Annotated in this window: 51 protein-coding genes and 4 pseudogenes (2 of these 55 running past the window's edge); 25 read left to right on the top strand and 30 right to left on the bottom strand. The window is 72.2% G+C overall.

The features are described 5' to 3' along the window. Both ABZV31_RS19675 and ABZV31_RS19670 read right to left on the bottom strand, forming a co-directional pair. Positions 1–787: the 5' portion of a carbohydrate ABC transporter permease gene (locus ABZV31_RS19675; protein ID WP_355895275.1), read on the bottom strand. The gene continues 137 nt to the left of window position 1, outside the view; 787 of the gene's 924 nt are visible here — the first part of the coding sequence; its start codon is at positions 785–787; the stop codon falls past the left edge of the window. An 18-nt stretch (positions 788–805) separates the two neighbouring features. Continuing rightward, positions 806–1,771 carry a sugar ABC transporter permease gene (locus ABZV31_RS19670; RefSeq protein WP_355895273.1) on the bottom strand — a complete coding sequence of 322 codons (966 nt, stop codon included), beginning with the start codon at positions 1,769–1,771 and terminating at the stop codon, positions 806–808. A 166-nt stretch (positions 1,772–1,937) separates the two neighbouring features. Here ABZV31_RS19670 and ABZV31_RS19665 point away from each other — a divergent pair, with 166 nt between their 5' ends. After that, the gene (locus tag ABZV31_RS19665; RefSeq protein ID WP_355895271.1) at positions 1,938–3,098 is read left to right on the top strand and encodes an ROK family transcriptional regulator; all 1,161 of its coding nucleotides are present in this window, start codon (positions 1,938–1,940) and stop codon (positions 3,096–3,098) included. 99 nt (positions 3,099–3,197) lie between these two features. Continuing rightward, positions 3,198–3,383 carry a hypothetical protein gene (locus ABZV31_RS19660; RefSeq protein ID WP_355895268.1) on the top strand — a complete coding sequence of 62 codons (186 nt, stop codon included), beginning with the start codon at positions 3,198–3,200 and terminating at the stop codon, positions 3,381–3,383. 235 nt (positions 3,384–3,618) lie between these two features. Here ABZV31_RS19660 and ABZV31_RS19655 read toward each other — a convergent pair whose 3' ends face one another. Continuing rightward, entirely contained in the window at positions 3,619–4,998 is a 1,380-nt protein-coding gene (locus ABZV31_RS19655; protein ID WP_355895266.1) for a S1 family peptidase, read from the bottom strand. A gap of 142 nt (positions 4,999–5,140) precedes the next feature. After that, positions 5,141–6,151: a DUF3800 domain-containing protein gene (locus tag ABZV31_RS19650; RefSeq protein WP_355895423.1), complete on the bottom strand. Its 1,011-nt coding sequence runs from the start codon at positions 6,149–6,151 to the stop codon at positions 5,141–5,143. Positions 6,152–6,209: 58 nt separating this feature from the next. Between ABZV31_RS19650 and ABZV31_RS19645 the strand changes: the two genes are divergently transcribed. The 3 genes from ABZV31_RS19645 to ABZV31_RS19635 are packed head-to-tail and all read left to right on the top strand — an operon-like array spanning position 6,210 to position 8,603. Further along, a complete protein-coding gene (locus ABZV31_RS19645) occupies positions 6,210–7,394 on the top strand; it encodes an aminotransferase class I/II-fold pyridoxal phosphate-dependent enzyme (protein WP_355895264.1) in 1,185 nt (394 codons plus the stop codon). A gap of 53 nt (positions 7,395–7,447) precedes the next feature. Next, positions 7,448–8,206, top strand: coding sequence for a type 1 glutamine amidotransferase domain-containing protein (locus ABZV31_RS19640; RefSeq protein ID WP_355895262.1), 759 nt, complete (start codon positions 7,448–7,450; stop codon positions 8,204–8,206). A 10-nt stretch (positions 8,207–8,216) separates the two neighbouring features. Then, complete coding sequence (locus ABZV31_RS19635) at positions 8,217–8,603, top strand: PPOX class F420-dependent oxidoreductase (protein ID WP_355895259.1); 387 nt, start codon at positions 8,217–8,219, stop codon at positions 8,601–8,603. Positions 8,604–8,691: 88 nt separating this feature from the next. On the opposite strand, the gene ABZV31_RS19630 is transcribed toward ABZV31_RS19635, so the two are convergent. After that, on the bottom strand, positions 8,692–11,472 hold the full coding sequence (locus tag ABZV31_RS19630) for a hypothetical protein (protein ID WP_355895257.1): 2,781 nt from the start codon (positions 11,470–11,472) through the stop codon (positions 8,692–8,694). Positions 11,473–11,961: 489 nt separating this feature from the next. Here ABZV31_RS19630 and ABZV31_RS19625 point away from each other — a divergent pair, with 489 nt between their 5' ends. Beyond that, the gene (locus ABZV31_RS19625; protein WP_355895254.1) at positions 11,962–13,218 is read left to right on the top strand and encodes a glycosyltransferase 87 family protein; all 1,257 of its coding nucleotides are present in this window, start codon (positions 11,962–11,964) and stop codon (positions 13,216–13,218) included. Positions 13,219–13,249: 31 nt separating this feature from the next. On the opposite strand, the gene ABZV31_RS19620 is transcribed toward ABZV31_RS19625, so the two are convergent. After that, positions 13,250–13,663: a zinc ribbon domain-containing protein gene (locus ABZV31_RS19620; RefSeq protein ID WP_355895420.1), complete on the bottom strand. Its 414-nt coding sequence runs from the start codon at positions 13,661–13,663 to the stop codon at positions 13,250–13,252. A gap of 157 nt (positions 13,664–13,820) precedes the next feature. Continuing rightward, positions 13,821–14,558 (bottom strand): TetR family transcriptional regulator, encoded by a 738-nt coding sequence (locus ABZV31_RS19615; protein ID WP_355895252.1) that lies wholly within the window; start codon positions 14,556–14,558, stop codon positions 13,821–13,823. Between the two features lie 140 nt (positions 14,559–14,698). Between ABZV31_RS19615 and ABZV31_RS19610 the strand changes: the two genes are divergently transcribed. From ABZV31_RS19610 to ABZV31_RS19600, 3 genes are all read left to right on the top strand, one after another. Beyond that, positions 14,699–15,532 (top strand): hypothetical protein, encoded by an 834-nt coding sequence (locus tag ABZV31_RS19610; protein ID WP_355895250.1) that lies wholly within the window; start codon positions 14,699–14,701, stop codon positions 15,530–15,532. Positions 15,533–15,615: 83 nt separating this feature from the next. Next, positions 15,616–16,317, top strand: coding sequence for a peptidoglycan-binding domain-containing protein (locus tag ABZV31_RS19605; RefSeq protein WP_355895247.1), 702 nt, complete (start codon positions 15,616–15,618; stop codon positions 16,315–16,317). A gap of 69 nt (positions 16,318–16,386) precedes the next feature. After that, complete coding sequence (locus ABZV31_RS19600; protein ID WP_355895244.1) at positions 16,387–16,878, top strand: flavin reductase family protein; 492 nt, start codon at positions 16,387–16,389, stop codon at positions 16,876–16,878. 262 nt (positions 16,879–17,140) lie between these two features. Here the strand turns inward: ABZV31_RS19600 and ABZV31_RS19595 are convergent, their stop codons facing one another. The 4 genes from ABZV31_RS19595 to ABZV31_RS19580 form a co-directional block, all read right to left on the bottom strand. Then, positions 17,141–19,498: a SpoIIE family protein phosphatase gene (locus ABZV31_RS19595; protein ID WP_355895417.1), complete on the bottom strand. Its 2,358-nt coding sequence runs from the start codon at positions 19,496–19,498 to the stop codon at positions 17,141–17,143. A gap of 183 nt (positions 19,499–19,681) precedes the next feature. Continuing rightward, positions 19,682–20,248, bottom strand: a complete 567-nt coding sequence (locus ABZV31_RS19590) for an antibiotic biosynthesis monooxygenase (protein WP_355895241.1) — start codon at positions 20,246–20,248, stop codon at positions 19,682–19,684. A gap of 185 nt (positions 20,249–20,433) precedes the next feature. After that, complete coding sequence (locus tag ABZV31_RS19585; protein ID WP_355895239.1) at positions 20,434–20,814, bottom strand: hypothetical protein; 381 nt, start codon at positions 20,812–20,814, stop codon at positions 20,434–20,436. A 467-nt stretch (positions 20,815–21,281) separates the two neighbouring features. Further along, complete coding sequence (locus tag ABZV31_RS19580) at positions 21,282–22,205, bottom strand: MurR/RpiR family transcriptional regulator (RefSeq protein WP_355895236.1); 924 nt, start codon at positions 22,203–22,205, stop codon at positions 21,282–21,284. A gap of 359 nt (positions 22,206–22,564) precedes the next feature. Between ABZV31_RS19580 and ABZV31_RS19575 the strand changes: the two genes are divergently transcribed. Together ABZV31_RS19575 and ABZV31_RS19570 are read left to right on the top strand one after the other, a co-directional pair. Further along, positions 22,565–22,708, top strand: a complete 144-nt coding sequence (locus tag ABZV31_RS19575) for a hypothetical protein (RefSeq protein ID WP_355895233.1) — start codon at positions 22,565–22,567, stop codon at positions 22,706–22,708. 75 nt (positions 22,709–22,783) lie between these two features. After that, positions 22,784–23,182 (top strand): DUF3662 domain-containing protein, encoded by a 399-nt coding sequence (locus ABZV31_RS19570; RefSeq protein WP_355895231.1) that lies wholly within the window; start codon positions 22,784–22,786, stop codon positions 23,180–23,182. A gap of 13 nt (positions 23,183–23,195) precedes the next feature. Here the strand turns inward: ABZV31_RS19570 and ABZV31_RS19565 are convergent, their stop codons facing one another. From ABZV31_RS19565 to ABZV31_RS19555, 3 genes are all read right to left on the bottom strand, one after another. Next, positions 23,196–24,917 carry a phospholipid carrier-dependent glycosyltransferase gene (locus tag ABZV31_RS19565; protein ID WP_355895228.1) on the bottom strand — a complete coding sequence of 574 codons (1,722 nt, stop codon included), beginning with the start codon at positions 24,915–24,917 and terminating at the stop codon, positions 23,196–23,198. Between the two features lie 92 nt (positions 24,918–25,009). Next, on the bottom strand, positions 25,010–25,252 hold the full coding sequence (locus tag ABZV31_RS19560) for a hypothetical protein (RefSeq protein WP_355895226.1): 243 nt from the start codon (positions 25,250–25,252) through the stop codon (positions 25,010–25,012). 50 nt (positions 25,253–25,302) lie between these two features. Next, positions 25,303–26,004, bottom strand: coding sequence for a nucleoside/nucleotide kinase family protein (locus ABZV31_RS19555; RefSeq protein WP_355895224.1), 702 nt, complete (start codon positions 26,002–26,004; stop codon positions 25,303–25,305). Positions 26,005–26,176: 172 nt separating this feature from the next. Between ABZV31_RS19555 and ABZV31_RS19550 the strand changes: the two are divergent. The 3 genes and pseudogenes from ABZV31_RS19550 to ABZV31_RS19540 form a co-directional block, all read left to right on the top strand. Then, positions 26,177–26,335 (top strand): annotated as a pseudogene (locus tag ABZV31_RS19550) (DUF4440 domain-containing protein); the annotation flags it as partial. Positions 26,336–26,461: 126 nt separating this feature from the next. Next, a complete protein-coding gene (locus tag ABZV31_RS19545; RefSeq protein ID WP_355895222.1) occupies positions 26,462–27,202 on the top strand; it encodes a beta-phosphoglucomutase family hydrolase in 741 nt (246 codons plus the stop codon). Beyond that, on the top strand, positions 27,199–29,544 hold the full coding sequence (locus ABZV31_RS19540; protein WP_355895219.1) for a glycoside hydrolase family 65 protein: 2,346 nt from the start codon (positions 27,199–27,201) through the stop codon (positions 29,542–29,544). The genes ABZV31_RS19545 and ABZV31_RS19540 overlap by 4 nt, the downstream gene beginning before the upstream one ends. Positions 29,545–29,634: 90 nt before the next feature. Here ABZV31_RS19540 and ABZV31_RS19535 read toward each other — a convergent pair whose 3' ends face one another. Together ABZV31_RS19535 and ABZV31_RS19530 are read right to left on the bottom strand one after the other, a co-directional pair. Then, positions 29,635–30,528: a M48 family metalloprotease gene (locus tag ABZV31_RS19535; RefSeq protein WP_355895216.1), complete on the bottom strand. Its 894-nt coding sequence runs from the start codon at positions 30,526–30,528 to the stop codon at positions 29,635–29,637. Further along, positions 30,525–30,908: a BlaI/MecI/CopY family transcriptional regulator gene (locus tag ABZV31_RS19530; RefSeq protein ID WP_355895213.1), complete on the bottom strand. Its 384-nt coding sequence runs from the start codon at positions 30,906–30,908 to the stop codon at positions 30,525–30,527. Before ABZV31_RS19530 ends, ABZV31_RS19535 begins: the two co-directional genes overlap by 4 nt. Positions 30,909–31,087: 179 nt before the next feature. Between ABZV31_RS19530 and ABZV31_RS19525 the strand changes: the two genes are divergently transcribed. From ABZV31_RS19525 to prcB, 3 genes are all read left to right on the top strand, one after another. Further along, the gene (locus ABZV31_RS19525; RefSeq protein ID WP_355895210.1) at positions 31,088–32,584 is read left to right on the top strand and encodes a hypothetical protein; all 1,497 of its coding nucleotides are present in this window, start codon (positions 31,088–31,090) and stop codon (positions 32,582–32,584) included. After that, entirely contained in the window at positions 32,581–33,528 is a 948-nt protein-coding gene (locus ABZV31_RS19520) for a lysylphosphatidylglycerol synthase domain-containing protein (protein ID WP_355895207.1), read from the top strand. The genes ABZV31_RS19525 and ABZV31_RS19520 overlap by 4 nt, the downstream gene beginning before the upstream one ends. Positions 33,529–33,618: 90 nt before the next feature. Continuing rightward, positions 33,619–34,473 (top strand): proteasome subunit beta, encoded by an 855-nt coding sequence (gene prcB / locus ABZV31_RS19515; RefSeq protein WP_355895204.1) that lies wholly within the window; start codon positions 33,619–33,621, stop codon positions 34,471–34,473. Between the two features lie 340 nt (positions 34,474–34,813). Here the strand turns inward: prcB and ABZV31_RS19510 are convergent, their stop codons facing one another. Genes ABZV31_RS19510 through ABZV31_RS19500 form a run of 3 tightly spaced genes read right to left on the bottom strand, consistent with a single transcriptional unit; the run spans position 34,814 to position 36,806 of the window. Then, on the bottom strand, positions 34,814–35,542 hold the full coding sequence (locus ABZV31_RS19510) for a phosphatase PAP2 family protein (protein WP_355895202.1): 729 nt from the start codon (positions 35,540–35,542) through the stop codon (positions 34,814–34,816). Then, on the bottom strand, positions 35,539–36,141 hold the full coding sequence (locus ABZV31_RS19505) for a phosphatase PAP2 family protein (RefSeq protein ID WP_355895200.1): 603 nt from the start codon (positions 36,139–36,141) through the stop codon (positions 35,539–35,541). The genes ABZV31_RS19510 and ABZV31_RS19505 overlap by 4 nt, the downstream gene beginning before the upstream one ends. Then, complete coding sequence (locus ABZV31_RS19500) at positions 36,138–36,806, bottom strand: DedA family protein (protein ID WP_355895197.1); 669 nt, start codon at positions 36,804–36,806, stop codon at positions 36,138–36,140. The genes ABZV31_RS19505 and ABZV31_RS19500 overlap by 4 nt, the downstream gene beginning before the upstream one ends. Positions 36,807–37,140: 334 nt before the next feature. Here ABZV31_RS19500 and efeU point away from each other — a divergent pair, with 334 nt between their 5' ends. Next, a complete protein-coding gene (gene efeU / locus ABZV31_RS19495) occupies positions 37,141–39,270 on the top strand; it encodes an iron uptake transporter permease EfeU (protein WP_355895195.1) in 2,130 nt (709 codons plus the stop codon). Between the two features lie 47 nt (positions 39,271–39,317). Continuing rightward, positions 39,318–40,598, top strand: coding sequence for an iron uptake transporter deferrochelatase/peroxidase subunit (gene efeB, locus ABZV31_RS19490; protein WP_355895193.1), 1,281 nt, complete (start codon positions 39,318–39,320; stop codon positions 40,596–40,598). Between the two features lie 312 nt (positions 40,599–40,910). On the opposite strand, the gene ABZV31_RS19485 is transcribed toward efeB, so the two are convergent. The 3 genes from ABZV31_RS19485 to ABZV31_RS19475 all read right to left on the bottom strand — a co-directional run bounded on the left by ABZV31_RS19485 (position 40,911) and on the right by ABZV31_RS19475 (position 44,069). Then, entirely contained in the window at positions 40,911–41,237 is a 327-nt protein-coding gene (locus tag ABZV31_RS19485) for a hypothetical protein (RefSeq protein WP_355895191.1), read from the bottom strand. A 388-nt stretch (positions 41,238–41,625) separates the two neighbouring features. Further along, positions 41,626–42,585 (bottom strand): hypothetical protein, encoded by a 960-nt coding sequence (locus tag ABZV31_RS19480; protein WP_355895188.1) that lies wholly within the window; start codon positions 42,583–42,585, stop codon positions 41,626–41,628. An 11-nt stretch (positions 42,586–42,596) separates the two neighbouring features. Continuing rightward, positions 42,597–44,069, bottom strand: a complete 1,473-nt coding sequence (locus tag ABZV31_RS19475) for an APC family permease (RefSeq protein ID WP_355895187.1) — start codon at positions 44,067–44,069, stop codon at positions 42,597–42,599. Between the two features lie 257 nt (positions 44,070–44,326). Between ABZV31_RS19475 and ABZV31_RS19470 the strand changes: the two are divergent. Beyond that, a pseudogene (locus ABZV31_RS19470) lies at positions 44,327–44,542 on the top strand (hypothetical protein); the annotation flags it as partial. A gap of 264 nt (positions 44,543–44,806) precedes the next feature. Next, positions 44,807–45,028 (top strand): hypothetical protein, encoded by a 222-nt coding sequence (locus ABZV31_RS19465; protein ID WP_355895185.1) that lies wholly within the window; start codon positions 44,807–44,809, stop codon positions 45,026–45,028. Between the two features lie 415 nt (positions 45,029–45,443). On the opposite strand, the pseudogene ABZV31_RS19460 reads toward ABZV31_RS19465, so the two are convergent. Then, a pseudogene (locus ABZV31_RS19460) lies at positions 45,444–45,566 on the bottom strand (FAD-dependent oxidoreductase); the annotation flags it as partial. A 94-nt stretch (positions 45,567–45,660) separates the two neighbouring features. Further along, positions 45,661–45,867: a hypothetical protein gene (locus ABZV31_RS19455; protein WP_355895183.1), complete on the bottom strand. Its 207-nt coding sequence runs from the start codon at positions 45,865–45,867 to the stop codon at positions 45,661–45,663. 248 nt (positions 45,868–46,115) lie between these two features. Here ABZV31_RS19455 and ABZV31_RS19450 point away from each other — a divergent pair, with 248 nt between their 5' ends. Both ABZV31_RS19450 and ABZV31_RS19445 read left to right on the top strand, forming a co-directional pair. After that, on the top strand, positions 46,116–47,951 hold the full coding sequence (locus ABZV31_RS19450; RefSeq protein WP_355895181.1) for a glycoside hydrolase family 15 protein: 1,836 nt from the start codon (positions 46,116–46,118) through the stop codon (positions 47,949–47,951). A gap of 125 nt (positions 47,952–48,076) precedes the next feature. Then, positions 48,077–48,313 (top strand): hypothetical protein, encoded by a 237-nt coding sequence (locus tag ABZV31_RS19445; RefSeq protein WP_355895179.1) that lies wholly within the window; start codon positions 48,077–48,079, stop codon positions 48,311–48,313. Positions 48,314–48,410: 97 nt separating this feature from the next. Here ABZV31_RS19445 and ABZV31_RS19440 read toward each other — a convergent pair whose 3' ends face one another. The 5 genes from ABZV31_RS19440 to ABZV31_RS19420 form a co-directional block, all read right to left on the bottom strand. Beyond that, positions 48,411–49,253 (bottom strand): chitosanase, encoded by an 843-nt coding sequence (locus ABZV31_RS19440; protein ID WP_355895177.1) that lies wholly within the window; start codon positions 49,251–49,253, stop codon positions 48,411–48,413. Positions 49,254–49,381: 128 nt separating this feature from the next. Then, positions 49,382–52,144, bottom strand: coding sequence for a SpoIIE family protein phosphatase (locus ABZV31_RS19435; RefSeq protein ID WP_355895175.1), 2,763 nt, complete (start codon positions 52,142–52,144; stop codon positions 49,382–49,384). Positions 52,145–52,442: 298 nt separating this feature from the next. After that, positions 52,443–53,135, bottom strand: a complete 693-nt coding sequence (locus ABZV31_RS19430; RefSeq protein ID WP_355895172.1) for a GAF and ANTAR domain-containing protein — start codon at positions 53,133–53,135, stop codon at positions 52,443–52,445. Positions 53,136–53,336: 201 nt separating this feature from the next. Beyond that, positions 53,337–53,810 (bottom strand): hypothetical protein, encoded by a 474-nt coding sequence (locus tag ABZV31_RS19425; RefSeq protein ID WP_355895170.1) that lies wholly within the window; start codon positions 53,808–53,810, stop codon positions 53,337–53,339. Between the two features lie 470 nt (positions 53,811–54,280). After that, on the bottom strand, positions 54,281–54,505 hold the full coding sequence (locus ABZV31_RS19420; RefSeq protein ID WP_355895169.1) for a hypothetical protein: 225 nt from the start codon (positions 54,503–54,505) through the stop codon (positions 54,281–54,283). A gap of 40 nt (positions 54,506–54,545) precedes the next feature. Between ABZV31_RS19420 and ABZV31_RS19415 the strand changes: the two are divergent. Further along, positions 54,546–54,919: pseudogene (locus tag ABZV31_RS19415) on the top strand (alkaline phosphatase family protein); the annotation flags it as partial. 48 nt (positions 54,920–54,967) lie between these two features. Next, positions 54,968–55,429, top strand: coding sequence for an SRPBCC family protein (locus ABZV31_RS19410; RefSeq protein ID WP_355895166.1), 462 nt, complete (start codon positions 54,968–54,970; stop codon positions 55,427–55,429). A 31-nt stretch (positions 55,430–55,460) separates the two neighbouring features. Here the strand turns inward: ABZV31_RS19410 and ABZV31_RS19405 are convergent, their stop codons facing one another. Next, positions 55,461–55,697, bottom strand: partial view of a fructosamine kinase family protein gene (locus tag ABZV31_RS19405; protein ID WP_355895164.1) — the end only. Its footprint extends 642 nt past the window's final position; only the last 237 of its 879 coding nucleotides appear in the window; its start codon lies beyond the right edge, outside the window — the gene reads right to left on this strand; the stop codon is at positions 55,461–55,463.

Genomic DNA, 55,697 nt, shown 5'->3' with positions numbered 1-55,697 from the left:
CCCGGAAGACGGCCAGCGCGACGGTGAGCACGCGCGAGCTGTCGCTGTAGGACACCATCAGCGGCCAGAAGTAGTCGTTCCAGGACGTGATGTACGTCAGCACGGCCAGCGTGAGGATCGGGGTGGACGCCATCGGCAGCAGCACCCGGAAGAAGACCCGCACCTTCCCGGCGCCGTCGAGCAGGGCGGCCTCCTCGACCTCCCGGGGCACGTTCATGAAGAACTGGCGCAGGAAGAACACCGCGAACGGCGTCATGAACATCGTCGGCAGCGCGATGCCCAAGAGCGTGTCGACCAGGCCGAGTTGCTTGATGAGCACGAAGTTCGGCAGCAGCGTGAAGATGGCCGGCACCATCAGGCCCGCGAGGAACAGCCCGAAGACCTTGTCGCGGCCGCGCCAGCGCAGCCGCGCGAAGGCGTACGCGGCCATAGCGGAAAAGAAGATCTGGCAGACGGTGATCAGCGTCGAGACGATCACCGAGTTGAGCAGATAGCGCCAGAACTTCAGTCCGCCGCCCGCACCGCCCTGGGCGATCGCCTCCTTGGCGGACTCGAGCCCCAGGGCCCGCGCGAAGCCGTTGCCGGTGAGGTCCACGGGCAGCGGGTCGGTCGGGTGGGCGTTGAGCCCGGCGTTGCCGGACAGCGCGGTGCGCAGGATCCAGTAGAAGGGCAGGAGGGTGACGAGCACGATCACCCCCATCACCGCCCAGGCCACGATCCGGCCGGGGGAAGGACGCCGGACGCGCCGTACGGTTGTCGTTGTCGTTGTCGTTGCCACGGCAGCCATGTCGATCGCTCCCCTCCGTCAGCCGAGGTCGGTCCGGCCGGCCCGGGTGAGCCGGTACTGGACGACGGTGATCGCGCTCAGCACGACCAGTAGGGCCACGGACATCGCGGACGCGTAGCCGAACTGGAAGCGGCCGAAGGCCGATTGGTAGATGTAGTACTGGAGCACGTTGGTCGCGTTCGCCGGGCCGCCTCCGGTCGTCACGGCGACCGTGTCGAACACCTGGAACGAACCGATCACCGTCATGATCAGGACGACCGCGAGGACCGGCCGCAGCAGCGGCAGTGTGATCCGCCAGAACATCCGCCACTCGCTCGCGCCGTCCACCTTCGCGGCCTCGTACATGTCGTCCGGGATGGCCTGCAGTCCGGCGAAGAGCAGCAGCGCGGTGTAGCCGACGTGCCGCCACACGTTGATCAGGGCGATCGTCGGGATCGCCCACTTGTCGTCGGCGAGGAAGGGAATGCGGTCGAAGCCGAGCGCGGAGATGATCTGGTTGCCGATGCCGAGCTGGGTGTCGAGGATCCAGAGCCAGACGATGCCGGCGACCACGTTCGACATCAGATATGGCGTCAGGACGATTCCGCGCAGCACCGCCGACCGCGTCAGCCGCTGGAGCAGCACCGCGATGGCGAGGGCCGAGACCGTCTGCACCCCGATGTTGATGACGACGTACTCGACGGTGACCTTCAGGGAGTCCCAGAAGATGGGGTCGTGCACCATCCGCACGTAGTTGTCGAGGCCCGCCCACCGCGCGGGGGTGAGCAGGTTGAAGCGGGTGAAGCTGAGACAGATGCCCCGTAGCGTGGGCCAGAGCAGGAAGACCAGAAAGCCCAGCAGGGCCGGGGCGAGGAAGACGGCCGCGAGCGGACCGTCCCCCCGCGTCGCACGGGTGCGCGCCCCGGCGGTTCTCGGCTTGGTCCCGGCCCCCTCGGCGCCGCTCAGCGGCAGACGCGACGGAGGGCTGCTGGAGGCGATGGTCATCGGGAGACTCCCTCGTCTGCGGCGGCTCGTCCTCGGGCCACTTACTTTTGATGCGGAACAATCAAGCCGTCAAGGGTCGTGCATCGACCTTTTCTCGCGGCAAGTTCCGGCTCTACAGTGGCCGTGTTGATTCCATGGTGAAAGAAATCTTGGGGGTCTGAGCGTCGTGACGACCGTTGCTGCCAGCTGGCTGCCGCTGAGCCCCGGCGAACGCTCCGTGGCGATCGAGGTGCTCGTTCACGGTCCGCTCTCGCGCAGCGAGCTCGCACGGCGGCTGAACCTGTCCGCGGGCAGCCTCACCCGGCTGACCAAGCCGCTGATCGAGTCGGGTCTGCTGGTGGAGGTCCCCGAGGCGGGCGCCCCGGCGGAGGGGCGTCAGGGGCGCCCCTCGCAGCCGCTCGACGTCGTCGCCGAGTCCCGCTCCTTCCTCGGCTTCAAGGTCACCGAGGACATGGTCTACGGCGTCGTCACCACGCTGCGCAGCGAGATCGTCGCGCGGCTCGACCGGCCGCTTGCCACCCACGACCCCGAGCAGGTGGCGGACCTGCTGGCCGAGATGACCAGTGAGCTGACGGAGGAGTTCCCCTCGCTCGCGGGCATCGGCATCGGCGTGGGCGGCCTCGTGCAGGACCGCGCCGTGGTCGGGGAGTCGCCGTTCCTGCTGTGGCGCGACGTCCCACTGGCGGACCTCGTGCAGCAGCGCACCGGGCTGCCCGTGGTCGTCGAGAACGACGTCGCCGCCCTGGTGGAGGCCGAGACCTGGTTCGGCGCCGGCCGCGGGCTCGACCGGTTCGTCGTGCTCACCATCGGCGCGGGCATCGGCTACGGGCTGGTGCTGGGCGGCAAGCGGGTGCCCTGTGCCGAGGAGGACCGCGGCTTCGGGCGGCACTGGATCCTCAACCCCTACGGGCCGCTCACCCCCTTCGGTGAGCGCGGCAGTGCCGTCTCGCTGCTGACCATCCCCAGCATCCGCTACCAGATCCAGGCCGCCACCGGCCGCGAGGTGACGTACGAGGAGGTCCTCGCCCTCGCCGCGGCGGGCGAGCCCATGGCGTCCCGCGTCGTCGACGAGGCGGCCCGGGCCCTGGGTACCCTGGTCGCCCAGATCTCCAACTTCGCGATGCCGCAGAAGATCCTGCTCGCGGGAGAGGGGGTCGGGCTGATGGATGTGGCGGGAAACACGGTGGGGGAGACCCTCCGCGCCCACCGGCACCCGCTGGCCGCCCCGGTCGATCTGGAGGTCAAGGTCTCCGACTTCCACGACTGGGCACGCGGGGCCGCCGTGTTGGCGATCCAGGTACTGGTGCTCGGTACCGCTGAAGGGTGAACTCCCTCTTCGTCCTTCCGTATTGGCGTGATGAGCAACACGGTCCGAAATGCCTGTATCGCTCGTACTTACTCACCATGCCTTCACGTCGATCGGCATATGCTTCACAGCATGTCCACCACTGTTGAAGCCGCCTCCGAGCGATCGGCCGCGGAGGTCAACGAGGAGATCCGGGCCCTGTGGCTCCGGTCGGGCGGGACACTGACCACCGAGCAGCGCGAGGAATACCAGCGGCTCGTGATGGAGTGGGCCGCGGCCGCTCCGCACCCGGTCAGGGCGGCCTGAGTCACCGCCGGACATCGGACCACCGTCCCGGGGCGACCCGGCGGCAGATGCTCGCGGTCGCCGTCGTCCTCGCCTCCCTGTACCCGGCTCTTCCCGCCGTCCGGGGGCCGGCCGTGCTGCACGAGCGGGTCACCCGGCGGCAGGCGGCAGGCGGTGGGCCTGGCGGGCGCGGCGGCCGCCACCGTGCTGCTGACGCCGGCATGACCACCGTGCCGGCGACCCGAAGGGGACTGGCTCAGCCCCAAGTGGCGGAGTAATAGCGGCGATAGGCCTTGCGGTCCTGCTCCGCGCGGATCCACCGGGTGGCGACCAGCGCGATCAGACTGCCCGCGATGACCAGGAGACCGGGGCCGATGGTGCGGGGGTCCGAGAGCCGGGACAGCAGCGTCGAGCCCTCCGTGCCGCCCTTCACCGGCGCCGACGACCCGGGCGAGGCGGTGCCGGGCGCGATCGCGCTGTGGGTGGCCGAGGACGGGGCGGGGGAGGGCGCGGCACTCTGCCCGCCGGCCTGCTGCGCCGACACGATCAGCTTCACGCCGAGTGCGGACAACGCCTTGGTCACCGGCTGGAAGAACGTCGTACCGCCCGTGGTGCAGTCGCCGCTGCCGCCCGAGGTCACCCCCAGTGCGATTCCCTCGGAGAACAGCGGGCCGCCGCTGTCGCCCGGTTCGGCGCACACCGTGGTCTGGACCAGCCCGGTGACGGTGCCCTCGGGATAGTTCACGGTCGCGTTCAGCGCGGTCACCTGGCCGTCGTGGAGACCGCTCGTGCTGCCGCTGCGGAACACCCGCTGCCCCACGACCGGATCGCTCACGCCCGTGATCCGCACACCCTTGCCGCCGCCGATCGCCACGACGTCGGCGCCGTCGCCGGCGCGGCCGGAGGCGTACTGCACCAGCGAGAAGTCGTTGCTCGGGAAGGAGCTGCTGACCGTCCTGCCCAGCTGCTGCGTCCCCTGGTTGTCGGCGAACCAGATCGAACCGGTGGGTCCGCAGTGCCCGGCGGTGAGGATGAAGTCGCTCTGCCCGTTGGTCACGTTGAAGCCCGCAGAGCACCGTCCTCCGGTCGACAGGATCGGCTGCGCCCCGTTGAGGCGGGTGGTGAACGTGCTCTTGGTGCGCTCCATCCGCACGAAACTGCCGATGCCGTCGGCGACCTTGGTCATCCGGGACCAGTCGTCGGCGGAGACGGTGCTGTCGGCCTCGACGATCACCCGGTTCGTCCGGTAGTCCACCGCCCACGCCGTGCCCGCCACCCGGGGCGCCGCGCGCAGCGTCGCCGTCGCCGACTTCAGCTCGTCCATGCTGTGCCGCACGACCTTCGCCTCGGCGCCCGCCCGCCGCACCTCGGCCGCCGCCTTGTCGTCGGTGACCGCCACGACCGGGCGCCCGTCGGCGCCGATCCAGTTGCCCGCCGTACGGGAGGTGCCGAGCCGTGACACCAGGCCGGCGCCGGTGGCGGCGGCCGACTGCGCGGAGCTGCGCGGGACGGCGGACGCGCCGGGTGTCTCACTGGCCATCGCCGCCTGGGTGACCATCGCTCCGCCCAGAAGGAGTCCCGCCACGGCCGTCAGCCGTGTCACTCGCCGGACGACCCGTCGTCGTGCGTGCCTCATGCATGGCTCCCGAACCCCGAACACGCGGTCTCCACACCGCGGGGCCCTCCGGTCGTCGAGCGCCCTTCCTCCATACGTGGCGCGGCCCGGCCGTGTTCAGCGTGCGGGTGATCTTCTCGGGACTCACCTGGGACCCGCCTGGTCAACAGGTGGCTCGTGCCGCCGGGTTGGTCTGCGGGTCGGGGGCGGTGCCGTCCGGGGACGGCGCGAGGCGCGCCCAGCTCGGTGCGTCGCCCCAGACGGAGGTCGGGCCGACGTAGGGCCGCAGCAGTGCGGTGAGGCCCGGATCGCCGCGCCGGTTCAGCTCGTCGGAGGCGATCTTGCGGGCGATGCCGGCGAGGAAGTCGGCGAGCTGCACCCGTGGGTCCCGGCGCGAGTCGACGAGGTCCAGTCCGCCCAGCCCGATCCCGTCCCGCCGGGCCGTGCGCACGATCCAGGCGATGCGTTCGGGAGTGAGCATGTTCTGCTGGTCGTGCACGAGCCGCACGGGTTGCCCGTCCGCGCTCCAATGGGCGGCCGTCCGCAGAATCGCGGGAAGCAGCGGATTGAGTACGGGAATCAGAGCCGGACCGGCCGGCATCCGCGCCCGAAAGGAATCGGCGCGTGAACGGGCCTCGGCGAGCCGTCCCAGAATCTCCGTGACGTCCGCACGGGAGTTCACCTCCTGCAGGGCTTCGACCGCGCGGAAGAAGTCGTCCACCGGCGCGGCCGGCTCCCCGTTGTTCCTGGCCCGCAGCAATTGGTTGGCCGCCTCCAGGAATTGCCTCCACCGCTCCGGCCCGAAGGTCCCCCGCCCCGCACGCAGGAGGGTGACCGCCTCGGCCGAGTCGCCGAGCAGCAGGTCGAGCGCCCGGTCCACGACGAAGAACGCCTTCTCGGTGAGGTCCGCATGGGCGTGCCCGTACAGCGGACCCGACGGGGAGAGCAGCCATTCCAGCACTGCCCGGTGTTTCTCCCGCAGCAGATGCGTGGCCTTGTACTCCTCCGCGGGTGAGCGGATCCGGTCCCGAATCTCCTGCACGCACCCGGCGGCGGATGCCAGGGACAGCCGCACACTGGCGTGCGCGAAGACGTCGGTGTTCCCGCTGGTGAGATTCTCGCCGTCCGACCCCGACTCGTCGCAGGCGACTTCCGGAAAACCGCCGTCCGCCATTCGCCGCGCCCCGTCCATGTGATTCCACGTCACGCCACAGCCCCCTATCTTGTGCTCCATGAAGAGGATCCCGCACGACACGTCCGGTGAACCCGCCCCCAATCCCCTGCGCGTCCTCACCCTCGAAGACCTCCGACGCCGGACGAGCAGGAAATGGCGCGCCTACCCGGCCGACGTCCTGCCGCTGTGGGTGGCCGAAATGGATGTGCCGCTGGCCGGGCCGGTCGTCCGTGCGGTCACGGACGCGCTCGCGCTCGGGGACACCGGTTACTGCACCGGCACCGCCTACGCCGAGGCGCTGGCCGCCTTCGCGCACAAGCGGTGGGGCTGGGACGGGCTCGCCGTGGAGCGCACCGCGATCGTGCCCGACGTGATGACGGGCGTCGTCGAGATGCTCAAGCTGGTGACCGGGCCCGGGGATCCGGTGGTGGTCAGTACGCCGGTGTATCCGCCGTTCTTCGAGTTCGTGGAGCACATGGACCGGCGCGTCCTGCAAGCCCCGCTTGGCGCGGATCTGCGCCTCGACCGCGGCACGCTGGCGGAGGCGTTCCAGCAGGCCGTCGCGGGCGGCCGGCGGGCCGCCTACCTGCTGTGCAGCCCGCAGAACCCGACCGGCACGGTGCACACCGCCGACGAACTGGCCGCCGTCGCCGCCCTGGCCGACCGCTACGGCGTGCGCGTCGTGGCCGACGAGATCCATGCGCCGCTCCTCGCCGGCGGCGTGCTGTTCGTGCCGTACCTGAGCGTGCCGGGCGGGGAGAACGGCCTGTCGCTGATGTCGGCGACCAAGGGCTGGAACCTGGCCGGAATCAAGGCAGCACTCGCCATCGCGGGTCCCGCGGCCGCCGCCGACCTCGCCCGGCTGCCGGAGGAGGTCGCCGACGGCCCGAGCCACGTCGGCGTCATCGCCCACACCGCCGCGCTGCGTGACGGCACCGGCTGGTTGGACGCGCTGCTGGCCGGCCTCGACGACAACCGCCGGCTGCTTGCCGACCTGCTGGCCGAACACCTCCCCGCGATCTCCTACCGCCCCGGACAGGCCACGTATCTCGCCTGGCTGGACTGCCGCGCCCTCGGCCTCGGCGACGATCCGGCCCAGGTCTTTCTCGACCGGGGGCGGGTGGCGCTCAGCTCCGGCACCCCCTTCGGCACCGGCGGCGCCGGACACGCACGCCTGAACCTGGCGACGTCGCCGGAGCTGGTCGCGGAGGGGGTACGGCGCATGGCGGCCGCCGTCGGGTGAGCCGGACCCGAGGCACTGTCATGGACACGTGACGCGGGTGTCATGATGGGCCCATGCGTGTGCTGATGCCGCTCCCCGACCGGGACTTCGACGTCACGGAGGTCGCCGTGCCCTGGCGGCTGCTCACGGACGCCGGGCACGAGGTCGTCTTCGCCACGGAACGGGCCGGCACCCGGCCCGCGGCCGACCCGCGCCTGCTGACGGGCGTGATCCTCGGGCAGCTCGGTGCCGAGGACGAGCCCAAGCGGTGCTACGAACAGCTCACCGGCGCACCGGAGTTCACCGCCACGGCCGCCTGGGCGGACCTGGACGTCGCATCGTTCGACGGGCTGCTCCTGCCGGGCGGACACGCACCCGGCATGCGCCAGTACCTCGGCTCGCCGGAACTGCAGCGCCAGGTCGCCCGCTTCTGGGCGCTCGGGCGGCCGGTCGGCGCGATCTGCCACGGCGTGCTGGTCCTCGCCCGCGCCCAGGACCCGGCCACGGGCCGCAGCGTGCTGGCCGGCCGGCGGACCACCTGCCTGCCCAAGTACATGGAGCGCACGGCCTACTTGACGACCGCCTGGCGACTGGGCCGCTACTACCGCACCTACCCGGCCTACGTGGAGGACGAGGTGCGGTCCGCCCTCGACGACCCGGGCACGCAGTTCGAACGCGGCCCCCGCGTGCTCACCCGGCGCGGCACCGCGGACGACGACACCCACGCGTTCGTCGTCCAGGACGGCACCTATGTGTCGGCGCGCTGGCCGGGAGACGCGTACCTCTTCGCGCGCCGCTTCCTGCAGCTCCTCACGTCGCAGACGTCGGCCTAGACTGCCGCGCATGGACGACACCCTCGTGGAGCGGCTCGGGGCCGGCAAGTACGTGCTGATCACCAGCTACCGCAAGAACGGCACCCCGGTCGCCACTCCCGTATGGGTGGTCCGGGACGGCGACGCGCTCGGCGTGTGGACGGCCGCCGACTCCTGGAAGGTCAAGCGGATCCGCAACCGCGCCGACATCCTCGTCGGCCCGTGCGACCTGCGCGGCAACCCGACCGGCGACCAGGTCCCGGCGACCGCGGAGATCTGCGACACGGCCACCACCGCCCGCTACCGCGGTCTCATCGCCCGCAAGTACGGCGTGATCGGCCGCCTCACCCTGCTCGGCAGCCGGCTGCGCCGGGGCGAGCAGGGAACCGTCGGCATCCGGGTGACCCCGACGCCCTGACGGTTCTTCCGGGGCCGCCGGAATCCGGCAGCCGGCCGCGCGGCTGTGTGCACAGCGCCGCGCGGCCGACACCCTGTCCCCGGACCGGCTACGACGCGTCGAGCACCGTGCCGGTCAGCACCGGCCCGCCGTCCTGCACCTCACCGGAGTCGTCGGCCAACTGGAAGCGGACCGCCTCGGCCCGCTCCCTGACCTGGTCCTTGACCGTGGGCAGGGTCACCTCGGTGTTCAGTTCGCCCGCCGGGACGGACGTCCACAGGTAGAGGTTCTCCACCTTGGACAGGGGCCGCTCCGGGTCGGGCGACGCACCGGAGTTCTCCCGGAGCCACTGCGCGTCGACGTCCTTCGTGGACAGCTCCGGACCGCCGGTGACCGGCCTTACGGCGAACAGCGCCGACATGTCCGTGTCGGCGGCCGCGGACAGGTTCACCCGCCACTTCAGAGGCTGCCCCTCGGTGACCCGGTCGGCGAGCGGCGTCACGGTGACTGTGGGCCTCGGGTCGTCGTTCTCCACGGTCACCCCGCCCCGGTACGAGCCGGTCACCGAGGTGTGGACCGCCTTCACCAGCACGGCGTGCGGCACGTCCTGGCCGTAGCGCGTGTTGCCCTTGACCTCCACCGACACGTCGATGTCCGGGCCGCCCGGCCGCACCGTCACCAGCCGGTCCCGGGCCTTGCCCGTCACCGGGTCGACGACGTACAGCCGCACCTGGCCGCTGCCGTGACCGGACACCCGCACCGGCACCCGGTAGGTGCGGACGCCCGAGTCGCCCTCCTTGACCGTCAGGCGGCCGATGTCGACGCGCGGCAGCGCGGCCGCCCGGACCGCCGGGGCGCCGGGGCGCCAGCCCCAGGCGTCCATCAGCCAGGCGCGGCCCGAGCGGGTGCGCGGGGTCAGCTCCAGCGTCGTGATGCGGCGCAGGTCGAGACCGGTGCGGGTGGCGGCGGTGAGGGGTACGCGCAGCTCGCGCGCCCAGTAGGTGGCGGTGCGCTCGGTGCCCGGCAGACCGTCGACCCGGACGCGGCCGAGCGTCGCCCTGTGGCCGGAGGCGTCGGCGAGGGACACGTCCAGTCGCGTGCCGGAGGTGTTCGGCGGCACGATCACACGCAGTGCCAGGTCCTTGGCGCCGTCGAGCGAGACCGGCGCGGCGGGCCGCACCCGCACCGCGGACCCCGCGGCGGACCAGCGCAGCGCCACCGCACGGCGGCCGGTCTCCCGGTCGGTCTCCCACTGCGCGAAGTGCGGCGAGACACCGACGGTGCCGGAGCCGAGGCAGGCGACGGACGGGCTCGGATCCACCGCGGAGCACAGCCGGCCGCCGGTCACGGAGACCGGCCCGTCCGGCAGGAAACCGCCGGTGCGCCTGGCGCCGACGGCGTGGGTGAGCACCCGCGCGGGATCCGCCGAGGGGGCCCGGAAGCCCGAGCCGTCGAGCAGCGGGCGCACCCGGTCGTCCCCGGCGACGAACAGCCGGGCCGCCGCGGCGATGTAGGTGGCGCCGGCCCTGTGCTGCTGGTCGGCGGTCAGCCGGGTCCTGGTGCCCGGCGAGCACACCGGGTCCCGGTGCTCCGGGTCGTCCCAGAAGTCGTCCTCGGCGGGCGCCTGCGCCTTGCCCGGCGTCCACTCGGTGTTGAAGAAGTTGTGGTCGGCGCCGACGACGTACACGGCGCTGTGCAGGGCGGTGCCGCGGCTGACTGAGCGGGTGCCGTCGACGTACACCTCGCCCTGCAGGTCGGAGACGTCGCCGTCGCAGCCCGGCAGGATCGTCGCCGACGGCACGTCGCCGACCGGATTCTGGCCGAAGATCGTCGGACCGATGAGGACGGTGCCGCTGATGTGCCAGCGGGCCGGGCCGTGGTAGCCGTCCTGGTCGGCGGCCGGCGGGTAGAGGCTGTCCAAGGCTGCGCGGTTCACGCCCTCGCCGCCGCGCGAGTGCCCGACCAGCAGGACGCGCGACAGATCGGCCTTCGGTGCGTGGCGGACGACGTCCGGTGCCGAGGCCGGGTGGGCTGCCCAGTCGGCCCAGCGGGCGAGGTGCAGCCGCACCAGCGACGAGCGGGCCTGAGCGCCACCGTCCTCGGCCGCCCAGTCCTGGCCGTTGATGCCGTTGGCCGAGATGGACACCGTCACGTAGCCCTGCGACGCCAGGAGCTGCTGGTCCTGCAGATAGCCCCGGTAGCTCGGGACGGGCTGCGTACCGGCCGGGCAGGGCCAGTCGCCGGTGATGTCGCCGTGCGGCTTGTAGCAGGTGGCGTGGCGGCCGTGCAGGAACAGCGCGAGCGGACGGCGGCCGGTGGCGCCCTGCGGCGCAACCACCACGGCGCGCATCTCGACCGGTGCCGAAAAGCCGGGCAACCGGACCGAGTTGAGGGTGTACTCGCCGGTGGCGGTGCGGTACGAGCCCGGCTTGCCCGGGTCGATGCTGCCCGCCGGGAGCGGTGCGGGCGGCTGCGCCGCGGCCACGGAGTTCCGGTCGTGCGGTCGGGCCGTCGCGCCCCGCGCGTCCAGGCGCCGCCCGGACGCGCGCACTTGAAGACCCTTCAGGTCAGTCGCCCGCGTGCGGCCCAGATCCAGGCGGAACGTCCGCCCGTCCCTCGCCTGCTGCGGCCGCCCGAGCGGTCGCTCGCCCGCGTAGAACTCGACGCGGGCGTCCCCCATGGGCACCGGCGTGTCCGACCGCCACTCCAACTGCCGGGCGGCCCCCTCCCCGGTGATCCGCCAGCCCGGCGGGAGCCCGCCGTCGCTGTCGGCTGCCGCCGTGAACGGCCGGACGCCGGGCGGCTGTTGGGCCTGCGCCGACACCGGCGCCGCCCCCGCCATGGCGAGCACCGCCACGGCGGTCACCCCTATTCGCCGGGCACGGATCAATGGTTCCTCCTTGAAACCAGATGCTCAGGCGCCCCGTCCGTCCCGGGGGCCTCTCGCCTTCCGGAGGACGGGGTGTGAAGGGTGTGGGTTGCCTGTGAAGGGGGAGCGGCCGGTGTCCAACGACGCGATCACGCCAACCGGTTACTCCCCGTGGAGGGCCACCGGGTCAGGGTCAACGGCAGCGCCGGCCGCCGGGAAACCGGAGGCCGAGAGCCGCCGGCAGCTGCCGCAGACCCGGCTGACATCGCCCGGCGGCGCGGTGCACGCAGACCGGCGACCGAACGCGCCGGCCCGCCGGCCCTCGCTGTGGCCTGGCTGCCAACCGGAGCTTCGGGGCGGGGAGTCCGGTGCGCGTGCGGGACCTCGTCCCCGGCGTGTGGAACGGGTGAGAACGGCGCGCCGGCGGTCCGTTCTCGGCGTGGCAGCAGTCCCGTGCGGCACGCCCCGGGCTAGGCTGTGGGCGCTGCGGACGGGACGGGGCGGGTGCGGGTGAAGGGGATCTGGGCCAGGAGCCGGACGCTCGGGCAGTGGCTCGTCGCCCACGCCGGCTGGTGTCTGGCCGCCTCCCTGGCGCTGCATGCGCTGGCTGTCGGCCTGCATCCGCCCGAGCCGTTGGACCTGCGCGTCTACCGCGGAGCCTCTCCGCACGTGCTCTCCGGCGGCCTGTACGACTACGCGGTGCACACCGGTCCGCCCATTCCCCTGCTGCCGTTCACCTACCCGCCCTTCGCGGCGCTGGTGTTCCTTCCGCTGTCGCGTCTTCCCTGGGCGGCGGTGGTCGTGGTGTGGCAGGTCGCCTCCGTGGCGGCCCTGCTCGTCATCAGCGGCTGCGCTATCCGGCTCCTGCCCGTGGGCTGCGGCCGTGGCAGGGCACACGCCCTGCTCTGGGCCGCCGCCGGGTTGTGGCTGGAACCCGTGCGCCACACCCTCGACCAGGGCCAGGTCAACCTGCTGCTGGGCGCTGTCGTCCTCGGCGGCCTGGCGGTGCCCCGCACGGCGGCGAGCCGGGGTGCGGCCGTGGGGCTTGCGGCGGCGGTGAAACTGACCCCGGCCATCGGCGGACTGTATCTGCTGGCGACCCGGCAGTGGCGGGCAGCGGCCTGGGCCGGCGCCGCCGCCGGCGCAGCCACGGCGGTGGCCTGGTGCATCGCCCCGGGCGAGTCGGCACGCTACTGGTCGACCCTCGTGACGGACACGCAGCGCATCGGCCCGGTGTGGTCCGTGCGCAACCAGTCCCTGCGCGGAGCACTCAGCAGGCTGCTGGGCCCTGACGTCGGTGTCTCAGCGGCATGGTGGACGGTCGTCGCCCTGGTGACGCTGTCGGCCGTCTGCGCGCTGTGGAGTGCCGCGCGGCGACAGGACCTGCTCGGGGTCCTCGTCACCGCCGAGCTGTACGGGCTGCTGATGTGTCCCGTCTCGTGGAGCCATCACTGGATCTGGTGCCTGCCCGCCATGATCTGGCTGGCCCACGGTCCCCACCGGCAGGCACTGCTCAGCCGCGTCACGCTCGCGGCCTGGGCCCTCGTGACAGGCGCGCGCCTCGTTCCGCTCCTGATCCGCGCGGAGGACCACCTGGCGCGGACCAGCCCGTATCCGGCAGCGCTCGCCTGGCCCGGATCCGCCTACGCCGTATGCGCGGTGCTGACCTTCCTCGCCCTCGCCACCGGACCTGGGCAGCACCCGCGCACGGCCGAACCCGACGACGTGCGGTCACTCCACCGGGCGGACAGGTCCTGGTTGCCGTAAGGCCCACGCCCGGGCCGGGATTGACGGGCTGTCAGCTCCAGGCGCGGTACGGCTCGTCCAGCAGCTGGAAGACCGGCTCGCCCCGCACCGGATCCTTGGCGGTGGACAGCCGGACCCGGTCGCCGCTGTGGATGCCGATGAGCGGGCCCATGACCCGGCCCCGCACGATGAAGCCCTCCGCCATCTCGATCAGCGACACGTTGCGCGCGGCGGGGGTGTTGCGGTGCACCACCGTGGAGTGGCGGACCGTGCCGGTGCCCTCGCTGCGCTCCGTCCTGAGGTCGCTGCCCCGGCAGACGGGACACAGCAGCCGGTGGTACATGGCGGTGCCGCACCAGGTGCAGCGCTGGAAGTACAGGGCTTCCGGGCCGCGGGTCTCGGGCTCGAGGAGGCCCGTCGCGGAGCCGGCTGCCGGATGAGCGACGTTTCCTGAGGGGTGGTACACGCTGGTCAACTCCCTGCGCTCGGCCGGAATCCCGCGTGCGCGGGTCATCCGTGCACGCATGTGCGCGGTTCACCGTGCCACCGTGCACGCCGACAGCGTATGGCACTCAGTGCCATACGTAAAGGCACTCCGTACCCTCAATTTCCGTAACCGAGGGTCAGGCCCGGTCGAGGGCCGTCTCGATCTCCTGCACGACCCGCCACAGGGGAGCCCCGCGCCGCGACACGATCACGACCACGTCCTCCTCCGGCTGCCGGTCGTCGGGGGTCGCGGGGGAGTGGCCGAAGGCGGCCTGCACGTACCCCAGCGCATGGTCCACCGCGGCGCTCGCGTCGCCCTGTCCGTCCGAACGCAACCAGGAGCGCAGGGCGTTGTTGTGCGCGGCGACCACGGCGGCCGCGATCACGTCGGCCTGGAGGGTCCCGTCACGCCGCCCGGCGAAGCGGCGGCGCAGGTACTCGGCGAGGGCGCGCTCGTAGCGCCACACCACCGACAACTCGTACGCCCGCAGTCCGGGCACCCTCTTGGTGAGCCGGTAGCGCTGCACGGAGAACGTCGGGTTCTCGGCGTACATCCGCAGCACCAGCCGGGCCGCGTCGCAGACCCGCTGCACGGGCTCGTCCTCGTCGGTGCCGGCGGCGAGGAAGGCCGTCATGTCGGCCAGGCACCGCTCGTGGTCGGGGAAGACCACGTCCTCCTTCGACGGGAAGTAACGGAAGAACGACCGCCGCCCGACCCCGGCGAGCGCCACGATGTCGTCCACGGTGGTCTGCTCGTATCCCCGCTCCAGGAACAGCTGGAACGCCGCCGCCACCAGGGCGTCCCGCATGGGCGGCTTCCCGGTCGCCGTGTCCGTCTTCTCACCGCGACGGGATGCCGCGCTGCTCGAGCTCATGGACGGGAACGTAGCATCCGACCAGCGTCGATGGCACTCAGTGCAGCGATCGGAGGGAACTGAGTGCACGCGGGAGGCTCCCGGCCAGGCGAAGTAACCTTTCTTCGCCCGCGCCGGACACCACGCCCCAGGAGCCCCGCATGCCGCCCGCCCGTCCCCGCCTCCTGTACGTCACCGACCTGGCGTACCGCGCACGCGGGCGCCGCTACTGCGACGAGGACATCCACCTGACCGCCCGCCTGCGCGAGGACTTCACCCTGGCCCTGTGCCATCCGAAGGAGGCGGCCGCGCTGATGGACGCCTTCGACGCCGTCGTCGTCCGCAACAGCGGACCCGTCCTGGAGTACCGGGCCGAGTACGACGCCTTCCGGGCGCGGGCACTCGGCAGCGGGGTACGGGTGTACAACCCGCTCACCGGCAAGGCGGACATGGCCGGCAAGCAGTACCTCCTCGACCTCACCGCCGCCGGACACCCGGTCATTCCCACCGTCGACCGCCCGGAGGACCTGCACCGCCTGCCCGCAGCGGACCGGTACGTGGTCAAGCCGAAGCTCGGCGCCGACTCCATCGGGCTGCAGACCGTCTCCGCCGAGCGGCTGCCCGGCCTGATGGACGGCACCGTCCTCGTCCAGCCGCACATCGACTTCACCTACGAGGTCTCGTTCTACTTCGTCGACCGCGACCTCCAGTACGCCCTGTACGCCCCGGACCCGGAGCGGCGCTGGCACCTGGAGCCGTACGAACCCACCCGCGACGACCTGGAGTTCGCCCGGCGCTTCATCGACTGGAACGCCCTCGAGCACGGCATCCAGCGGGTCGACGCCTGCCGTGCCCCGGACGGCGAGCTGCTGCTGGTCGAACTGGAGGACCTCAACCCGTACCTGTCCCTGGACGCCGTCGACGACACGCGCAGGGACGCCTTCGTCGCCGCCCTGAAGGCCTCCCTGCGCCGCTTTCTCGCCGCGGCGAACTGAACGCCGGGCGTGAACCCGCGAGGCGGCAGACACGTATCACTCCTTGGGGATGGGCCCGTGCGCAGGGACGGAAGGAGTGCAGTGTGTCGACACCGCCCGGACACGGACAGCCGCACGGCGGGCCGCCCTTCGAGCCGGTCCGCGTCATCCGGCCCCGGCGCACCGACGCCCTCGCGGAGCTCATGAGGGAGTTCAGGGGGGAGAGCGGGGGCTACGAGTCCGTGGAGTTGCCGCGGCGGCCCGGCGGAGCCGAGGACGAGACCCAGGAGCTGCCGCCCGTGCCCGCCGCCGCGCCGGACTCCGCCCGTCGGCCGCGCCCACCGGCTTCCGGTTCCCTCGGGTCCGGCCCCGGACTGCGCCGGGCCGCCGTGGCGGTCGCCGTCGCCGCGGCCGCACTGGTCGGCTTCGGGTGCGCCCTCCTGCTGCCCGGCAGGGGCGAGGCCGGCACGGCACAGGCACCGCGCCCGTCCACGAGCGCCTCCGCCGCCGCGCCCAGTCCGACGCCCACCCCGACGCCCACCGCTTCCGGCTCGACCGACCCGGACGGCCCCGGCACCCTGCGTGAGGGCGACAGCGGCCCGGAGGTGACCGAACTGCAGGAACGCCTCCTGCGCATCCCGGACGTCTACCAAAACGGCTCCACCAGCGGCCGCTACGACACCGACCTCAAGGCGGCCGTGGCCCGCTTCCAGCTCTGGTACGGCATCAGCGGCGACGAGACCGGCGTCTACGGCGACGACACCCGCCGCTCCCTGGAATCCCGTACAACGGTCGACGACGGGTGAACGCGGGCGCCGGCATATTGTGCTGAGCTGGTGCGAGCAGGCGGACGCGGCGGACGGAGTGGTGCGGGCATGACGGGCGTGGACGCGTTCATCGACCGGCTGAACCCCGACATGTACGTGGTGACGGCCGCGGCGGGCGGGGAGCGGGCGGGCTGTCTGGTCGGGTTCGCCTCGCAGTGCTCCATCGAGCCCGTGCGGTTCGTGGTGTGGCTGTCCAAGGCCAACCGGACCTTCCGGGTGGCCCAGCACGCGGACTGCCTCGCCGTGCACCTGCTGACGCGGGAACAGCACGCGCTGGCCGCCCTGTTCGGGGGCACCACCGGCGACGACGGCGTGGACAAGTTCGCACAGGTCCGCCGGACCGAGCGGCGCGGCGGGGCCGTCGTCCTGGAGGATGCGCCGGCGTGGTTCGTCGGCCGGATCGTGCTGCGCACCGACGCGGGGGATCACGTGGGGTTCGTGCTCGATCCGGTGGAGTCGGGCGAACGGGACGGCCTCGGCGGGCCATTGCTGCGGCTGGAGGACGCCCTCGACATCTCGCCGGGTCACCCGGCGGACTGACCTCTGCGAGCGCCACTCGAACGCCGGGCAACGCGTGGGGAAAGTGCTGGTGGCGCGCGGGCCGCCGCGTCAGGATGGCGCGGGCCGCCGTAGGCCCGGCGCCCGTGCCCGCGGCCCCCACCCCGCCCCGAACCGAAGGCCTTGCCGATGAACGGCTCCCGCATCCCGGGCCTGGCGCTGCCCGGCGTCTTCCTCCTGGCCCTCGTCGTGGGCGTGTTGTGGTACCTGCGCCATCGGGACGACGACTGAACGAACCCGGTCGCTACGTCGGCTCCGTCGGCACCCGGATGTCCAGGACGCAGACGTCGTCCCGCCGTTCGCCCTCCAGCATCGCGGCCAGCAGCGGGCCGAGGGAGCCGGGCCCGTCGGTGCTGCGGGCCGCGACGGACTCGGCGAACCGTTCCAGGCCGCGTTCGATGCCCTCGCCCGGCCGCTCGACCAGGCCGTCGGTGTACAGCAGCAGCCGGTCTCCCGGCTCCAGACGGCACTCCGCCTCCGCGAACACCGGGGACGTGGCAGCCCCCAGCAGCATGCCGTGCGGGCGGTCGAGGTAGCAGGGCTCGCCCCGGCGCAGCAGCAGCGGCGGCGGATGGCCCGCCTGGGCCCACAGCAGGCGGCGCTCGCCGGGGTCGTAGCGGGCCAGCACCATGGTCGCGGTGGCCTGGGTGTCGTGGGTGTGCAGCAGCAGCGCGTTGAGCCGGTTGAGGGCACCGGTCAGCGACGAGCCCGTGATGATCATGCCTTTGGCGGTGAAGCGGAGCTGGGCCATCGTGGCGACGGCGTCGAGGCCGTGCCCGGCGACGTCGCCGATCACGAACAGCGCGTCGCCGTTGGGCAACTCGATCGCGCTGAACCAGTCGCCGCCGACGTGGATCCCGGACTGGGCGGGCAGATAGGCCACGTCGACCCGCAGACCGGCCAGGCGTACGGGCCGCCGCGGCAGCGGCAGCAGCGCATGCTGCAGTCGGCCGGCCAGCGTCCGCTCCGCCTGCAGGACCCCGTGCTGCGCCAGGATTGCCCGCTCGCTCTCGACCAGGGCCAGCTCCGCGCTGCGCTGCGCGGTGAGGTCCTGCACGAAGCCGTGCACCTCGACGGGCGTGCCCTGGGCGTCCGGCACGGCCTCGGCGACGCCCCGCAGGTGCCGTACGCCTCCCACCGTCCGGATCCGGAAGTGGACGTCGAACTGCTTGCCCTCGGCGAGGAGTTCCCGCACGGCGCGGGCGAGGGCGGCTCCGTCCTCGGGCAGGGCGAGGTCCGGCAGCTCCTCCAGGCGGACCGGGCCGCGCGCGGGATCGCGGTCGAGGAGGGCAAAGACCTGGGAGGACCAGGCCGCCTCGTGCGTGACCAGGTTCCAGGTGGCCCAGCCGAGGTTGCCCAGCCGCTGCAGGTCCGCCAGGCGCTGCTCCTGCCGGTCGGAGGAGTCGTGACGGATCCAGGTGACCACCAGGCCGTCGCCCAGGCGCGCCGCTCGCACCGAGAACGTGGACAGCTCCTGGCCTCCGGCCACCGCCTCCTGTTGTGCGAACGGCTGGCTCTCGTACGGCTCTCCCGTGGTCAGTGTCGTCAGCCAGCCCTGCCACAACGGCTCGTCGGCGACGGTCGGCCAGCACTCGAGCATCCGCAGGCCGAGCAGTTCGCGGCCGGTGCGGCCGACGACGTCGACCGCCTGCGGGGTCGCGGCGTCGATGCGGTAGTCCTCGACGTCTCCCGACGCACCGCGCAGCGGGGTGAGCAGCAGGGTCGTGCCCGGCAGCGCGTCGAACAGCCCCTGCACGGCGTCCGCGTCATTGTCTGCCGGGCGCTCCGGCCGGGCGTGGAAGGTGCGCAACCGGCCAGCGCAGAGCCGGGCGGCGGACTCCAGCAGTTCGCGGGTCCGCGGGGTGAACGGCCCGCTGCGGCCGCGCATGACCCCGATGGCCACGTCCGTCGTGTCGCCCGTCGCCACCGGGAGCCAGGCCCGGGACAGCCACCGCTCGGGTGGATCGCCGATCAGCAGGTACCGCTGGGTGTCCTCCTCGGCGTTCTCCAGCCAGAAGGCCTGCCGTGCGCCGAGAGCGTCCAGCGCGGCGACCCCGCTCAGCGGCGGTATGTGCCGCCATTGGTGGGCGAGGGCCTCGCCGACGCCGGCGTGCCCGATGAGTTCGAGCCCGCCGCCGGGCAGGAGTGCGTAGATCATCACCGCGTCCGCGTCGACGACCGGTCCCAGGTGCTCCAGCAGGAGCCGGGCGAGGTCCTGGGGTGTGTCGGCCCGGGCCAGGGCCCGTCCGAGACGGGCGAGTACGGCCGAGTCGTCGCCCACGGCGACGGGGACCGGGCGCGCCGGGGCGGATGCGGCGGGCTCAGTGGCAACGGTGGGGGGAGGAGCCGCCCTGGGTGCCTCGACGGTGTGGTCCAGTGGGGGCACCAGGGTGCCGAGCGTGATCCAGCACTCCTCCATCAGCGTGCGGTTCGCGGCCTTGGCGCGCTGCAGCATCTCCTCGTACGCGGCGTCCGGGGAGCAGCCGGTCAGCGCCATCAGCGCGCCCTTGGCCCGCTCGACGACGGCCGAGGTCGCCGCCAGGTCCTGCAGCCGGTCCATCTCGGCGCGCTGCCTGGCCACGACCTTGGCCAGCGTCGCCATGTCGGGTGCGGCGCCGGACTCCGGGGGGAAGGCGGGCTCGCTGGTCACGGGACGAGCATCGCACATGGTGGCCGGTCCGATCACAGGCTTGTCCGCCCAGATTCCCGCACGGATTCGCGCACGGATGATCGTCTGCGGCGACCCGCGGGCGGCGGGCCGCCCCGGGCGGCGTGGAGACGGCGGTCAGCGGCCCGGGGAAGGGTAGAGCCACAGCCGCAGCAGCCGGCTGAGCCACGGCATGACCAAGTAGGTCAGGACGGGCAGCAGCACCACGGGGAACACGGCGGCGCGCAGGGGCAAAGGCCAGGAGGTCGTGCGGGGCGTCACCGGCCACTGGATCAGCAGCGTGAAGGGATACGCGCCCAGGAAGGTGGTGAGCACCATCTTCCACCGGGGCGGGGGCTGCACGGTGGTGCCGGGCAGGCTGAACCAGGTCTCCATCCCGGTCGTCGACTGCCGTGCGCTGCTTACCTCCGTGGCGATGCCCTCGATCCTGCTGTGCCACTCGGCCCGCTCCTTGGAGGTGAGCCAGGCGGTGAGGCGGTGCGGGTCGGAGAAGCGCAGCATCGAGTGGTAACGGTGGCCGTGCTCGGGGCGCAGCCAGGTGACGCCCTCGTTGCCGGGGAACCGCCGGGCGGCCTTGGTGACCCGGCGCGTCCACTCCTCGAACTCCTCCTCGTGGCCCGGGCGCACCTGCCAGGTGAGGATCGTGGTGACCGGCTCGCCCTGCCGGAGATGGGTGGCGCTCATGTTCACCACGGGTGCCACGCGCGGCCCCGGTCATGCCTCTCCGTAAGTGATTGGTCGGCCCAGGAGAGCCGGGTGTGGCTGATGTCCGGCGCGCCAGGCGGACGGTCACGTCTCAGCGGCCGGCGCTGGACTCCCTCAGGGCGTCCCTCAGCGGCCGGCGCTGCACCACCCCAACAGGGAGTCCCTCAGCGGCCGGCGCTGCGCCCCACCAGGGCGTCGGTCACGGCCCGGACGCTGCGGGCGATGTGCTGCAGTTGCAGCACCTCCGCGGCGTACAGCTTGATCGTGTGCTCGATGACCGACTCGGGCAGGCCGAGCCGGGGCAGGTCGGCGCGCGCGGTCTGCAGGGCGGTGCGGGCCACCCGGATCTCGTGCTGGACCTGGATCTGTGCGTGACGGGCGAGCAGCACGGGATGGCGCATCAGCGCGGGGTAGCTGGCGTAGCGGGCGGGCACCAGCTCGCGCAGCCACTTGGCCGCCGAGCGCTCCCAGTCATAGCTGCCGGGGGTCTTGACCTGGCAGGGCCAGTCGGGGCTGATGCGCGTGGTCGTCAGAGGCATGATCATCGCTTCCGGGTGTGCGGCGTCGTGGAGGGTGGTCCGACGAGGGTGGGGCGGCCCCGGCCTAGGGGATGACCGGGGCCGCCACGGGCGCTCGCGCAGGCGATGCCCGACCGAACACCTCGCGCGCCGACACGGGTAGGAGACGGCGGCTCGGGGTGTCCGTGCAGGAGCCCTGGAAGCAGGCGGCGCCCGTGCGGGGGGTGGTGCGGGGTGCGCATGGGTGGACCGTCGGCTTTCTCGGGGCGGATGCGGGTGGTGAGAACAGAGGTGCGGACGTGCCCGGAGTGGGCCGGGCCGCGATCCGTGAGCAGTATTTATATATGCCGTCCGCTTTGCAAGACGTATGAAAACATTCATGCCTGCTTTGAATGGCATGATCCCTTTGTGTGCCGGTGTGGGCCGCAGCAGAGCGGTGCGGTGCAGGGAAGCGGTGTGCGGGCGCAGGGAAGCGGTGCGGCCTGGAGCCGCGGTCAGTCCTTGAGGAAGAACTGGTGCTGGTCGGCGATCTGCTCGTACTCCTCGAGGCGGGCCTGGGTCCGCTCCGGGTCGGCGTCGGTCATGGCCTGCAGCAGAGCGGCGCACATCACGCCGGGCGCGGCGTAGGAGTCGAAGACCAGGCGTGAGCCGGTCCCGGTGGCGAAGGTGACGTCGGCCTCGTCGGCCACCGGCCCGAGGGCCAGGTCGGTGATCAGGGCCACCTTGAGCCCGGCGCTGCGGGCGACCCGGACGGCGTTGAGGGTCTCGTGGGCGTGCCGGGGCATGGAGAACGCCAGCACCCAGGTGCCGCCGGCCTCACGGGACTGCAGCAGCGCGTCGTAGGCGACGCTGCCGCCGCGGGTCACCAGCCGTACGTCCGGGTGGATGCGGCGCGCCGCATAGGCGAAGTACTCGGCGAGCGACACCGAGATGCGCAGCCCGAGGACGGTCAGCGGGGTCGACTGGGACAGCTTGCGGCCGATGTCGATCACGCGGTCGGGATTGGCGAAGTCGCGCCGCAGGTTCTCCAGGTTCTCGATCTCGGCGTCGACCGCGGCCTGGAGCTCGTTGCTGCGGTCCTCCTCGTCCGCGCCGGGCCCGCCCGCGAGGGTCCGCAGCGCGATCGACTGGAGCTTCTCGCGCAGCGCGGGGTAGCCACTGAAGCCGACCGCCGCGGCGAAGCGCGTCACCGAGGGCTGGCTGACGCCGACCCGCTCCGCGAGGTCCGTGATCGACAGGAACGCTGCCTCGGCGATGTTCTCGATCAGGTACTGGGCGATGCGGCGCTGCCCCGGGGAGAGGTGGGGCCCGTCGAAGAGCGCTCGGAGCTGGGACGCAGGGGCGGCCTCCGCCTCGGGGACCGTCTTCCCCGATGTGATCGCGGATGCCTGTGCGCGAGTCTGCTGCGGCGATGGCACCGAGGCGCCTCCTTTGTCTCCCACAGAGGTTCAACATAACTCACTCACCCTCGTGACCAGGGCTTGTACGAGCGCATCGGGCCTGGGGACCGCCGGCCCACGACCGCGGGGCGGACGGATGGATACGCGCCCGGTGTGCGGGAACCCGCCGACACGGAAGACCTCCGACGACAGCCCCCGATTACAGAACTCCGATTCCAGACCGTCGACTTCAGACCGTCGACTACAGAACTCCGATTCCATACCGCCGACTACAGACCGCCGACTACAGACCGCCGACTACAGAACTCCGATTCCAGACCGTCGACTCCAGACCGCCGACTACAGAACTCCGACGACAGAAGAGGTGCACGTCCGTCATGACCGTCCCCGAGGAGAACAGGCCGAAGACCGACGCCACCGACGAGGTGTTGGAACAGCGGGAGCAGGGCGCCACCGGCCGCACGATGCGCGAGGCCCTGGAGGAGGCACAGGTCCGCCCCGACGACTTCAAGGAGGAATGACCACGACGACCAGCACCGGCAGCCCCCCACGGTCCCGGCAGACGAAAACCCCAACTTTCGGCAGGTGAAACCGGAATGAGCGCAATCAGCGCGCTGGAACAGGCCCTGGAGAACCGCTGGGAGGCGCTGTGGGCGCGGATCGCCGGCAAGGAACCGGTCGAGCTCCTCGACGCGCTGCACCGCGAGTGCGACGCCAACGCCGTCGTGTGCAGCGAGCATCGGGTCATCGTGCCCAACGCCTACGACATCGAGCTCGCCGACTCCGTGCACGACGAACTGACGCGCCACGGCAGCCGCGTGGGCCAGGTGCTCACCGACAGCCTGGCCAGGCACGCCGAGCGTCACGGCTACGAGTGGGCGGGCCCGCTGACGGTGCACATCGCCCGCTCGGGCCGCGTGCCCAACGGCCGCTACCGCGTGGCCAGCCGCGTCATGCCGCATGTGAGCGCCGAGGGGTTCCGGCACCCGGCGTAGGCGCAAACGGCGTTCACCGCCGGTAGATCATGATCGAATGGCCGACCTCGTCGACCGGGCGGCTGCTGTCGATCAGCGCGGCCAGCCGTCCCCTCGCCTTGGCGACCGCCGAGTCGGACACCACGAGCAGCCCGTGGACCTGACGCGGGGGCACCTTGCGCGGGTCGGCCGCGTGGATGCCGTAGAAGGACGGCACACCACTGCCCTTGTAGACGAGCCAGATCCGCTCGTGCGGGTACCGGGTGCGCAGTCGGTCGGCGAGCCGGCCCAGGTCCTGGCCCCAGTCCACGTTGGAGTCGTGCAGCCGCAGGTGGGTGCCGGCCGGCCCGCCGAACGCCTCGTTGGAGTACGGCAGGTAGTAGGGATACGTCCGCAGGGAACTGACCGCGACGAACGCCACCAGCGCTCCCGCCGCGATCGGCGCCCACCTGCGGCGCACGGCGAGCACGGCGGCCGTGGCCACCGCCAGGAACATTGGCATGAACAGGGCGTACCGGGTGCCGAAGTCACGCGAGGAGTGCATCGCCGCCGCCAGCAGCACCGCCGGGGGCACGAGCACGTACGGCGCCGCCGGCCGCAGCCGCCGGACCGCCACCAGTGCCGCGGTCCCGGCCGCCCACAGCACCAGCATGCCGAGCGGGGTCTTCACCAGCAGCGCGGCCGGCAGGTAGTACCACCGCGCACCGGTGTACACGTGCCCGAACAGGTAGCCCTGCCACGGGTAGTCCTCCAGCCCGAACTGGATCCGCATCCCGTTCCGGTACGCCTCGGGGAACGGCAGGAGGTCGACCAGGACCGCGCGCAGCCCGTGTACCGAGGGCACCGGCTCCCGGGACGTCCTGCGCAGCCGCGGGTCGACCACCAGATAGGCGGCCCACACGACGGCGACCGAGACCGCCGCCATGACGGACACCCACCCGGCGACCAAGGCCGGCGTCCTGGCCCGGGTGGTGCGGCCGGAGGGGCGGCGGGCCGACCACCCGGAGAGCGCGGCGAGCAGCAACAGCACCGGCACCGCCGGCAGCGCGCTCATCTTGGTCGCCAGGGCCGCCCCGAGCGCGGCTCCGGCGAGCGGCAGGTACAGCCGTGGCCGTCGGCGTCCCCGCCACAGCAGCCACGCCGACGTCAGGACGAATCCGGCTGCCTGCACATCCAGCGTGGCCAGCGAGCCGTGTGCGACGAGGTCGGGTGAGAAGGCGTACAGGGCCAGGGCCACAAGGCCGCCCACGGCACCGATCAGCTCCCGGGCGAACGCGAACACCACCAGCCCGAACAGCAGCGTCAACGCGATCACCGGAAGCCGGGCCCACAGCATCAGCCGCCACGGGTCGTTGCCGGACTCGTACAGCAGGTGCCGCCCGACCTGCCCCTGGTCACCGGTGTACGACGCGTCGACGTGGGGATTGGCGACAGCGACCCCGGCGGCGATCACCAGCTTGCCCAGCGGCGGGTGCTCGGGGTTGTACGCCAGGCTGTGCTCGCGCAGGTAGACGGCCGCCGTGCCCACGTACACGGGCTCGTCGATGGTCGGGGTCTGCTCGGCCGCGGCCGTGACCATCGCGACGGCCATCTGCGCGAGCAGCAGGACCACGGCGAGCGGCACCAGCCACCGCCGGCGCCGCCGCAGCCCGCTGTACAGGCGCGCCGGCGTGCCCCCCGCCCTCGGCGGCTCGGGGGGTGCGTCCCCGCCGACGGGCTCGGGAGCCAGGACCGATTGCTGTTCGCGCGCCATCATCCGCCCCGCGGCACCACCGGCGGGGCGGGGGCGGGAGCGATCCGGAGCCGCGTCATGGCCCCACTGTCGCACCGGCTCCCGCCGCGTGGGCGTCACCGCTTCACCATTCGTACCGACAGACCTTCTGCCGTATACACCGGTACGGCCCGCAGCCGTTCGGAGTTCACCTCGACACGGCCGAACCGACCGCGCAGCACCACAGCGCCGATCACCGGCACCGTACTGCCCGCGGCCGGCGGCCGCTCGGCGTCGAGCGCGTCGGCCGGGGACGTGCCGCGCTGCCGCAACAGCTGCGGGGGGAAGTGGGCTTGGGCGAGCCGAGCGTGTACCGGCACACGTACGTGCCCCACCGAGCTCACGCCGGGTCGGGTTACGGGCGAACCTCCTACCGGCGAACCGCCGGCTCCCGCCCCGGCGCCGCGGGCGGTGGCGGCCCGTACGGCGCCGGCAGGGCGGTCTGCGGCACGATCAGGTCCGCGCGGTCCCGGCTGGTCGCCACCAGGTCCGCGTTGCGCTGGTCGGTGCCCAGAACCCAGGCCACCGCCTCCTCGTGGTCCTTGCCGAACTCCTCGTGGCGGGCGACGAGGCGGCGGATCCGTTCCTGCTCGTCCAGCTCGCAGAACCACACCTCGTCCAGCTGGGGCCGTACGCGTGCCCAGGGACCCGTGTCCAGGAGCAGGTAGTTGCCCTCGGTCACGACCAGCCGTGCCGACGGCGGCACCGGGATCATGCCCGCGACCGACTGCTCCAGGACGCGCTCGAAACCCGGCGCGTACACCGTCTCGCCATTCGACTCCTCCCGCAGCCGCCGCAGCAACGCGGCGTATCCCGCCGCGTCGAAGGTGTCCGGCGCGCCCTTGCGGTCGCGGCGGCCGAGCCGGTCCAGTTCGGCGTCGGCGAGGTGGAAGCCGTCCATCGGGACGTGCGCTACCCAGGGCTCCCCGGTGCCGTTCAGTGCCCGCACCAGGTGCTCGGCGAGCGTCGACTTGCCCGCGCCCGGGCTGCCGACGATGCCGAGGATCGCACGGTGCCCGCCCCGCGTGAGGGCGCGGGCGCGGGTGAGGAGGTCGTCGAAGGTCAGCGGCACATGGCACAGTGTGTCACCCGGACGACGGCGATGAGTTCCGGTCGGGCGATGGGCCGGGGCGGGCGACGACTTCCGGTCGGGGTCGGCGATGGGTTCCGGTAGGGCGATGACTTCCGGTCGGGCGATGAGTTCCGGCCGGTCGCGGAGTCTCCTGGACAGAGGCCTTCACCGAGCCCACGCCCACGCCCTGCTGCGCTGCGGCACCCCCGAGGAGCTCGCCGAGCACCCCACCGTGCGCCTCAGGCTCACCCTTGGCCTGCGCAGGGAGGACGGCCGCTGGCTGGTCGCCCACGAGGACCACGCGTTCCCGCACGCGTTCCCGCCCGACTGAATCGTGCGCCGGGACGAGTGACCTGCCGTCGCGGCGCCCGGACAGCGGACACGCGTATGCCGGAAAGTACGTCCCGTGTGGCACTCGACACCCTCTGGACGCCGCGACGCGGGGAAAGGTGCCTGTATGACAGAGCTCGGTCTGCCCGAAGGAATCCTGGCCTGCCTCTTCGACCTCGACGGGGTCGTCACCAAGACGGCCGTGGTGCACGCGGCCGCCTGGAAGGAGACGTTCGACGCGTTCCTGCGCGAGCGGGAGGGTGAGAACTTCCAGCCCTTCGACGCCGTCACCGACTACCACGAGTACGTCGACGGACGCCCGCGTGCCGACGGGGTGCGCACCTTCCTCGCCTCCCGCGGCATCGAACTGCCCGAGGGCAACCCCGACGACCCGCCGGAGGCGCGGACGGTCCACGGGGTCGGCAACCGCAAGAACGAACTGGTCCTGCAGAAAATCCGTACCGAGGGTGTGGAGGCGTACGACGGCACCCTGCGCTACATCGAGGCGGTCCGGGCCAAGGGGCTGCGCACGGCGATCGTCTCCTCCAGCGACAACACCCGGGAGGTGCTGCGGGCGATCGACGCCGAGCACCTCTTCGACGTACGCATCGACGGGGTGGTCGCGGCGGAGCGCAAACTGCCGGGCAAGCCGCACCCCGACACCTTCCTGGCCGCCGCCCACGACCTCGGCGTCGAGGCCAAGCAGGCCGCCGTGTTCGAGGACGCGATGGCCGGCATGGACGCGGGCCGCTCCGGCGGTTTCGGATACGTCGTCGGCGTCGACCGCGTCGGCCAGACCGAGGCGCTGTACGCGCACGGCGCGGACGTCGTCGTCAAGGACCTCGCCGAGCTGGGAGGCGCCGCGTGATCACCCATCGCTCGTACACCGTCGAGCCGTGGACGGTACGGGAGACGGAACTCAGCCTCGACGTCCTGGCACAGAGCGAGTCCGTCTTCGCGCTGTCCAACGGCCACGTGGGCTGGCGCGGCAACCTCGACGAGGGAGAGCCGCACGGCCTGCCCGGCTCGTACCTCAACGGCGTGCACGAGGTGCACCCGCTGCCCTACGCCGAGGCCGGCTACGGCTACCCCGAGTCGGGCCAGACCATCATCAACATCACCAACGGCAAGATCCTGCGGCTGCTCGTCGACGACGAGCCGTTCGACCTGCGCTACGGCCGGCTCGTCTCCCACGAGCGCACCCTCGACCTGCGCAGGGGGGTCGTGGAGCGGACGTGCGAGTGGGTCTCCCCGGCCGGCTCCACAATCCGGGTGCGCTCCACCCGGCTGGTCTCCCTCACCCAGCGGGCGATCGCCGCGGTGGCGTACGAGGTGGAGGCCGTCGGCAGCCAGGCGCGCGTGGTGATCCAGTCGGAGCTCGTCGCCAACGAGCAGCTGCCGGAGTCGGACGGCGATCCGCGGGCGGCGATGGCGCTCCAGGCGCCGCTGGAGCCGGAGGAGGACTTCGCCTCCGGCAACCGGCTGCGCCTCGTCCACCGCACCCGGCACAGCGGCCTGAGGGTGGCCGTCGCCGCCGACCACGTCGTCGACGGCCCCGAGCGGACCACGACCGCCGTAGAGAGTCATGCCGACATCGCCCGGCTCACGGTCACCTCCGTGCTCGACCCGGGGCAGCGGCTGCGGGTGGAGAAGCTGGTCGCGCACGGCTGGTCCGGCGCCCGTTCCCTGCCGGCGATGAGCGACCAGGTCGACGCGGCGCTGGCGGCCGCCGAGCACGGCGGCTGGCCGGGCCTGGTGGACGAGCAGCGGGCCTACTTGGACGACTTCTGGGCGCGCGCCGACGTCGAGGTGGACGGCGACGAGGAGATCCAGCAGGCCGTCCGCTTCGCCCTCTTCCACGTCCTGCAGGCCGGGGCCCGCGCGGAACAGCGGGCGATCCCCGCCAAGGGGCTGACCGGCTCCGGCTACGACGGGCACGCCTTCTGGGACACCGAGATGTTCGTGCTGCCCGTGCTGACCTACACCTCGCCCGAGGCCGTCGCCGAGGCGCTGCGCTGGCGGCAGAACACCCTGCCCGCCGCCCGCGAGCGCGCCGCCCAACTCGGGCTGCGCGGCGCCGCGTTCCCCTGGCGGACCATCGAGGGCCAGGAGGGGTCGGCGTACTGGCCCGCCGGTACGGCCGCCTTCCATGTGAACGCCGACGTCGCACACGCCGTGACGCGGTACGTGGCGGCGACGGGCGATGAGGACTTCGAGCGCTACTCCGGCGTCGAACTGCTGGTGGAGACGGCCCGTCTGTGGCGGTCGCTCGGCCACCACGACCACCACGGCGCCTTCCACATCGACGGTGTCACCGGCCCCGACGAGTACAGCGCGATCGCCGACGACAACACCTACACCAACCTCATGGCCCGGGCGACCCTGCTGGCCGCCGCCGACGTCGTCGAACGCCACCCGAAGGAGGCGGAGCTGCTGGGCGCCGACGACGAGGAGAGCGCCACATGGCGGGACGCCGCCGAGGCCATGAACATCCCCTACAACGACGAATTCGGCGTCCATGAACAGCACGCGGGCTTCACCCGCTACCAGCGCTGGGACTTCGCCGAAACGCGCCCCGACCAGTACCCGCTGCTGCTGCACTTCCCCTACTTCGACCTGTACCGCAAGCAGGTCGTCAAACAGGCCGACCTGGTCCTGGCCATGTACACCTGCGGCGACTACTTCGACGACGAGCACATCGCCCGCAACTTCGCGTACTACGAGCCCCTGACCGTGCGGGACTCCTCGCTGTCGGCCTGCATTCAGGCCGTCATCGCCGCGCAGGCGGGCCACCTGCGCCTCGCCTACGACTACGCGGCCGAGGCGGCGTTGATGGACCTGGAGGACCTGGAGCACAACACCCGCGACGGGCTGCACATCGCCTCCCTGGCCGGCACCTGGATGGCACTCGTGGTGGGCTTCGGCGGCATGCGCCGGGTCGGCGACACGCTTCAGTTCGCGCCGCGGCTCCCGGAGAAGTTCAGCCGCCTCGCCTTCACGCTGCAGTTCCGCGGCCGTCGGCTGCGCGTGGAGATCGGCCAGCAGAGCGCCACCTACACGCTGCTGGGCGGCCCGGCGCTGAGGATCCGGCACCACGGCGACCCGGTCACGGTGCGCCCGGACGCCCCCACGGCCCGCCCGGTCCCGCCTGTGAAGCCCGGCCCGGCTCCCGAACAGCCCCCGCACCGGCGCCCGAAGGCCCACCACTGACGCGAGGGCGGTGCCCGTCTCCCGGGTGGCTGTCGAGACGTGGAACGGCCGCCCGGGCCGCGTCGTCCGGGTCTGGACGGCCGCCCGGTCCTACGTCAGGACGCTCGCCAGCAGCCGCAGCAGGTCACCCGTGGCGTCGGCGGCGCCGAGGGCCGGAAGGGTGCCCAGGGCGAGGACGGCCGCCGCGACGGGCCACAGGTGCGGGGGCGGCGCGGACTGGAGTGCCGCGATGCGGCGGGTGACGGCGCGGTCGGTGAAGTTCAGCGCGCACGACGGCTTCACCCGCCCGGCGGTGAGCGCCGCCCGGGCCAGCGCGCGGGCGGTGGCGGTACGGTCGCCCACCGCGTCCGCGGCCCGCTCGTCCGCCCAGCGTTCGACGAGGAAGGTGACCGTGGTACGGACCGGCACGAGCAGCGGGTTGGCCGCGACGGCGAGCGTCGCCGCGGTCACGAGCAGCGCGTGCCGGTGGGCCAGATGGGCGCGTTCGTGGGCCAGCAGCACCCGGCGCTCCACCGGCTGAAGCGCACTCAGCATCGCGGCCGTGACCAGGATCCGCCCCGGTGTGCCCGGGATGGCGAACGCCTGCGGGACGGGCGAGGCGGCGACGATCAGTTCGGTGTCCCCGGGGTGCCCGGCACACAGCCGCTGCAGCGCGCGGCGCGTGCCCCACTCCGCGCGGACGGCGCGCCAGAGGCGGTGGGCGACGAGAGCGAGGGCCAGACAGGCGACGATTCCGACGGCCTCGGGTACCGGCTCCGCCAGCCGCCGGCCGTCCTCACGGGCGTCCGCGACGACCGGCGGCGCGTCGTTGACGAGGGTGGCGGCCAGCAGGACGAGGGACCAGACGGTGGCGGCGGCCGTCACCACGGCGGCGGTGGTCAGCACGCGCGCGGCGAGCGCGGGAGCCACCCGCCGGCCGACGGCCGGGCTGATCGCGGCGAGCAGCAGGGACAGCAGCAGCGGGGTGTAGACGTCGACCCTCATGTCGCGCCTCCGCTGAGCAGGTCGCGCAGGGCCCGCTCCTCCTCGGGGCTCAGCCCGGTGACGAACTGCTGCAGGGCGGCGATCGGGTCGGGACCGCGGTCCAGGGCCTGGTGCATCGCCTCGGCGGTCAGCTCCGCCGCGTTCTTCGCGGGCCGGTAGGCACCGCGCCGCCCGTCGACCTCGCGCAGCACCAGGCCTTTGTCGTAGAGCCGCTTGAGGATGGTGTGCACGGTGTTGTAGGCCAGGTTGCCCCCGATCTCCGCCTGGATCTCGGCCGGCGTCAGCGGCCGCTCCGTGGACCACAGTGCCGCGAGGACCTCGCTCTCCAGCTCTCCTGAGCTGCGCCGTTCCACCCTGCCGTGAGGCCCTCTGCCAGCCATGCCCTCAACCTTACAGCGCGTAGGGGCGTCAGGCGTCTGGCGGTATCGCACCCTGCCGCCCCGCCCGGCGCGGGATAGCTTGTCCTTGTTTTCCCTGACGTCTTTCCTGACTCCCGCCTTCAGTCCTACAGGATGTAGGGTGTCAGAGACCCTACATCGTGTAGGGGTGAGGGGTGGAAATGGCCGACGGCGCCAACGCCATACTCGCCGGGGGGCGTCGCTCCGGAGCGACGCTTCCGACCGGCCGTGTCCCGCGGGTCGGCGGCGACGGCCTTCTCGCGGCGGTGGCCGCCGCCTTCACTCTCGCCCAACTCCTCCTCGTACGACCCGGCATGGGCCTCGGCTGGGACGAGACCGTCTACGTCAGCCAGGTCAGCCCCCATGCGCCGGCGGCCTTCTTCAGCGCGCCGCGTGCCCGCGGCGTCCCGCTGCTCGTGGCCCCGGTCGCCTCCTGGTCGTCGTCCACCGCGCTGCTGCGCGTCTACCTCGCACTGCTGTCCGGGCTCGCCCTGTACCTGGCCCTGCGCGTCTGGCGGGACAGGTTCCCCTCCCGCGTCCTGGCCGTCGCCGGAGCCCTGTTCGCCTCCCTGTGGGTGACGCTGTTCTACGGCCCGCAGGCCATGCCCAACTACTGGGTCGCCGTGGGCGCCCTGGTCTGCGCGGGCTGCTTCCTGCGGGCCCGCGCGGACAGAGGCGACCACGCGGCGCTGTGGGGGCTGGTCGTCGGCGCCGCGCTCATGGCGTGGATGCGTCCCATGGACGCGGTCTGGGCGGTACTCCCGCTGCTGGTCCTGGCGGTACTGGAACGTCACTGGCGGCCGCTCGCCGCGCTGCTCGCCGGACTGGTCGCCGGGGCCGCCGAGTGGGTGATCGAGGCCTACGTCAGCTACGGCGGCCTGCTGCAGCGGCTGTCCGACGCCTCCGCCATACAGGGCGGCCTGGGCCGGCACCTGGCCGTCACCGACCAGCTGCGCAGCCTGGGCGGGCGGGCCCTGTGCCGCCCCTGCACCGGTGCGATGCCGAACCCGGTGATCATTGCCTGGTGGTTCGTCCTGCCGCTGCTGGCCCTGCTGGGCCTCGCGGTGGCCCTCCGCGCCCGGCGGATGGCACCGACGCTGGTGCCGCTGGCCTGCGCCGCCACGGCCGCCTTCCCGTACCTGTTCATGATCGGATACGCGGCGCCCCGCTTCCTGCTGCCCGCCTACGCCCTGCTCGCGCTACCGGTCGCCGACGCACTCGTCCACCTCGTCCCGGCACCGAACCGCACCTGGCGGCCGGTGACCGTCACCCTGGTCGCGCTGGGCCTCGCCGGACACCTTGCGGTCCAGTACGCCGTCCTCGCCCACACCGTCGACCGCACGACCGCCGACCACCGCGCCTGGGACCGCACCGCCACCGAACTGCACCGCCTCGGAGTGCGCCCGCCCTGCCTGCTCACCGGGGAACAGGCAGTCCCGATCGCCTTCTACACCGGCTGCTCCTCCGCCGCGACCCAGGGCCACAACGCCAACACCACCGAGGCCGGCATCGAGCGCACGGCACGGAAGATGCCGGTCGCCGCCCTCACCACCGCGCACGGCTCCCCGCCCGCGTACGCCCGTACCTGGCCGTCCCACCGGTTCGGATCCCTGCGCCTGTACGTCGCACCGACGGCGCAGAAGGGCAGCCGCCCATGACGTCCCCGCTCCTCACCGTCACCACCGCCCTGCGCCGACGGGCCTGGTGGCACGCGGCAGCGACGCTCACCGCCCTGCTGTGCGCGGCGTACCTGGCCCGGCGCCACTGGCCCGCGCTCGCGACCGGCGCCGGAAAGCTCGCCGTCGCCGACCAGGGCTGGCTGCTGGTCGGCGCGGCTGCCGCGGGCGCCACCTGGGCGTGCTCGGCGCTCGCCCAGCAGGGTGCGGTGGCCGAGCGACTGCCCGGCGGGCGGCTGGTGGCCGCGCAGTTCGCCGCCTGTGCCGCCAACCACGTGCTGCCCGCCGGTCTCGGGGCGGGCGCGGTCAACCTGCGGTTCCTGATGCGCTGCGGACTGCCCGCCGGCCGCTCGGCAAGCGGCCTCGCGGTCAAGGCCACCGCGGGTGCAGTCGCCCGCGTCGCCCTGATCGCCGTCCTTGCCATGGCCTGTCCCGGCGTCCTGCGGACCCCCCACCTGTCCGCCACGGCCGTGGCCGCCGTCCTGGCCGCCGCCGCGCTGGTGACCTTCCTGCTGAGCGGCCCGCTGCGGCTTTGGTGCCGGCGCGCACTGGCGGCGGTGCTGACCGACATCCGGGCCGTGCACGTCCGGCCGCACCGGGCCGCGGCCCTGTGGGGCGGCTCCCTCGGCTTCGCCGCGGCGCACTCCCTTGTGCTGATCGCCGTCACCCAGGCCGTCGAACTGCCTCTGCCCCCGGCCCGGGTGGCCCTCCTTTACCTCGCCGCGAGCTGCGCCGCCGCCCTGCTGCCCACCCCCGGCGGCATCGGTTCCCTGGACGCCGCGCTCGCCCTCGCCCTCACTGCTACGGGCGCCCCGGCCGCGGCGGCCGCCTCCGCCGTGCTCGGCTACCGGCTCCTGACCGTGTGGCTGCCGCTCGTCCCCGGCCTGGTGGTCCTCGGCGTGCTGATCCGCCGCAGGGCGGTGTGACGCCCGCCGACGTTTCCGGCCGACCCGCTGCAGGTAGGACTCCGTCATTGGCCGGCACACCGTCATCGGCCATGCAGGAGGGGGACAGGCATGACACCGAGCGACACGGGCGGCCGCTTGGGGGACGAGTTCTTCACGCCCGGCACCTCGTCCTTCGCCGAGTTCCTCGCGGCGTACCGCCCCGGGCTGCTGCCCACGCGCCGTCCCTTCCCCGAGGGCGTGCGCGCCGCATCCGGCCGCTTTCCGCACGGCACCACGGTGCTCGCCCTCACCTACCGCGACGGCGTGATGATCGCCGGGGACCGCCGGGCCACCATGGGCAACCTCATCGCCCAGCGCGACCTGGAGAAGGTCCATCCGGCCGACGACCACACCGCCGTGGCCTTCGCGGGCAGCATCGGCCTCGCCCTGGACATGGTGAAGCTGTACCAGGTCGAGCTGACGCACTTCGAGAAGATCGAGGGCATCCCCATGACCCTCAGGGCCAAGGCGACCCGGCTCGCGGGCCTGATCCGGCAGAACCTCGGCCAGGCCATGCAGGGCCTCGCCGTCGTTCCGCTGCTCGCCGCTTACGACACCGGCGCCTCCGACGGCGAGCGGGGCCGCATCTTCGGCTTCGACGTCACCGGTGGCGCCTACGAGAAGCGGGACTTCCACGCCGAGGGCTCCGGATCCCCGTACGCCCGCGGCGCGTTGAAGAAGCTGTTCCACCCGGGCATGTCCCGCCGTGAGGCTGCTTTCGCCGCCCTTCAGGCGCTCTACGACGCCGCCGACGACGACTCGGCCACCGGTGGCCCGGACATCACCCGCCGCATCTTCCCTGTCGTGTCGGTCATCACCGAGGACGGCTTCGAGCGGCTGCCCGAGGCGGAGACGGAGGAACTGAGCCGCGAGATGGTCGAACAGCGCCGCAGCCGCCCGGACGGCCCGGTCGCCGCACCATGACAGGGGCGTGAGCCGGGCCGGGTGAGGCGATCAGGACGCGTGTGCCCGATGACACCGTCGGTCCTCATGACACCGGACGCAGGGAAGGGGCGCCGTACGGGGCGGGGCCGGGCCAACACGTCGGCGGCGGGGGAGCGGCCCGTTCGGGGGAGGCCGGCAGCCGGGGTGGCGGGGGCCGCGAGAGGGAACGGCCTGGGCAGACCGTCGCCGTCGGCGGAACGCGGCAGCCCGTCGCCCAGCCGCTCGTGCGGGTCGAAGGAAGTCGACCGGGGAGCGGCATCCGTTGGCGCGCATCGCCGGGCGCACCGTCCCGCCCGTCCCTGTCGGGCAGCCCAGCACGTCACGCCGGTCGTGAGCGTCCTCGGCCCCCGGGATCGCGGGGCGCAGGCTCCTCCCTCGGCCGTTCGCCCGTCGTCGTCAGGTCGGCCACGAGACCGGAGGGCAGCCACCAGGCTCCCGCGCACAGGCACACGCCGAGCCAGCCGACGGCGAACAGCCAGCCTCCGACCACGTCGGTGAACCAGTGCACCCCGAGATACACGCGAGTCAGTCCGACCAGTGCGCCCCAGCAGCCGACGGTCAGGCGGATCGCCGTCCGGCCGCGCGGGGCGCGCACGGACATCGCCAGGATCACCAGCCCGGCGGTCAGGGCCGCCGTGGTGGTGTGACCGGACGGGAACGCCCACCCCGAGGCGTGTGTGTCCCAGTCCTGCTGCGGCGGACGCGGCCGGGCGACCAGCTCCATCACGCCGTACCGCACCGCCTGGCCGACGGCGAGGCAGGCGAGGCCCAGGGCCGCGGCGAGAGCCCGCTGCCGCGCGGTGCGTCCCACGGCGATCGCCGCCAGCGCCACCAGCAGGTACGGAATGACTCCGGTCCCGGTCGCGGTCAGTCCGCGGGCCACGGCCACCGCCGCCTCGGGGCGGTGGCCGTGGGACCAGGACAGCAGGTAGTCGTCCAGGGGCAGCGGGCCACCGTGGCCGCCGACGACCAGCCCGAGCACGGCGAACGCCGCCCAGGCGCCGAGCGCGATGCTGCCCGCGAGGTCGGCGGTCTCCCGGTGCCTCATGGCACCAGCAGCGGCCGCAGCCGGGTCGCGGTGATGCGCCGGGCCAGGCCCTCCGGCCATCGCCCCAGCACCCGCATCCCGACCAGGGCCACCAGGCCGCCGACCACGATCCCGGCCACGACGTCGTGCGGATAGTGGACGCCGACCCAGACCCGCGAGACGGCCATCGCGGCGGCGGCCACGGCCGCGACCGCACCGAGCCGACGGGAGACGAAGAACAGCGCCACCGCGGCCGCGGCGGCGATGGCAGCGTGGTTGCTGGGGAAGGACCAGTCGGTCCGTGCCGGGCATGCCTCCAGCGTCGCCCTGTGCAGGGTGCGGCAGGGCCGCACCTCGCGCACGACGAGCTTCAGCAGCAGGTCCACGGCGTAAGCGGCGACCACGACGACCGGCACGGCCAGGGCCGTCACCGCCGCGGCGGCGCCCGCCCGGCGGGCCCGCCACCAACCCACGGCCATCAGCACCGCGAACACCGCCAGTCCGTACGACGACCACGCCGACACCACGTCGTCGAACCATGCGGGGGAGCGGCGGGCCAGTTCCACCACGTCGGTGTACGCGGAGCCGTCGATGGACGAGCCCGTCAGGGCCAGGATCATCCGCGCGCCTCCTTCGCCTTCGTGGCCCGGCGGGAGCGCAGCACCTCGGAGGCGAGCGGGATCAGCGACACGATCACGATCAGCCCGATCACCGGCAGCAGGTACTTGTCGATGCTGGGGATCGACGAGCCGAGCGCATAGCCCGCGAGGGTGAGGCCGATGCTCCACACGAGGCCGCCGACGACCTGCCACACGGTGAACGTGCGGACCGGCACGCCCAGGGCGCCCGCCATCGGGTTGAGCACCGTCCGCACCACCGGCACGAAGCGGGCCAGCACGATCGCCTTCGCCAGTCCATACCGCTCCAGCAGCTCCTCGGCCCGCTTCGCGCCCTCGTGCAGGCGCTGCGAGCGGCTGCGGGCGAGCAGCGCGCCGCCCGCCCTGCGGCCCAGCAGATAGCCGCACTGCGAGCCGACGAGCGCGCCCACGGCGGCCGCGACCAGCAGCGGAGCCAGCGACAGCTTCACTCCCCGGTCGGCCGTGCCCGTGCACAGCAGGCCCGCGGTGAACAGCAGTGAGTCGCCGGGCAGGAAGAAGCCGATGAGCAGCCCCGTCTCGGCGAACATCACCACGCCGACGCCCAGCACGCCGAAGGCGGCCAGCAGCGACTGGGCGTCCAGCACGTTGACAGCGAGCTGCGACGACAGGTACGGGGGTGCGATCATCGTCGCGAGCCCTTTCGGTCGGGTCGGCGGGCGCGCACGGAACGGCGCGCCCAGCATGTGACTACACATCTGTAGACCGTCTACTGAACTGTAGACGATAGCGGGTCGCACATCGTTCCCGTGATCGACCCGGCGGGGTGACCCGGTTGGCCCGAGGGCTCTTCGTGGGGGGAGAGTGGGCGCGCGCCCGCGCGCTCCGACTTTTACCTTCCCATGACTACTTCATGACCGACCGACTATACGCCTGTAGTCATGATGGGTCGCGAAGTAAGGCATGCCTTGTCTAACTCGGCCTGGGGTGGCCGGGGCGGCGTGCCGGGGAGGGCCGCACCGCATGTGGGACGACGCGTTTCCGAGCTTCCTGATCGGACTGCGAGAGGGACTCGAAGGCGGACTCATCGTCTCCATCCTGGTCGCCACCCTGGTGCGCGCCGGCGCCAAGTCCCGCCTGCCGCAGGTGTGGACCGGCGTCCTGGCGGCGATCGCCGTCGCGATGAGCTTCGGCGCGGTGCTCACCTTCACCGCCGCCTCCCTCTCCGCGACCGCGCAGGAGGCGTTCGGCGGCACCCTCAGCGTGGTGGCCGTCGCGTTCGTCACCGCCATGGTGTTCTGGATGCGCCGCTCGGCCCGCAGCCTCTCCGGCGAGATCAAGGAGAAGGTCACCGGCGCGCTCGCCATGGGCGCGGGCATGCTCGTCGTCACCTCCTTCCTCGCGGTGGGCCGCGAGGGCCTCGAGACTGCCCTGTTCCTGTGGACCACCGCCCGTGCGGCCGGCGAGTCCGCGGGGCCGATGACGGGCGCCGCGATCGGCCTGGTCCTGGCGGCCGGCCTGTGCTGGGGCCTGTACCGGCGGGTGCTGAAGATCAACCTCACCAGGTTCTTCACCGCTACCGGCGCCGTGCTCATCGTGATCGCGGCCGGCGTCCTCGGCTACGGCCTGCGTGACCTGCAGGAGGGCGGGGTGCTGCCCGGCAGGGCCGCGTACGCCGTCGACCTCAGCGGCAGCGTCGACGCGGGCTCCTGGTACAGCACCCTGGTCCAGGGCGTGTTCAACCTGACCCCGACGATGACGTGGCTCCAGGTGCTGAGCTACATCGGCTACCTCGCCGTGGTGATGACCCTGTTCGTCCGCGGGGTGCGTGCCACGGCGGCCAAGCCGGCTATGGACCCGCGGAAGGCGAAGGCCGAGGACGAGAAGAAGCCGACGCCCGACGACCAGAAGGAGCCGACGCCCAACGACGGGACGAAGCCGAAGCCCAAGGACGGGAGGAAGGAGACGGAGCCGGCGGCGCCGTCCGCGGCCCGCCGTCGCCCCGCCTGGGTCGTCCCCGTCGCCGTGGTCGCCATCCCCGCGGTCGTGGCGGGGGTCGTCGTCGCCCTCGGCCGCCCCAAGCCCGCGGGCGCGCAGACCGTCGCGGTCTCCGAGACGGAGTGCGGCAAGGGCTTCACCGCGCCCAAGCCGGGCCGGCAGACCTTCCAGATGCACAACACGGGGTCCAAGACGTCCGAGGTGTACCTCATCGACCCGGCCACCAACGCGGTCTACGGCGAGGTCGAGGGCCTGGCCCCCGGCACCACCCGCGACCTGGTCGCCACCGTCGCGGGCGGCACCTACGCCTGGCGCTGCGTGCCCACCGGCGGCACGGCCGTCACCTCGAAGGCGGTCCGGGTCAGCGGCGGGGGAGGGGCCAGGGCGGTCGTCCCCGTCTCCGAGCAGGACCTCGCCACCCCCCTGAAGCAGTACAAGCAGTACGTCGGCCAGGGCCTGGCCACCCTCGTCGCCCAGACCCGCAAGCTGAACGGCGACATCCGGGGCGGCCACCTGGATACGGCCCGTACCGACTGGCTGAGCGCCCACCGCACCTACGCCTCCCTCGGTGCCGCCTACGGCACCTTCGAGGACTTCGACCAGAAGATCAACGGCCGGCCCGACGGCCTGCCGGGCGGCGTGCGGGACAAGGACTTCACCGGCTTCCACCGGGTCGAGTACGGCCTGTGGCACGGTCAGTCGGCGGACGAGCTCAAGGCCCCGGCCCAGCGGCTCGCCGACGACGCCGCCGGCCTGCAGAAGGCCTTCCCCACCCAGGACTTCGCCCCGGGCGACCTGCCGCTGCGCGCCCACGAGATCCTCGAGAACACCCTGCAGTTCGAGCTGACCGGCGACGCCGACCAGGGCAGCGGCACGGAGCTCGCCACCGCCGACGCCAACCTCGCCGGCACGCGCGAGCTGCTCACCGTACTCAAGCCGCTGCTGACCACCCGCGCCCCGCACCTGCTCCCGACCGTCGACGCGGACGTCGCCCGACTGCAGAAGCTGCTCGACGCCGCCCACCACGGCGACACCTGGACCCCCGTGGACCGGCTCGACGAGACCGCACGGGCCCGGCTGAACGGGGCCACCGGACAGCTCCTCGAGGACCTCGCCCCCATTCCGGACCTGCTGGAGATCCGGAAGTCCGCCTGATGACCGCACAGCGCGCCGAGAACATACGCACCGAAGGGAACCGCTCCATGCCGTCCGCCGAAACGCCCGCCCTCCGGGGCGGCTGTCCCGCCGGTCCCGGCCGACGCTCCTTCGTGAAGACGGCCTTGGGGGCCGGGGCCGCGGGAGCCGTCCTGGCAGGAGGCGGCTTCGCCCTCAGCGAGACCGGCACCACCGAGGCCCACGCCGCGGACACCGCCAGCGCAGCGAAGGTCCCCTTCCACGGCGTCCACCAGGCCGGCATCGTCACCCCCGCCCAGGCCGCCGCCACCTTCGTCTCCTTCAACGTCATCGCCGAGGGGCGCAAGGAACTCGCGGACCTGTTCAGGACCATCACCGAGCGGGCCCGCTTCCTCACCGCGGGCGGCGCCCCCCAGGACCTGGGCGTCGGCGCCCCGCCCTCCGACAACGGCATCCTCGGCCCCGTCGTCCCGGCCGACGCGCTGACGGTCACCGTCGGCGTGGGCGCCTCCCTGTTCGACGACCGCTACGGCCTGGCCAAGGCCAGGCCGCGTCGGCTGACGCCCATGAGGACGTTCCCGAACGACAACCTGAACGCGGCCGAGTGCCACGGCGACCTGTCCCTGCAGATCTGCGCCAACCGGCAGGACACGGTGCTGCACGCGCTGCGCGACATCGCCCGGCACACCCGCGGCGCCATGCAGATCAAGTGGCGCATCGACGGCTTCCAGAACGCCCCCCGCCCCAGCGGCGCCCAGCGCAACCTCCTCGGCTTCAAGGACGGCATCGCCAACCCGGACGTGACCTCGGCCAGGGACATGAACCGCCTGGTCTGGGTGGGCGACGGCCAGGGCGAGCCGTCCTGGGCCACCGGCGGCAGCTACCAGGTCATCCGGATCATCCGGATGCTGGTGGAGTTCTGGGACCGGGTGTCGCTGACCGAGCAGGAGAAGATGTTCGGCCGCCGCAAGGACACCGGCGCTCCGCTGGACGGCGCCAAGGAGACCGACGTCCCGAACTACGCCAAGGACCCGCACGGCACGGCGATTCCGCTCGACGCCCACATCCGCCTCGCCAACCCGCGCACCGCCGCCACCGACACCTCCCGCATCCTGCGCCGCGGCTACAACTACGACCGGGGCGTCGACAACGTCGGCAACCTCGACATGGGCCTGGTCTTCTGCTGCTACCAGCAGGACGTGCACCGGCAGTTCGAGGCGACCCAGACCCGGCTGATCGACGAACCCCTCGTCGACTACATCTCCCCGACGGGCGGCGGCTACTTCTTCGTCCTGCCCGGCGTCCGGAACTCCTCCGACTGGTTCGGCCGGGGACTGATGGCCGCCTGACCGTACGGCGACTTTCCCCTCCCATGGTCAAGACCAGTCATGGGCTTTACCGCGCATGAGTTGCCCGTACGCGGCCTCGGCACAAGGCTGTGTGTCGCAGCCGCTCGCACCGTGCGCCCGATGGAAAACCCTTTTCGATGACGGCCGCCCCTGACTCCACTCCGACCCTCCCCGCCGCGGGCGCGGCGAAGCCCTCGCCCTGGCACCGCGTCCGGATCTCCGTGACGCGGCAGGCGTGGATCAGGGTCGGCGGGACGGCCGCCGCAGCGGCGTCACCGCATGCGCCCGCGGCATGCGGCACGCCTTCGACGCTCAGCCCCAGGTCTCCCCGGTGACCAGCCGGGGCCCGAAGTGACGCGCCGCCACGGAAACGATCGCCGGGACCGGGCCCTCCTCCAAGGCGTGCTTGAACGTGTGGACGACGCACGTGCGCACCGGATGGACCGGCCCGCCCGGCTCCCAGTGGTCGCAGGTGGACAGCGGCCGCTCCTGCGGCCGGGCCAGGGCGAAGCAGACCAGCATCGTGCGGTGGTCCTCGAACGACAAATGGTCGGCGATCGCCCGGTTGGTGAAGTCGAGCCGGTCGAAGACGACCGCGACGTCCTGTTCCCCGTACGGCGCCCGCGCGAGGGCGGGCAAACACGTCGAGGACCGCGCCCCCGCGGGCGAGCAGCCGCGCCCGCTCGTGCGAGTCGCCCCACGGCGGCGGGTCGTCGTCCCGCAGGTCGGCGGGCCGCTCCTCGGAGCACAGCAGGCTGCCCACGGGCGGCCGGTCCCAGCGTGCCTCCCCGCTGACGCTGCCCCAGTTCAGGCTCGCGTTGACGCACAGCTCCCCCGCGAGCAGCGCCCAGGGCGTACGGACCACCCGCTCCCGCGCCAGGTCCACCACGAGGCGCCCGAAGACCTCCCGGTCCACCACAACCGGCTCGGCGGGCGCGACGAAGGCGTCGGTCCAGATTCCCATCGGAGGGGTTGCAACAACGCCGATCCGCCCGCCGTCAACGGATTTCGGCCTCGCGGACGCCGGTCACGAGGGCAGCCCCAGCTCCTTGCGCCACCTCACCAGCTGCTTGACCGGGTCCCCGGTGTACGACCACGGGGTGCGCGTGGCCCGGCGGCCCAGCATCCGCAGCAGCGCGGCGCCGATGTCGGTGGCGCCGGCGTAACAGGCGGCGTGCGCCAGGTAGTTGAGGTCGCGCAGCTCCACCGGGTCCACGGCGACGTCGCCGCGCCCCTGGATCCAGCGCTCCCAGGTGCGCCGTACTTCGCCGACCGCCCCGTCGTGGTTCCAGTGCTGCCCGAAGCCCATGGCGGCCTGCTGCCCCTTCGCGCCTTCCAGGACGTAGCGGAACTCCTCGACACGGGCGTACTGCACCAGCACCGGCAGCGCGCAGCCGGGTGGCGCCACTCCCGCGGCGTCGCGGGCGAAGTCGTACATCAGGCCGTGCGTGCCGTGCCAGCGCGCGGAGTAGTAGCGCAGCACCTGCAGGTGGCCCTCGACGCTGTAGCGGTCGCGCCGGTGCAACTCGTCCCACCAGCGCGCCAGTTCCTGCTGCCGTACTCCGGCCGGATACAGCCGGGCGACGGAGATCAGCGAGATCCACGGCGTCGGATCCTCCGGGCAGGCCTCGGCGGCGTGCAGACAGGCCAGCACCGCGGCGTCGACGCGGCTCTGCTCGATGGGCACGCCCCGGCCCGCCGCGATGGCCAGGTTGAAGGCCCGCGCCGTCTCCGTCGCCGCCCGCAGCACCAGAGCGTCGGCGCTGCGCGGCTCGGCGGCCAGCCAGGACTCGGCCGTCGAACTGCCCGCGCACGCCTGCGCGAGCAGCCGGATGCGGTGACCTCGCACGGGCCAGTCGGCGCCGGTCGTCCGCAGCAGGTCCCGCAGGCCCTGCCAGCGGCCGATGACGATGTCCTGGCGGGCGGAGGTGAGGGGTGCATCCCCGCAGTCGGGGTCGAAATCGGGGGTGTAGCGGTCTCGCGCCATCGGGTTCTTCCTCAGAAGTCGGTGGGGAGACCCTCGTACAGACGGGACTGGTCACTGGTGTGGCCGCCGGGGACGTAGTCGGCCTCGACGGTGCGGGCGGCGTCCAGCTTCGCCGGCCGGTAGTAGTCGCTGCCCTGCCGCCAGTACCACAGCATCGGCACCAGTCCCACGGCGAGCCCGCCGATGCCGATCGCGACCGCGGCCGAGCTCAGCTCGCCCAGCGACTCGACGAAGATCCAGAACATGAACAGGGCGCCGAGCAGCGGCCACAGCCCGCCGAGGACGAAGTTGGCCGCGGACTTCAGCAGCATCCTGCGGTAGGCGACGACGACCGCGAGGCCCGCAAGCCCGTAGTAGACGGCGATCTGCAGGCCGATCGCCGAGATCGCGTCGGAGAGGATGTCGCCCACCGTGCCCAGCGCGTTGGAGGCGATGAACATCGCCAGCGCCACCGCGCCCACCACGGCGATGGCGACCCACGGCGTGTTCCAGGTGCGGTGCACGCGGCCCAGCGCGGACGGCAACGTGCGGTCGCGGCCCATCGCGAACAGCGAGCGCGTGACCTGGATGAGCGTGGTCTCCAGGGTGGCGATGGTGGACAGCATCACGGAGACGATGAGCAGCCTGCCGCCCCAGCCCGGCCAGATTTCCTCGCCGAGCACGGCCAGCACGTTGGCGTCGTTCTCCTGGATCTGCTGCGAGGAGAGGATGACGTTCACGGCGATGGTGAACACCTCGAACAGCAGGAACACGATGCCTACGCCGATCAGGCCCGCGAGGCCCGTCGTACGGCGGCTGTTGCGGGTTTCCTCGCTGAGGTTGCTGGTCACGTCCCAACCCCAGTAGTAGAACGCGGCGATGAGCGCACCGGAGGCGAACCCGGCCACCCCGTGGAAGTGGCTGAAGCCGAGCCAGGACCAGTCGAAGGCGCGGGCGTTGCCGGTGTGGAGGAGGGCGAGGACCGCGAACAGCGCCAGGACGGCGAGCTCGACGCCGGACATGACCAGCTGGGCCCGCACGGTGAGCCGGGCGCCGCCGAGTACGACGAGCAGCATCACCACGAACCACGCCGCGCCGACCACCGTGGACAGGGCCGTGTCGTCGGCCAGCTTGTCGTCGAACAGGGCGAGCGTCATCGACCCGGCGGGCAGCGACCCGGCCACCATGAAGATGGTCGCCGAGATCACCAGCGCCCAGCCGCTGATGAAGCCCAGAAAGGGGTGCAGCGTCCGACCCACCCACGAGTAGCTGGCGCCCGCGTTGACGTCGATCCGGCTGAGGTAGCTGAACGCCAGAGCGATGCCCAGCATCGGTATCGCGCAGTACAGCAGTGCGGCCGGACTGGCCGGTCCCACCGCGCCGACCAGGACCGCGGTGGTCGCCGCGAGTGAGTACGCCGGGGCGCTGCCCGCCACGGCCATCACCACGGTGTCGAACGTACCGAGGGCATTGGCCTGCAGCCCTCTGCCCCTGCTGTCGCTCATGGATGTGCTGCTTTCCGTTGTGCACGACGCAAGGGCGGGACGGCCCAGACGGCGTAGGGGGGTGGGGGGTTGGCCCGGCGCGGAGCCGCCCGAGGGGTGGCCTCGGGCCGGGGGCCGGAAAACAAGGGGTGGGTACCGTCCAGCCGCTGCGTCTGCGCAAGGTTACGGCGTGTGTGGGTGTGATGATAGCTGGGCTCGTTTGGCTTTCAAGATTGACCGGAGGGTAATTCTCCGTTCGCTGTCCGGAGTTCAACCCGGTGCCCTGGCCAAGTACTTTGCAGGAGGACGCCGTGCCGCTGGACCTGCAGGACGCGGTGGACGAGCGGACCTACGACGACACCCTCGACGAGGGGTACTCCCCGCCCGAGAAACCCTGGGCGTGACCAAGTACGTTCACGACCGCCGCCGAACAGCACGAGGGCGAGAGCCTCGACCAGCGGCTGGCCCAGGAGCAACCGGACGTGGGGGAGCCGGAGGGGCAGACTTCGCGCTCTTCCTCACTACGCTCGAAGTCTTCGCCACCAGCGGGTTCCCAATCTGGGAACGCGCGCGGACCACCCAGACCGACGACGCCGACGTACCGGGGGTGTGACGAGGATCGTTAGGTGGCCTCTCCGCCCGATACTCGGCCCCGAGGTTGTCCACGCCGGCCGTCCCGGCCGGCCGAAACAGCGCCTCACCCGTGAGAAGGCGTCGGCCGGGCTCCTCGTCGGACCGGCAGGCGCATACTGGTGATGATGAGAAAGCCAACCGTAACCAAGCGTCATCTGCCTACCAGCCCCTTCAAGGCCCCGACCACGCCACCTTGCGAACGATTCGCCGTCGGAAACCGGGTCACACATGATGTGTACGGCCTCGGCCGGGTCACCGGCATCGAGGATGGAATCGCAGTGCTCGTCGATTTCGGCTCACAGCAGGTACGAATCACGAGTCCGTACACCAAGATGACCAATCTCTGAGATCGCTGCGCCCGGCCGAGGCGGCAGCAGGTGATCATCCTCTCCTCGGCACCCGAACCGCACCTCCCCCACGTCAGTCTGCTCAACATCCCCGCACCGAAAGGGAGACGTCCCGTCGACACGACCTCGCTGTTCTCCGAACCCGAACCGGCACCCCTCCGCGTCACGACAGGAGCACCGCCTCCGACCAGGAACCTCTTCCAGGCCCCGGACTTCGAGGAGGCCACATCTGGAGCCTCCACCACCACGGCCGCAGACCCCGGTACTCAGTAGCTGCTGCGCGAGCCCTCCCCTCCGTCGGCACAGCCCCCGTCGGCTCGTACAGGTGGTTCACCGGGAATCTCCACACGTCAACGCGGGACGTCCATACGGCGCGAGCCGCGTTTCAGCAGGGCAGCGAGTTCCGTCGGTTCCTCATGTCGGGGCGGTCGACGATGGCGACCCGGCGGCCCAGCTTGGCCGCCGCGATGGCGGCCTTCTGGCCGCCCGGGCCGGATCCGATCACGAGCATGTCCACGAGCATGTCGAAGTCGGGCACCCTCCGGAGTGTGACAGCACGAAGGGCCCCTCCGGAAGGGACCGGAGCGGTGCTCCGGTCCCTTCAACCGCGGCGGGCGGCGGCCCGCCGCGTGCTAGGGCAGCAGCTTGTCCAGGGCGGCCGGGCCCTCCTCGGCAAGCTTGCGCTTGGCCCACTCCAGGTTGCGCGGGGTGATGTCGCGGCCCGCGGCCAGCACCAGGTCTTCCGGCGAGACCTCGGTGCCGGTACGGGCGTGGAGCACCTCGTCCGGGGTGGCGTGGTCCCCGAACGTGCGGGGTGCATCGGGTTGTGGCGTCGACATGTGTCCTCCTCGGGTCCAGCCGGGTCCCTCCTCGGGGCCGGACTGCGGCGCCCGTGCTTGCGGGACCGGGACCTTCTCCCACGATTGCCCTCCGGGCCGCGCCCTGCATCCGGAAGGGCGGACGCACCTGCCGGCCCGACCCGGTCCGCTGTAGGGGTACCTGCCTGCTGCCGCGAAAAACCTCCGCCCGGTTCGCCCGTCCTAAGCTGGAAGCTGTCCGCGCGCGCCCAGACAGGGAGGCTGCTGCGATGGCCGACACTCCGAGCCCACAGACCACACCGGGCGCGCCCCGCTACCTGCCGATCGCCGAGCACGGCCTGATCGGCGACCTGCGCAGCGTCGCCCTCGTCGGCACCAACGGCACGATCGACTGGTACTGCTGTCCCTCCTTCGACGACCCCAGTGTCTTCGCGTCGATCCTGGACGCGGAGCGGGGCGGCTGTTTCGAGCTCGCCGCGGCCCAGGGAGCGAGGACCAAGCAGTTCTACTTCCCCGACACCAACGTGCTGATCACCCGGTTCTCCACCGAGGACGGCGTCGGGGAGGTGCAGGACTTCATGCCGGTGACCGGCGACTCGGCCGAGGTCGCCCGGCACCGGCTCATCCGGCGCGTCGTGTGCGTCCGGGGAACCATTCCGTTCCGGGCACGGGTGGCCCCGCGGTTCAACTACGGCATCGACCCGCACACCGTCCGGATGACCGGGGCCGTGGCCCTGTTCGAGTCCGCGGACCGGTCGCTCGCCCTCACGGCCACCGTGCCGCTGGAGACCGACGGCTCGGACGTGCGGGCGGACTTCAAGCTCGCCGAGGGGGAGTCGGCCGTCTTCGCCCTCGACCAGGTCGGCGGCGACGTGACGCCGCGCCGGTGTGCCCGCACCGAGGCCGAGGAGCAGTTCTCGGCCACGGTCGCCTACTGGCGGCGCTGGCTGTCGCAGTCCCGCTACCGTGGCCGCTGGCGGGAGATGGTCCACCGCTCCGCCCTCACCCTGAAGCTGCTCACCCACGCGCCGACCGGCGCCATCGTGGCCGCACCCACCACGAGCCTGCCCGAACAGCTCGGCGGCCAGCGCAACTGGGACTACCGCTACGTGTGGATCCGGGACGCGGCCTTCTGCGTGTACGCGCTGCTGCGGCTCGGCTTCACCGGCGAGGCCGAGGCGTTCATGCGGTTCCTGACCCGGCACATCAGCCCGGGCGACGGCAAGGCGGCGGGCCCGCTGCAGATCATGTACGGCATCGACGGCCGCACCGAACTGCCCGAGCGCGAACTGGGCCACCTCGAGGGACACCAGGGCTCCGCCCCGGTCCGGGTCGGCAACGCCGCCGCCGACCAGCTCCAGCTGGACATCTACGGCGCCCTCATCGACTCGATCTACCTCTACGACAAGTGGGCCCAGCCGATCTCCAGCGACCAGTGGGACGACGTGTGCGCGCTGGTGGACTGGGTCTGCGACCACTGGGACCAGCCCGACGAGGGCGTGTGGGAGACCCGCGGCGGCCGCAAGAACTTCCTGTACTCGCGCCTGATGTGCTGGGTGGCCGTCGAACGCGCCATCCGGCTGGCCAACCGCCGCGGCCTGCCCGCCGACCTGCCGCGCTGGCGGCAGTGCCGCGACACGATCTACCGCCGGATCATGAAGCACGGCTGGTCCGTGAAGCGGCAGGCGTTCGCCCAGTACGAGGACGGCGACGTGCTGGACGCCGCCGTCCTGATGATGCCGATGGCGAAGTTCATCGCGCCCACGGACCCCAAGTGGCTGTCCACCCTCGACGCGCTGACCGAGGAACTGGTCTCCGACTCCCTCGTCTACCGCTACGACCCGCAGGCCAGCCCCGACGGGCTGCGTGGCGACGAGGGCACGTTCTCCATCTGCTCCTTCTGGTACGTCGAGGCCCTCACCCGGGCCGGCCGCCTCGACGAGGCCCGGCTGGCGTTCGAGAAGATGCTGACCTACGCCAACCACCTGGGCCTGTACGCCGAGGAGATCAGCAACACCGGAGAACAGCAGGGCAACTTCCCCCAGGCCTTCACGCACCTGTCCCTGATCAGTGCCGCCTACAACCTCGACCGTGCCCTCGGCTGAGCCCGGCGGCGAGCTCGGGGCTTTCCCGCTCATTCGTGCAGGTGGTGTGTGTGCCGCGGCCCGCGAGGGTACCCGGTGCCGCACCGAAGACGAATGTCGAAGACCCCACCGAGGAGGAGGCCCGCATGACAAGCGGTACCGAGACCGGTGACGTCACTGGTACGCGGGACAAGGACTACGACCTGATCTGGTTCGTCGAGGCGTGCCTGAGCAACGCGCTGCGGCTGGAGCAGTACATCCAGGACGCGGAGCGCGACAAGGACAACGAGGTCGTGGACCTGTTCCGCAAGGCCCAGGCGGACAGCCGCAAGGGCGCCGAACTGGGCAAGCAACTGTTGCGTTCGCGGCTGGACGGCGGCTGACGGCACCTGCACCGGGCCGGCCCGGGCCCCGCGACGGGAGCTGTCGGGCCGGCCCGGTCCGCGCGCACGCGCACACCGCGGGCGTACGGCGCCGGGGTCAGCCGATGTGGTAGCTGTCCCCGTACACCTTCCAGTCCAGCGGCGGGTTCAGGTCGAGGTTGCCCTTGCGCAGGAAGACCCGCTGCTCGGTGTCGACCCTGGTGGTGTCGCTGTGGGCCTCCTCCTGCTTCATCGCCCACACCCGCGCGTCGAGGAACGCGTTCAGGTACGTCACCTCGTCGCCGCCCTGCGCCGGCGGCTTCGCGGTGCGCAGGGCCCGCTTGCGGATGTTGCGGAAGCTGGTCGGGTCGTCGCCGTCGCCGTGCATGACGATCGCGTCGTAGTACGTGAACTGGCCGAGCGCCCGCAGCCCGTCCGCCTTGCCCTGCTGTACGGCCGGGTTGAAGTAGACGCGGTCGCGCTCGTCGTTCTGCGCCTGCTGGAACGCCGTGTCCTGGGCCGCCTTGCGCCAGTCCTCGGGGAAGTTCGGGTCGAGGCCGTCGTGCGTATCGGTGCCGTTGACCCGGCGCAGCGCCGGCAGGTACTTGGCCAGCACGTTGCCGGGCTTGCGGTCGGTGTAGAGCTGGACGAGGTCGAGCATGTCGCCGGTGCCGGAGCAGAAGCCGATGATGCCGGCGGTGTAGCCGCGGCGGTCGCCGATGTCCTCGATGTACTTGTACTGGGCCTTCCAGTCGAGCGAGGAGTTCTCCGCGCTCGACACCAGCTGCATGGCGATCTCCTTCTTCGCCGGGTCGTCGAGGCCCGGCGCGGCCGCCGGTGCCGCCGCGACATGCGGGGCGTTCACGAGGGGGACCGAGGCCAGCGAGGCGCCGATCAGGGCGAGGACCGTGCGGCGGGAGGCGCCGGCCGGGGCTGTCGTGTCGCGGTTGGGATGCACCACGGGGACTCCAAGTGACGGTGGGGGGGAGAGTTGGTCCGTACGTGTACTGATAGGAAGGTTTCCTATCAGACGTGAAGCAGGCGGTCACCCTTCGAACGGCACATTCGTAGAAACGAACGAGAAGAAGCTCAGGGCAGGGGCTGCTCGGCCCAGATGACCTTCCCGGTGGGCATGTAGCGGGTGCCCCAGCGCTCGGCGAGCTGCGCGACGAGGAACAGGCCGCGCCCGCCCTCGTCCGTGGTGGCCGCGTACCGCAGGTGGGGCGAGGTGTCGCTGCTGTCGAAGACCTCGCAGATCAGGGCGCGGTCGCGCAGCATCCGGACCCGGATGGGCTCGCTGCCGTAGCGGATCGCGTTGGTGACCAGCTCGCTGAGGATGAGTTCCGTGGTGAACGTCAGCTCGTCCAGGCCCCACTGAGCCAGCCGCCGGGTCACCGAGGCGCGCACGTCCGCGACGGCCGCCGGGTCCGCCGGAACCTGCCACTCGGCGACCCGCTCGGCGCCCAGCGCCCGGGTGCGGGCGACGATCAGGGCGATGTCGTCGCTCGGCCGGGCCGGCAGCCGGACGTCGACAACGGCCCGGCACGTCTCCTCGGGCGACTCGCCGGCCTCCTCCAGGGCCGTGCGCAACTCCGCCAGCCCGGTGTCGATGTCCCGCTCCCGGTCCTCGACCAGCCCGTCCGTGTACAGCACCAGCCGGCTGCCCTCGTCCAGCACGAGATCGGACGTCTCGAACGGCAGACCTCCCAGGCCCAGCGGGGGACCGGCGGCCACGTCGGGAAAGGCGACGCTGCCGTCGGGCCGGATCACGGCCGGCGGCGGATGCCCGGCGCGGGCGACGAGGCAGTGCCGGGAGACCGGATCGTAGATCGCGTACAGACAGGTCGCGCCGGCGACGGGAGCGCTGCCGCCGTTGTCCGTCTCGTGCTGGTCGATGCGACCGACCATTTCGTCCAGCAATCCGAGCAGTTCGTCGGGCGGGAGGTCCAGGGCGGAGAAGTTGTGGACGGCCGTGCGCAGCCGCCCCATGGTGGCTGCGGCGTGCAGCCCGTGGCCGACGACGTCGCCCACGACGAGCGCGACGCGCGCGCCGGACAACGGCAGCACGTCGAACCAGTCCCCGCCCACACCCGCCTGCGCGGGCAGGTAGCGGTAGGCGATGTCCAGGGCGCTCTGCTCGGGCAGACTGCGCGGCAGCAGACTGCGCTGCAGCGTCACGGCCATGCTGTGCTCGCGCGTGTAGCGGCGCGCGTTGTCGATGGACACCGCGGCCCGGGCGACCAGCTCCTCGGCGAGGGCCAGCTCCTCGGCGTCGAAGGGCTCGGCCTTCTCCGAGCGCCAGAAGTTGACCACGCCCAGCAGCAGGGCTCCCGCCCGCACCGGCACGGTGATCAGCGAATGGATGCCGTACTCCACCACCTGCTCGGTCCGTTCGAGGTCCTGTGCGAGCCAGCCCGGGGCGGCCTCGAGGCGGGGTTCGAGGACGGGCCGGCCGGTCCTCAGGCTGTGCGCCTGCGGGGACGAGGCGACGAAGCGGATCTGCTCGCCCACCGGGTACAGGGGAGCGTCCTTGCGGATGCCGCTGGACGCCGCACGGCGCAGAGCGGAGCCGGGTTCCGGGTCCTCGCCGCTCAGGACGGGGTCGTACAGGTCCACGGTGGTGAAGTCCGCGAACCGGGGAACGGACACCTCCGCCAGCTCCTCGGCGGTCCGCGTCACGTCCAGGGTCGTTCCGACGCCCACACCGGCGTCGTAGAGCAGGGTGAGGTGCTCCCGCGCCACCTCGGCGCGGCCGGACAGGGCGCGCAGCTCCGTCGAGTCGCGCAGCGTGGCGACACTGCCCGACGGGCCGCCCTTGAGATCCGTGGGCCGCTGGTTGATCGCGAGCAGCCGGTCGCCGACCAGGTGCACTTCGTCGGTGGCAATCCGCCCGGAGGCCAGCAGGCCGGCGGTGTCGGGGTCGAGGCCGAGGTCGAGCACGTGCCGCCGTTCGGCGTCCTCGGGCAGGTCGAGCAGGCGGTGCGCCTCGTCATTGGCGAGCAGCAGATCGCCCTCGTCGCTGACGATGATCACGCCTTCCCGGACGGAGTGCAGGACGGCGTCGTGGTGTTCGTACATGCGGGTCATCTCGCGCGGGCCCAGCCCGTGCGTCTGGCGCAGCAGCCGGCCGCTCACCAGTGCCGTTCCCGCCGTGGCCAGGGCGAGCCCCGCGGCGGCGGCGACCAGCACGAGCGGCAGCTGCCGGTTCGCCACGCCGCCCACGTTCTTGGTGGTGATGCCGGCCGACACCAGGCCCACCACCGTGCCGTCCGGTGCCTTGACCGGAACCACGGCCTGCACCAGACGTCCGATGGTCCCGTTGATCTCCTCGACGACGGTGTCCCCGGCCAGCGCGGGCTCGGTGGTGCCGACGAACTTCTTGCCGATGCGGTCCGGCTTGGGGTGGGTGTAGCGAATGCCGTCGGTGTTCATCACGACGATGAAGTCGACGTGGGCCGCCTTGCGGGCGGCCTCGGCCCGCGGCTGCAGGAGGGCCGTCGGATTCGGGGCGCTCAGCGCCGCGCGGGTGCCCGGACCGTTGGCGAACGTCTGGGCGACGGCGAGTGACCGGCTACGGGCCTCCTGGGTGCTGTCGTGCTGCACCTGGAGCACCAGGGCCACCACCGCTGCCACGACCAGCAGCAGCACGATGACGACCTGCAGCACGAACACCTGCCCGGCGACGCTGCGGCCGCCCAGCGCGGACCGCAGCCCCGGGGACCGCCACCAGGACGACCGGCTCCCGTCCGTCCGCTCGCGCGCTTCCCGGGCAGGGCCGGGCGCGCGCTGAGCGCGTTGATCGCTGGGACGACGGGCCGACCGAGTGCCGGTTCGACCCAGGAGCCGGACCATGTGCCATGTCTACACTGCCCGGCTGCGCGAGGCGAGGTCCCTCACACCGTCTGCGACGGGACGGGTTTCGGTGTCGTGCGCGCCGCCGGGGGAGATCTCACTGCTGCACTCCGGGCAGGGGGCGCCGCATGGTGAGCAGGAGCGGGACGCCGACGCCGAGGTTCTGGCGGACCGACCGGCGTCGGCGAGAACGCGGCGCGCAGCGAATGCCTGACCGGCCGTCGCCGGGCGTCGCAGGTCGCCCACGCGCCGGGCACCGCTCGCGCCCGCGGTCGGCCGGTCGTCCCGCGGGCGGCCCTCAGGCCTGTCTGGGCGCGTCCGCGCGGATGGTCTGGGCGATGTCACGCAGTTTGATGTTGTGGTTCTGGGAGAGGCGGCGCAGCACGGCGAATGCGTCCTCCTCACTGAGACGGTGGCGTTCCCGCAGGATGCCCATGGCCTCACCGATGGCGTGACGGGTCTCCAGGGCGTGTTCGAGCTGGTCGACGGTCCGGGCGCTGGCCAGCGCGACGGCGGCGTGCGAGGCGAGCAGCCAGCCTCCCGTCTCGCTGTCCCGGGTGAAGGCGCCGGGGCGGTGGGAGTAGAAGTCCAGCGCGCCGAAGTCCTGGTCATGGGTGTACAGCAGGAAGCCCATCATGCTGCCGATGCCCAGGTCCCGGGCGGCGGGCGCGAAACGCGGCCAGCCCTGCTGCGGCTTCGTCATGTCGGCGATGCGGAAAATCCGCTCGCCGTCGGTGCGGCAGGCCGCGTCGAAGCAGGGCCCCTCGCGGAGCTCCCCCTGCAGCCGGTCGGACTCCTCGACCCAGTCCCCGTGCGCGGCGAGGGTCACGGTGCGGCCCTTGCTCAAGGTCAGGACGCCCGCGGCCTCGCACCCCTCGACCAGTTCGACCGACGCCGAGACGATCTCTTCGAGCGTCGCCTGAAGGGAGTCCTGGGCCAGCAGACGCCGGGCGAGACGGGCCATCTGTTCGGCGAACTCGCGCCAGTCCATCCGCACCCGCCTTCTCCCGGCTGCGCCCACCGGTGAAGGGTGACACGTCGCCCGCGGACTACTCTTCGCTCTCGCAGCCTACCTCGCGCCCGCTTCCCTGTTCGTTGCCGACGATCATGGTTGTGGCGCCGCACATGCGGATGCCCCGGCTGCGGGAGCCGGGGCATCGGGATGGTTCAGGACCGTCCGGGTGTCCTGGGATCAGGAGCCCCACGTGCCCTGGTTGACCGCGCAGTTCCAGCCGCTGCCGTGCAGGGTGAACTTCAGCTTGTAGCTCCGGGTGTTGAGCAGGTGCGTCCGGACCTTGAAACCGAGGCTCGCCTTCCCCTTGAAGGTCTTGGTGTAGACCGAGACGGTCTGCGACGTCTTGTGGCTGATCTTGCCGCCCTTCGCCGTCGCCGAGCCGAAGCGGATGTTCTTGACGTTGGTGACCGTGAAGGTGACCTTCTTGAAGCTCTTCGTGGTCTTGCTCTTGATGCCGAAGTACAGGCCGCCGTTGGTCACCCAGCCGTTGTGGTCCACGTAGAACCGGGACGGGTAGACGATGTTGATCGGGCAGCCGGAGCTCTGCGGCGCGGCGGCCGCCGCGGAGGCAGCCCCGGCGAGGCCCAGCTGAGCGGCGGTGACGACCCCGGCCGCGGCCAGGGCCGCAACGGTCGTGCGCGTGCGGTTCACTGCGGTGATACCTCTCCCCCTATGGCCCTCACGGGCGCTATGGCACACAGGACGCCCCCGCATGCCTGTGACGAGGTAATTCTTAGCACGCGCAGGGATGGGGGAGGAGAACCGAACGGGCTGAAGCGTCACTTGGTGACAGAATCGGGACATCGGCGAGGCAACCCACGGGACTTGGCGGCCGTGCGCACGCAACCCGGCACCGCTCCACCCCGGTTCATGGAGCCACCACCTGTTTCCCAAGGCGAGGCAACATCCCGGCAACGCCCCGATGGCGCCGGTCACGGCTTGGCCAACCCCTTGCCGCACGTCGGCCACATGTTCACCGGCAGCCCCTGACAGCCCCTGCCGAGGCGGGCAGAGAGTGATCGGTGGCCCGTTCCTCACCCGGAGCAGCCGGCACGCCTGAGAGCCAGAGGGCCGCGGCGCCGTCCAGCGCGCCCGCATCGAACCCAGGAGTCCACGGCCTGTCAACTCGGCTGTGAATGCGCCTTCTTGAGCGGAAGGGCTACCTTCTTCCCTTCCATCTCGACACCCACACACGACTGCTCCTTGAGTTCCCGCTGCTGCTGTTCCCGCAGGTTCCGCAGCTCCCGCCGCAGGATCTTCCCGGAGGCGGCGCGGGGCACCGCGTCGATGAAGGTGACCATCCGGACCCGCTTGTAGGGGGCGACGCGCTCGGCGACGTACATCATGACCTCTCCTTCGGAGAGGTCATGCGCGGTCGGCTGGCGCGCCAGCGCGCAGGCCATCCCGTCCACGAGCCACGCCTGGTCGGTGCAGCACGAGGCGTGGAACGGCGGCAGGAGGGACCGATGGCTGCCGGCGCACCGCAAGGCCGACGGCGTCAACGGCCCTTAGGTGACGGGCTATTACACGCACGAGGACATACCGTTCCAGTTCGCGCTCGCCGAGACCTTCACCATCTGCGACCGCTACTTCTGTTCGGTCTTCGGCCCGACACGCGCAGCCCAGCTCCGGCCTGTACGAGCGGGGCGTACGACCCCAGCCGGAGGGCACCTTCGAGGACGACGCGCGCAATGACCGCCTTCCGGCCGCGTCCTGGATCATGCCGACCAGCTACGTCGGAGCACCCGGACCACCTGCCGGGGCGGGCGCCCTGTGGGAGCGTCCCGCGGTAGCGATACGGTGCGCCCATGTACGCCACGAGAGTCTCCCGGCGTGTGAAGGCGCCCGCGGCCCAGGTCTACCGGGCGCTCGTCGACCCGGACGCGGTGGCGAGATGGCGCGTCCCCGACGGCATGACCGGCCACGTGCACGCGTTCGATCCCCGAGAGGAAGGCGCCTTCCGGGTGTCCCTCACCTACGACGAGCCGGGCGGCACCGGCAAGTCGGGCGCGCGCACCGACACCTACCGAGGCCACTTCGCGCGGCTCGTGCCCGACGAACTGGTCGTCGAGGTGATCGAGTTCGAGACCGACGACCCCGCCCTGCGCGGCACCATGACGATGACGACGTCCCTCACCGAGGTGAACGGCGCGACCGACGTCCTTGTCGTGCACGAGGGCATTCCCGACGTCGTGCCCCGCGAGGACAACGAACTGGGCACGCGCATGGCCCTGGACAAACTGGCTCGGCTGGTCGAGGCGAACGAGTAGCCGGCACACGTCAGGGGGAGAGAGCGGGGGGTCACGGACAGGCGGCCCGGGCCGCCGCGACCGCCTGCTCGGCGTAGCCGCGGCCGAACAGCACCGCGTGCACCAGCAGCGGGAAGAGCTGGTGCAGCCCGATGCGGTCCGCCCAGCCGTCGGCGAGCGGAGCCGCCTCCTGGTATCCGTCGAGCACCCGGTCCAGGTGCGGGCAGCCGAACAGGTGGAGCATCGCCAGGTCGGTCTCCCGGTGTCCGCCGTGCGCGGCCGGGTCGAT

The organism is Streptomyces sp. NPDC005202 (genome assembly GCF_040608235.1).
GTDB lineage: Bacteria > Actinomycetota > Actinomycetes > Streptomycetales > Streptomycetaceae > Streptomyces.
The sequence above is the reverse complement of the archived record's forward strand: the minus strand, read 5'-3'. Positions and strand labels throughout refer to the sequence as shown.

What these genes read in the sequence shown, in the direction of transcription:
- ABZV31_RS19670 (WP_355895273.1), bottom strand. Translation starts at nt 1,771, where the DNA reads ATGACCATCGCCTCCAGCAGCCCTCCGTCGCGTCTGCCGCTGAGCGGC.
- ABZV31_RS19660 (WP_355895268.1), top strand. Translation starts at nt 3,198, where the DNA reads ATGCTTCACAGCATGTCCACCACTGTTGAAGCCGCCTCCGAGCGATCG.
- ABZV31_RS19655 (WP_355895266.1), bottom strand. Translation starts at nt 4,998, where the DNA reads ATGAGGCACGCACGACGACGGGTCGTCCGGCGAGTGACACGGCTGACG.
- ABZV31_RS19650 (WP_355895423.1), bottom strand. Translation starts at nt 6,151, where the DNA reads ATGGCGGACGGCGGTTTTCCGGAAGTCGCCTGCGACGAGTCGGGGTCG.
- ABZV31_RS19645 (WP_355895264.1), top strand. Translation starts at nt 6,210, where the DNA reads ATGAAGAGGATCCCGCACGACACGTCCGGTGAACCCGCCCCCAATCCC.
- ABZV31_RS19640 (WP_355895262.1), top strand. Translation starts at nt 7,448, where the DNA reads ATGCGTGTGCTGATGCCGCTCCCCGACCGGGACTTCGACGTCACGGAG.
- ABZV31_RS19635 (WP_355895259.1), top strand. Translation starts at nt 8,217, where the DNA reads ATGGACGACACCCTCGTGGAGCGGCTCGGGGCCGGCAAGTACGTGCTG.
- ABZV31_RS19615 (WP_355895252.1), bottom strand. Translation starts at nt 14,558, where the DNA reads ATGAGCTCGAGCAGCGCGGCATCCCGTCGCGGTGAGAAGACGGACACG.
- ABZV31_RS19610 (WP_355895250.1), top strand. Translation starts at nt 14,699, where the DNA reads ATGCCGCCCGCCCGTCCCCGCCTCCTGTACGTCACCGACCTGGCGTAC.
- ABZV31_RS19600 (WP_355895244.1), top strand. Translation starts at nt 16,387, where the DNA reads ATGACGGGCGTGGACGCGTTCATCGACCGGCTGAACCCCGACATGTAC.
- ABZV31_RS19595 (WP_355895417.1), bottom strand. Translation starts at nt 19,498, where the DNA reads ATGGCGACGCTGGCCAAGGTCGTGGCCAGGCAGCGCGCCGAGATGGAC.
- ABZV31_RS19590 (WP_355895241.1), bottom strand. Translation starts at nt 20,248, where the DNA reads ATGAGCGCCACCCATCTCCGGCAGGGCGAGCCGGTCACCACGATCCTC.
- ABZV31_RS19585 (WP_355895239.1), bottom strand. Translation starts at nt 20,814, where the DNA reads ATGATCATGCCTCTGACGACCACGCGCATCAGCCCCGACTGGCCCTGC.
- ABZV31_RS19575 (WP_355895233.1), top strand. Translation starts at nt 22,565, where the DNA reads ATGACCGTCCCCGAGGAGAACAGGCCGAAGACCGACGCCACCGACGAG.
- ABZV31_RS19570 (WP_355895231.1), top strand. Translation starts at nt 22,784, where the DNA reads ATGAGCGCAATCAGCGCGCTGGAACAGGCCCTGGAGAACCGCTGGGAG.
- ABZV31_RS19565 (WP_355895228.1), bottom strand. Translation starts at nt 24,917, where the DNA reads ATGATGGCGCGCGAACAGCAATCGGTCCTGGCTCCCGAGCCCGTCGGC.
- ABZV31_RS19545 (WP_355895222.1), top strand. Translation starts at nt 26,462, where the DNA reads ATGACAGAGCTCGGTCTGCCCGAAGGAATCCTGGCCTGCCTCTTCGAC.
- ABZV31_RS19535 (WP_355895216.1), bottom strand. Translation starts at nt 30,528, where the DNA reads ATGAGGGTCGACGTCTACACCCCGCTGCTGCTGTCCCTGCTGCTCGCC.
- ABZV31_RS19530 (WP_355895213.1), bottom strand. Translation starts at nt 30,908, where the DNA reads ATGGCTGGCAGAGGGCCTCACGGCAGGGTGGAACGGCGCAGCTCAGGA.
- ABZV31_RS19525 (WP_355895210.1), top strand. Translation starts at nt 31,088, where the DNA reads ATGGCCGACGGCGCCAACGCCATACTCGCCGGGGGGCGTCGCTCCGGA.
- ABZV31_RS19520 (WP_355895207.1), top strand. Translation starts at nt 32,581, where the DNA reads ATGACGTCCCCGCTCCTCACCGTCACCACCGCCCTGCGCCGACGGGCC.
- prcB (WP_355895204.1), top strand. Translation starts at nt 33,619, where the DNA reads ATGACACCGAGCGACACGGGCGGCCGCTTGGGGGACGAGTTCTTCACG.
- ABZV31_RS19510 (WP_355895202.1), bottom strand. Translation starts at nt 35,542, where the DNA reads ATGAGGCACCGGGAGACCGCCGACCTCGCGGGCAGCATCGCGCTCGGC.
- ABZV31_RS19505 (WP_355895200.1), bottom strand. Translation starts at nt 36,141, where the DNA reads ATGATCCTGGCCCTGACGGGCTCGTCCATCGACGGCTCCGCGTACACC.
- ABZV31_RS19500 (WP_355895197.1), bottom strand. Translation starts at nt 36,806, where the DNA reads ATGATCGCACCCCCGTACCTGTCGTCGCAGCTCGCTGTCAACGTGCTG.
- efeU (WP_355895195.1), top strand. Translation starts at nt 37,141, where the DNA reads ATGTGGGACGACGCGTTTCCGAGCTTCCTGATCGGACTGCGAGAGGGA.
- efeB (WP_355895193.1), top strand. Translation starts at nt 39,318, where the DNA reads ATGCCGTCCGCCGAAACGCCCGCCCTCCGGGGCGGCTGTCCCGCCGGT.
- ABZV31_RS19480 (WP_355895188.1), bottom strand. Translation starts at nt 42,585, where the DNA reads ATGGCGCGAGACCGCTACACCCCCGATTTCGACCCCGACTGCGGGGAT.
- ABZV31_RS19475 (WP_355895187.1), bottom strand. Translation starts at nt 44,069, where the DNA reads ATGAGCGACAGCAGGGGCAGAGGGCTGCAGGCCAATGCCCTCGGTACG.
- ABZV31_RS19465 (WP_355895185.1), top strand. Translation starts at nt 44,807, where the DNA reads ATGAGAAAGCCAACCGTAACCAAGCGTCATCTGCCTACCAGCCCCTTC.
- ABZV31_RS19455 (WP_355895183.1), bottom strand. Translation starts at nt 45,867, where the DNA reads ATGTCGACGCCACAACCCGATGCACCCCGCACGTTCGGGGACCACGCC.
- ABZV31_RS19450 (WP_355895181.1), top strand. Translation starts at nt 46,116, where the DNA reads ATGGCCGACACTCCGAGCCCACAGACCACACCGGGCGCGCCCCGCTAC.
- ABZV31_RS19445 (WP_355895179.1), top strand. Translation starts at nt 48,077, where the DNA reads ATGACAAGCGGTACCGAGACCGGTGACGTCACTGGTACGCGGGACAAG.
- ABZV31_RS19435 (WP_355895175.1), bottom strand. Translation starts at nt 52,144, where the DNA reads ATGGTCCGGCTCCTGGGTCGAACCGGCACTCGGTCGGCCCGTCGTCCC.
- ABZV31_RS19430 (WP_355895172.1), bottom strand. Translation starts at nt 53,135, where the DNA reads ATGGACTGGCGCGAGTTCGCCGAACAGATGGCCCGTCTCGCCCGGCGT.
- ABZV31_RS19420 (WP_355895169.1), bottom strand. Translation starts at nt 54,505, where the DNA reads ATGATGTACGTCGCCGAGCGCGTCGCCCCCTACAAGCGGGTCCGGATG.
- ABZV31_RS19410 (WP_355895166.1), top strand. Translation starts at nt 54,968, where the DNA reads ATGTACGCCACGAGAGTCTCCCGGCGTGTGAAGGCGCCCGCGGCCCAG.